This is a genomic window from Acidovorax sp. Root217 (assembly GCF_001428645.1).
Taxonomy (GTDB): domain Bacteria; phylum Pseudomonadota; class Gammaproteobacteria; order Burkholderiales; family Burkholderiaceae_C; genus Acidovorax.
The window spans coordinates 277,097-331,045 of the sequence record NZ_LMIH01000012.1; the positions used below are offsets into that span (position 1 = coordinate 277,097).

General features: G+C 68.4%; 51 protein-coding genes and 1 tRNA gene (1 of these 52 running past the window's edge). 32 read left to right on the top strand and 20 right to left on the bottom strand.

Annotated features, from left to right (window positions below):
• A protein-coding gene (locus ASE31_RS11375; RefSeq protein ID WP_057201749.1) for a PilT/PilU family type 4a pilus ATPase crosses the window boundary here: on the top strand, positions 1–102 show its 3' portion. The gene continues 1,050 nt to the left of window position 1, outside the view; only the last 102 of its 1,152 coding nucleotides appear in the window; its start codon lies off the left edge, out of view; the stop codon is at positions 100–102.
• A gap of 33 nt (positions 103–135) precedes the next feature.
• On the opposite strand, the gene ASE31_RS11380 is transcribed toward ASE31_RS11375, so the two are convergent.
• Entirely contained in the window at positions 136–1,608 is a 1,473-nt protein-coding gene (locus ASE31_RS11380) for a deoxyribodipyrimidine photo-lyase (RefSeq protein WP_057201750.1), read from the bottom strand.
• A gap of 22 nt (positions 1,609–1,630) precedes the next feature.
• Between ASE31_RS11380 and ASE31_RS11385 the strand changes: the two genes are divergently transcribed.
• The 11 genes from ASE31_RS11385 (at position 1,631) to ASE31_RS11435 (ending at position 9,995) form a co-directional block, all read left to right on the top strand.
• Positions 1,631–2,230, top strand: a complete 600-nt coding sequence (locus ASE31_RS11385) for a YqgE/AlgH family protein (RefSeq protein ID WP_057201751.1) — start codon at positions 1,631–1,633, stop codon at positions 2,228–2,230.
• On the top strand, positions 2,227–2,646 hold the full coding sequence (gene ruvX / locus ASE31_RS11390) for a Holliday junction resolvase RuvX (RefSeq protein ID WP_057201752.1): 420 nt from the start codon (positions 2,227–2,229) through the stop codon (positions 2,644–2,646). The genes ASE31_RS11385 and ruvX overlap by 4 nt, the downstream gene beginning before the upstream one ends.
• On the top strand, positions 2,643–3,194 hold the full coding sequence (pyrR, locus tag ASE31_RS11395; RefSeq protein WP_057201753.1) for a bifunctional pyr operon transcriptional regulator/uracil phosphoribosyltransferase PyrR: 552 nt from the start codon (positions 2,643–2,645) through the stop codon (positions 3,192–3,194). Before ruvX ends, pyrR begins: the two co-directional genes overlap by 4 nt.
• 2 nt (positions 3,195–3,196) lie before the next feature.
• The gene (locus ASE31_RS11400; protein WP_057201754.1) at positions 3,197–4,159 is read left to right on the top strand and encodes an aspartate carbamoyltransferase catalytic subunit; all 963 of its coding nucleotides are present in this window, start codon (positions 3,197–3,199) and stop codon (positions 4,157–4,159) included.
• On the top strand, positions 4,156–5,454 hold the full coding sequence (locus ASE31_RS11405; protein ID WP_057201755.1) for a dihydroorotase: 1,299 nt from the start codon (positions 4,156–4,158) through the stop codon (positions 5,452–5,454). Before ASE31_RS11400 ends, ASE31_RS11405 begins: the two co-directional genes overlap by 4 nt.
• A gap of 37 nt (positions 5,455–5,491) precedes the next feature.
• Positions 5,492–6,229: a 1-acyl-sn-glycerol-3-phosphate acyltransferase gene (locus tag ASE31_RS11410; RefSeq protein ID WP_057201756.1), complete on the top strand. Its 738-nt coding sequence runs from the start codon at positions 5,492–5,494 to the stop codon at positions 6,227–6,229.
• A gap of 88 nt (positions 6,230–6,317) precedes the next feature.
• Positions 6,318–6,605 carry a hypothetical protein gene (locus ASE31_RS31570; RefSeq protein WP_157412449.1) on the top strand — a complete coding sequence of 96 codons (288 nt, stop codon included), beginning with the start codon at positions 6,318–6,320 and terminating at the stop codon, positions 6,603–6,605.
• Between the two features lie 122 nt (positions 6,606–6,727).
• On the top strand, positions 6,728–7,345 hold the full coding sequence (locus ASE31_RS11420) for a hypothetical protein (protein WP_157412450.1): 618 nt from the start codon (positions 6,728–6,730) through the stop codon (positions 7,343–7,345).
• Positions 7,346–7,641: 296 nt separating this feature from the next.
• The gene (locus tag ASE31_RS11425; RefSeq protein WP_057201759.1) at positions 7,642–8,874 is read left to right on the top strand and encodes a Yip1 family protein; all 1,233 of its coding nucleotides are present in this window, start codon (positions 7,642–7,644) and stop codon (positions 8,872–8,874) included.
• Between the two features lie 115 nt (positions 8,875–8,989).
• Positions 8,990–9,568, top strand: a complete 579-nt coding sequence (locus ASE31_RS11430) for a DUF4166 domain-containing protein (RefSeq protein ID WP_057202484.1) — start codon at positions 8,990–8,992, stop codon at positions 9,566–9,568.
• Positions 9,569–9,593: 25 nt separating this feature from the next.
• Positions 9,594–9,995 carry a thiol-disulfide oxidoreductase DCC family protein gene (locus tag ASE31_RS11435; protein ID WP_057201760.1) on the top strand — a complete coding sequence of 134 codons (402 nt, stop codon included), beginning with the start codon at positions 9,594–9,596 and terminating at the stop codon, positions 9,993–9,995.
• Positions 9,996–10,011: 16 nt separating this feature from the next.
• Here the strand turns inward: ASE31_RS11435 and ASE31_RS11440 are convergent, their stop codons facing one another.
• Together ASE31_RS11440 and ASE31_RS11445 are read right to left on the bottom strand one after the other, a co-directional pair.
• Positions 10,012–10,632, bottom strand: coding sequence for a DUF6272 family protein (locus tag ASE31_RS11440; RefSeq protein ID WP_057201761.1), 621 nt, complete (start codon positions 10,630–10,632; stop codon positions 10,012–10,014).
• A gap of 193 nt (positions 10,633–10,825) precedes the next feature.
• Complete coding sequence (locus ASE31_RS11445; protein ID WP_057201762.1) at positions 10,826–11,908, bottom strand: ABC transporter ATP-binding protein; 1,083 nt, start codon at positions 11,906–11,908, stop codon at positions 10,826–10,828.
• Between the two features lie 119 nt (positions 11,909–12,027).
• Between ASE31_RS11445 and ASE31_RS11450 the strand changes: the two genes are divergently transcribed.
• The 4 genes from ASE31_RS11450 (at position 12,028) to ASE31_RS11465 (ending at position 17,711) form a co-directional block, all read left to right on the top strand.
• Complete coding sequence (locus ASE31_RS11450; protein ID WP_057201763.1) at positions 12,028–13,659, top strand: iron ABC transporter permease; 1,632 nt, start codon at positions 12,028–12,030, stop codon at positions 13,657–13,659.
• A gap of 163 nt (positions 13,660–13,822) precedes the next feature.
• On the top strand, positions 13,823–14,731 hold the full coding sequence (locus ASE31_RS11455; protein ID WP_057202486.1) for a LysR family transcriptional regulator: 909 nt from the start codon (positions 13,823–13,825) through the stop codon (positions 14,729–14,731).
• 116 nt (positions 14,732–14,847) lie between these two features.
• Entirely contained in the window at positions 14,848–16,239 is a 1,392-nt protein-coding gene (locus tag ASE31_RS11460; RefSeq protein WP_057201764.1) for an 8-oxoguanine deaminase, read from the top strand.
• Positions 16,240–16,403: 164 nt separating this feature from the next.
• Positions 16,404–17,711 (top strand): nucleobase:cation symporter-2 family protein, encoded by a 1,308-nt coding sequence (locus ASE31_RS11465; RefSeq protein WP_057201765.1) that lies wholly within the window; start codon positions 16,404–16,406, stop codon positions 17,709–17,711.
• Positions 17,712–17,783: 72 nt separating this feature from the next.
• Here ASE31_RS11465 and ASE31_RS11470 read toward each other — a convergent pair whose 3' ends face one another.
• From ASE31_RS11470 to ASE31_RS11500, 7 genes are all read right to left on the bottom strand, one after another.
• Positions 17,784–18,104 (bottom strand): hypothetical protein, encoded by a 321-nt coding sequence (locus ASE31_RS11470; protein ID WP_057201766.1) that lies wholly within the window; start codon positions 18,102–18,104, stop codon positions 17,784–17,786.
• 123 nt (positions 18,105–18,227) lie between these two features.
• Positions 18,228–19,763 carry a PepSY-associated TM helix domain-containing protein gene (locus ASE31_RS11475; RefSeq protein WP_057201767.1) on the bottom strand — a complete coding sequence of 512 codons (1,536 nt, stop codon included), beginning with the start codon at positions 19,761–19,763 and terminating at the stop codon, positions 18,228–18,230.
• A gap of 13 nt (positions 19,764–19,776) precedes the next feature.
• On the bottom strand, positions 19,777–21,975 hold the full coding sequence (locus ASE31_RS11480; RefSeq protein WP_057201768.1) for a TonB-dependent siderophore receptor: 2,199 nt from the start codon (positions 21,973–21,975) through the stop codon (positions 19,777–19,779).
• 131 nt (positions 21,976–22,106) lie between these two features.
• Positions 22,107–22,463: a DUF2946 family protein gene (locus tag ASE31_RS11485; RefSeq protein WP_057201769.1), complete on the bottom strand. Its 357-nt coding sequence runs from the start codon at positions 22,461–22,463 to the stop codon at positions 22,107–22,109.
• Between the two features lie 77 nt (positions 22,464–22,540).
• Entirely contained in the window at positions 22,541–23,980 is a 1,440-nt protein-coding gene (locus ASE31_RS11490; RefSeq protein WP_057201770.1) for an aldehyde dehydrogenase family protein, read from the bottom strand.
• A 148-nt stretch (positions 23,981–24,128) separates the two neighbouring features.
• Positions 24,129–25,229, bottom strand: a complete 1,101-nt coding sequence (locus ASE31_RS11495; RefSeq protein WP_057201771.1) for a porin — start codon at positions 25,227–25,229, stop codon at positions 24,129–24,131.
• Between the two features lie 518 nt (positions 25,230–25,747).
• Positions 25,748–26,473, bottom strand: a complete 726-nt coding sequence (locus ASE31_RS11500) for a FadR/GntR family transcriptional regulator (RefSeq protein WP_007853081.1) — start codon at positions 26,471–26,473, stop codon at positions 25,748–25,750.
• 122 nt (positions 26,474–26,595) lie between these two features.
• On the opposite strand from ASE31_RS11500, the gene ASE31_RS11505 reads away from it, so the two are divergent.
• The 12 genes from ASE31_RS11505 (at position 26,596) to ASE31_RS11560 (ending at position 39,173) form a co-directional block, all read left to right on the top strand.
• Positions 26,596–27,414, top strand: a complete 819-nt coding sequence (locus ASE31_RS11505; protein WP_057201772.1) for an NAD(P)-dependent oxidoreductase — start codon at positions 26,596–26,598, stop codon at positions 27,412–27,414.
• An 11-nt stretch (positions 27,415–27,425) separates the two neighbouring features.
• Positions 27,426–28,307, top strand: coding sequence for an SMP-30/gluconolactonase/LRE family protein (locus ASE31_RS11510; RefSeq protein WP_057202488.1), 882 nt, complete (start codon positions 27,426–27,428; stop codon positions 28,305–28,307).
• A gap of 46 nt (positions 28,308–28,353) precedes the next feature.
• Positions 28,354–29,331: a TRAP transporter substrate-binding protein gene (locus ASE31_RS11515; protein ID WP_057201773.1), complete on the top strand. Its 978-nt coding sequence runs from the start codon at positions 28,354–28,356 to the stop codon at positions 29,329–29,331.
• Positions 29,332–29,413: 82 nt separating this feature from the next.
• A complete protein-coding gene (locus tag ASE31_RS11520; protein WP_007853074.1) occupies positions 29,414–29,902 on the top strand; it encodes a TRAP transporter small permease in 489 nt (162 codons plus the stop codon).
• Positions 29,903–29,972: 70 nt separating this feature from the next.
• Positions 29,973–31,265: a TRAP transporter large permease gene (locus ASE31_RS11525; protein WP_057201774.1), complete on the top strand. Its 1,293-nt coding sequence runs from the start codon at positions 29,973–29,975 to the stop codon at positions 31,263–31,265.
• A gap of 149 nt (positions 31,266–31,414) precedes the next feature.
• The gene (locus tag ASE31_RS11530) at positions 31,415–32,350 is read left to right on the top strand and encodes a DMT family transporter (protein ID WP_057201775.1); all 936 of its coding nucleotides are present in this window, start codon (positions 31,415–31,417) and stop codon (positions 32,348–32,350) included.
• A 9-nt stretch (positions 32,351–32,359) separates the two neighbouring features.
• Positions 32,360–33,475 (top strand): aldose epimerase family protein, encoded by a 1,116-nt coding sequence (locus tag ASE31_RS11535; protein ID WP_057201776.1) that lies wholly within the window; start codon positions 32,360–32,362, stop codon positions 33,473–33,475.
• A 108-nt stretch (positions 33,476–33,583) separates the two neighbouring features.
• Positions 33,584–35,113: a DegQ family serine endoprotease gene (locus tag ASE31_RS11540; protein ID WP_057201777.1), complete on the top strand. Its 1,530-nt coding sequence runs from the start codon at positions 33,584–33,586 to the stop codon at positions 35,111–35,113.
• A gap of 70 nt (positions 35,114–35,183) precedes the next feature.
• Positions 35,184–35,843, top strand: a complete 660-nt coding sequence (locus ASE31_RS11545) for a response regulator transcription factor (protein ID WP_057201778.1) — start codon at positions 35,184–35,186, stop codon at positions 35,841–35,843.
• A complete protein-coding gene (locus ASE31_RS11550) occupies positions 35,840–37,222 on the top strand; it encodes an ATP-binding protein (RefSeq protein ID WP_057201779.1) in 1,383 nt (460 codons plus the stop codon). Before ASE31_RS11545 ends, ASE31_RS11550 begins: the two co-directional genes overlap by 4 nt.
• A 62-nt stretch (positions 37,223–37,284) precedes the next feature.
• Positions 37,285–38,280, top strand: a complete 996-nt coding sequence (locus ASE31_RS11555) for a 2-dehydropantoate 2-reductase (RefSeq protein ID WP_057201780.1) — start codon at positions 37,285–37,287, stop codon at positions 38,278–38,280.
• A 95-nt stretch (positions 38,281–38,375) separates the two neighbouring features.
• Positions 38,376–39,173 carry a hypothetical protein gene (locus tag ASE31_RS11560; protein ID WP_057201781.1) on the top strand — a complete coding sequence of 266 codons (798 nt, stop codon included), beginning with the start codon at positions 38,376–38,378 and terminating at the stop codon, positions 39,171–39,173.
• A 16-nt stretch (positions 39,174–39,189) separates the two neighbouring features.
• On the opposite strand, the gene ASE31_RS11565 is transcribed toward ASE31_RS11560, so the two are convergent.
• A complete protein-coding gene (locus ASE31_RS11565; RefSeq protein ID WP_235514416.1) occupies positions 39,190–39,606 on the bottom strand; it encodes a hypothetical protein in 417 nt (138 codons plus the stop codon).
• A gap of 360 nt (positions 39,607–39,966) precedes the next feature.
• On the opposite strand from ASE31_RS11565, the gene ASE31_RS11570 reads away from it, so the two are divergent.
• Together ASE31_RS11570 and ASE31_RS11575 are read left to right on the top strand one after the other, a co-directional pair.
• Positions 39,967–40,185 carry a DUF4287 domain-containing protein gene (locus ASE31_RS11570; protein WP_057201783.1) on the top strand — a complete coding sequence of 73 codons (219 nt, stop codon included), beginning with the start codon at positions 39,967–39,969 and terminating at the stop codon, positions 40,183–40,185.
• A 202-nt stretch (positions 40,186–40,387) separates the two neighbouring features.
• Entirely contained in the window at positions 40,388–40,993 is a 606-nt protein-coding gene (locus ASE31_RS11575; protein ID WP_057201784.1) for a hypothetical protein, read from the top strand.
• 199 nt (positions 40,994–41,192) lie between these two features.
• Here ASE31_RS11575 and ASE31_RS11580 read toward each other — a convergent pair whose 3' ends face one another.
• The 3 genes from ASE31_RS11580 to ASE31_RS11590 form a co-directional block, all read right to left on the bottom strand.
• Complete coding sequence (locus ASE31_RS11580) at positions 41,193–41,579, bottom strand: hypothetical protein (protein WP_057201785.1); 387 nt, start codon at positions 41,577–41,579, stop codon at positions 41,193–41,195.
• 121 nt (positions 41,580–41,700) lie between these two features.
• Positions 41,701–42,138 (bottom strand): zinc-ribbon domain containing protein, encoded by a 438-nt coding sequence (locus tag ASE31_RS11585; protein ID WP_057201786.1) that lies wholly within the window; start codon positions 42,136–42,138, stop codon positions 41,701–41,703.
• Positions 42,139–42,286: 148 nt separating this feature from the next.
• On the bottom strand, positions 42,287–42,781 hold the full coding sequence (locus ASE31_RS11590) for an Lrp/AsnC family transcriptional regulator (protein ID WP_057201787.1): 495 nt from the start codon (positions 42,779–42,781) through the stop codon (positions 42,287–42,289).
• Between the two features lie 100 nt (positions 42,782–42,881).
• On the opposite strand from ASE31_RS11590, the gene ASE31_RS11595 reads away from it, so the two are divergent.
• Complete coding sequence (locus tag ASE31_RS11595) at positions 42,882–43,769, top strand: DMT family transporter (RefSeq protein ID WP_057201788.1); 888 nt, start codon at positions 42,882–42,884, stop codon at positions 43,767–43,769.
• Positions 43,770–43,869: 100 nt separating this feature from the next.
• Positions 43,870–44,307, top strand: coding sequence for a hypothetical protein (locus ASE31_RS11600; protein WP_157412451.1), 438 nt, complete (start codon positions 43,870–43,872; stop codon positions 44,305–44,307).
• Positions 44,308–44,460: 153 nt separating this feature from the next.
• Here the strand turns inward: ASE31_RS11600 and ASE31_RS11605 are convergent, their stop codons facing one another.
• From ASE31_RS11605 to ASE31_RS11630, 6 genes are all read right to left on the bottom strand, one after another.
• Positions 44,461–44,793 carry a YrhB domain-containing protein gene (locus tag ASE31_RS11605; RefSeq protein WP_057201790.1) on the bottom strand — a complete coding sequence of 111 codons (333 nt, stop codon included), beginning with the start codon at positions 44,791–44,793 and terminating at the stop codon, positions 44,461–44,463.
• Between the two features lie 98 nt (positions 44,794–44,891).
• The gene (locus ASE31_RS11610) at positions 44,892–45,437 is read right to left on the bottom strand and encodes a hypothetical protein (RefSeq protein ID WP_057201791.1); all 546 of its coding nucleotides are present in this window, start codon (positions 45,435–45,437) and stop codon (positions 44,892–44,894) included.
• 97 nt (positions 45,438–45,534) lie between these two features.
• Positions 45,535–45,972, bottom strand: a complete 438-nt coding sequence (locus tag ASE31_RS11615) for a hypothetical protein (protein WP_057201792.1) — start codon at positions 45,970–45,972, stop codon at positions 45,535–45,537.
• Between the two features lie 900 nt (positions 45,973–46,872).
• A tRNA-Arg gene (locus ASE31_RS11620) sits at positions 46,873–46,947 on the bottom strand.
• Positions 46,948–47,126: 179 nt separating this feature from the next.
• The gene (locus ASE31_RS11625; protein ID WP_057201793.1) at positions 47,127–51,626 is read right to left on the bottom strand and encodes a translocation/assembly module TamB domain-containing protein; all 4,500 of its coding nucleotides are present in this window, start codon (positions 51,624–51,626) and stop codon (positions 47,127–47,129) included.
• Positions 51,627–51,685: 59 nt separating this feature from the next.
• Positions 51,686–53,608, bottom strand: a complete 1,923-nt coding sequence (locus tag ASE31_RS11630) for an autotransporter assembly complex family protein (RefSeq protein WP_057201794.1) — start codon at positions 53,606–53,608, stop codon at positions 51,686–51,688.
• Positions 53,609–53,949 lie beyond the last annotated feature (341 nt).

The following is a 53,949-nucleotide window of genomic DNA, read 5'->3' on the forward strand; positions in this document are numbered from 1 at the left end:
ACCGATGTCACCCTGCGCCTGCGCCTGGCATCTGGCAATTCACTGGCCATCGACGATGGCGGCATGCAGATGGCCGAGAAGCCGCGCGACTCGAGGTTCTGAACGCACCGCCTTGCCCGGGCGGCTGCAGCGCCCTCATTCAGCCGCAGTCTTCACCACGGCATACCTTTCCAGCGTGCGCTTGCGCGCCTCGTCGTGGTCCACGATGGGGTGCGGGTAGGTGCTGCCCAGCACCACCCCGGCTGCCTGCAGCTCCAGCGGCTTGGCTGCCCACGGGGCGTGCAGGGCCGCATCGGGCAGGCCGGCCAGCTGCGGCAGGTACTTGCGGATGAACTGGCCCTTGGCGTCGAACTTCTCGCTCTGGCTCACAGGGTTGAAGATGCGGAAATAGGGCTGTGCATCGCAGCCGCTGGAACTGGCCCACTGCCAGCCGCCGTTGTTGGCCGCCAGGTCGAAGTCGTTGAGGTGGGTGGCAAAGTAGCCCTCGCCCCAGCGCCAGTCGATGCCCAGGTCCTTCACCAGAAAGCTGGCCACCACCATGCGCAGGCGGTTGTGCATGTAGCCCGTCTGGTTGATCTGGGCCATGGCCGCATCCACCAGCGGGTAGCCGGTGCGGCCCTCGCACCAGGCTGCAAAAAGTTCTTTGGCCTCGGGGCCGCTCTCCCAGCGAATAGCGTCATAGGCCGGCTTGAAGCTGTGCTCCACCACCTGCGGGTGGTGCGCCAGGATCTGGTGGTAGAAGTCGCGCCAGATCAGCTCGCTGAGCCAGGTCGCGGCGCCCTGGTTGCCCTGCACCATCAGCGCATGGGCCGTGCGGGCCAGCAGGCGCGGGGAGATGGTGCCAAAGCGCAGGTGCACGCTCAGGTAGCTCGGCCCCTTGATGGCCGGAAAGTTGCGTGTGTCCTCATAGCGCGCGATGCGCTGGTGAAAATCCTCGAACAGGCGCTGCGCGCCGCTGGCCCCCGTAGGCAGGGCCAGCTGCGACAGCCCTGCAGGCTCGAATCCCAGGGCCTGCAAACCGGGTACCGCCCGGCGGTGTGCCTCGGGCCGGGGTGCCAGGCGGCCCGCATGGCGTTGCACGGGGTAGCTCTTCAGGTAGAAGGCGTCGATCTTGCGGAGCCAGGCGTTCTTGTAGGGCGTGAACACGCTGTAGGGCTTGCCCGTCTGGGTGAGCACCTCGCTGCGCTCGAACAGCGTGTGGTCCTTGTAGGTGTGAAACGCCCGCCCGGCCGCCGCCAGCCGGGTGCGCACCCGGCTGTCGCGCGCCAGGGCCTGGGGCTCGTCGTCGTGGTTGGTGTAGACGGCATCCACCTTCAGCTCCTCGGCCAGGGCGGGCAGGGCATCGCTGGCCACCGCGTGCAGCACGATCAGCCCCCCGCTGGCATGGCCCGACAGGGTGCGCAGGTGCTCGTCCAGCTCCACCAGCGACTCGCGGATGAACTCCACGCGCCGGTCCTTTCTGGGCAGGGGGTCGAGGATTTCCGTGTCGAAAACGAAGGCGCAGTGCACCTTCTGGCATGCGGTCAGGGCGTGGTACAGGGCGGCGTGATCGGTCGCTCGCAGGTCGCGGCGGAACCAGACGAGTCCGGTGGAATAAGAGGGCTCCATGTTCACCGTTAAAATTGCACATATGTCTATCGATTCTGCGCCCATCAACCTGACGCATCACTTCCTGATCGCGATGCCCGGTCTGGAGGATGAGTCTTTCGCGCGCAGTGTGGTCTACCTGTGCGAGCACAGCGAGCGTGGCGCTTTAGGGCTCATCATCAACAAGCCCACCGACATCACCCTGAAGGGCCTGTTCGACAAGGTCGACCTGTCCCTGCGCCGGGAAGACCTGCGCACCGCGCCCGTCTTCTCGGGCGGCCCGGTGCAGACCGAGCGCGGCTTCGTGCTGCACGAACCCATGCTCATGGACCGGGCCGAAACCGACGAATCGGCCTACGCCTCCACCATGACCATTCCCGGCGGCCTGGAGATGACCACCTCCAAGGACGTGCTCGAAGCCCTGTCCACGGGCGCAGGCCCGCGCCGGGTGCTCATCACCCTGGGCTATTCGTCCTGGGGCGAGGGCCAGCTTGAATCGGAACTGGGCGAAAACGCCTGGCTCACCGTGGCGGCCGACCTGTCGGTGATTTTTGACACCCCCGTGGCCGAGCGTTACGACCGCGCGCTGGCCCTGCTGGGCCTGCAGGCCTGGATGCTCTCGCCCGAGGCGGGGCACGCATGACTGGCTTGCCCGCCCAGCCGGCTGTTCCTGCGTATTTCCAGACCTTTCTCGCTTTCGATTTTGGCCAGAAGCGCACGGGCGTGGCCACTGGCAACCGGCTGCTGCGCAGCGCCAGCCCGCAAGAGACCATCAAGGCCGAGGGCGACGCCCGCTTCGTACAGGTGGCCCAGCGCATCAAGGAGTGGCAGCCCGACGCCCTGGTGATCGGCGTGCCCTTCCACCCCGATGGCGCCAGCCACGAGAACACCGAGCGCGCCCTCAAGTTCGGGCGCCAGCTGCGCGGCCGCTTCGGCTTGCAGGTGTTCGAGGTCGACGAGCGCTACAGCACCACCGAGGCCCTTGCCGGTGGCGCCAAGGATGCCGATGCCGCCTCGGCCTGCATCATCCTGGAACAGTTTTTGAGGAATCTTCCATGACGACGACGACCCCCTCATCGGGCGCACCTGCCGCATCCGGCGGCAGCCTGGTGCTCGACGCCGAGGCCTTGTACCGCGAGCTGCTGCGCGGCGTGCGCAGCATGATGAGCCCCGGCAGCACGCGCCTGGCGGGCATCGCCTCGGGCGGCGCCTGGCTGGCCGAGCGCCTGCAGAAGGACCTGGGCCTCGAAGGCGCCCCCGGCGTGCTCTCGTCGGTGATGCACCGCGACGATTTTGCCCAGCGCGGCCTGTCGGCCGGCGCGCAGACCACGCTGCCCTTTGACGTCAACGGCGCCGACATCATCGTGCTCGACGATGTGCTGTACACCGGCCGCACCATCCGCGCCGTGCTCAACGAGCTGTTCGACTACGGCCGCCCCGCCAGTGTGCGCCTGGCCGTGCTGGTCGACCGTGGCGGGCGCGAGCTGCCGGTGCATGCCGAGTTTGCCGCCGCCCGTGTGGCGCTGCCGGCCACCCAATCGCTGGCCCTGGCGCGCGACGAGCAGGGTGTCTTCCAATTCCAAGTCCATCCCGTCCAAGAGGCCTGACCGTGCTGCACAAGCGCAACCCCCAACTCAACGGCCACGGCGAACTCGTCCACCTGCTGTCCATCGAAGGCCTGCCGCGCGACATCGTCACGCACATCCTCGACACCGCCGCCAACTTCGTGAGCGTCAACGACCGCGAGGTCAAGAAGGTGCCCCTCTTGCGCGGCAAGAGCGTGTTCAACCTGTTCTTCGAGAACAGCACCCGCACACGCACCACCTTCGAGATCGCGGCCAAGCGCCTGTCGGCCGACGTGATCAACCTCGACATCGCGCGCAGTTCGGCCAGCAAGGGCGAATCGCTGCTCGACACCATCGCCAACCTCTCGGCCATGGCGGCCGATCTGTTCGTGGTGCGGCACAGCGAATCGGGTGCACCCTACCTCATCGCCCAGCACGTGGCCCCCCACGTGCACGTGATCAACGCGGGCGACGGCCGGCATGCCCACCCCACGCAGGGGCTGCTGGACATGTACACCATCCGCCATTACAAGAAGGACTTCAGCAACCTCACGGTGGCCATCGTCGGCGACGTGCTGCACTCGCGCGTGGCGCGCTCCGACATCCACGGCCTGACCACCCTGGGCTGCGCCGAGGTGCGCGTGGTGGGCCCGCGCACCCTGGTGCCGTCCGACATGTCGCAGATGGGTGTGCGCGTGTGCCACACGCTCGAAGAGGGCATCAAGGACGCCGACGTGGTCATCACCCTGCGCCTGCAGAACGAGCGCATGAGCGGCGCGCTGCTGCCATCGAGCCAGGAGTATTTCAAGAGCTTCGGCCTCACGCAGGAAAAGCTGCAGCTGGCCAAGCCCGACGCCATCGTCATGCACCCCGGCCCCATCAACCGCGGCGTTGAGATCGACTCCGCCGTCGTCGACGGCCAGCAGAGCGTGATCCTGCCGCAGGTGACCTTCGGCATTGCAGTGCGCATGGCCGTCATGTCCATCGTTGCAGGAAATGAAGCATGAAGATACTGATCCAGAACGGCCGGGTGATCGACCCCGCATCCGGTTTTGACCAGACCTGCAGCATCGCCCTGGCGGCAGGCCGCATCGTTGGCATCAACCGCGTGCCGCCTGACTTTGCGCCCAACCGCGTGATCGACGCCGCCGGCTGCTATGTGCTGCCCGGCCTGGTGGACCTGGCCGCGCGCCTGCGCGAGCCCGGCCATGAGCACGAAGGCATGCTCGAATCCGAGATGTCCGCCGCCGTGGCCGGTGGCGTGACCAGCCTGGTCTGCCCGCCCGACACCGACCCCGTGCTCGACGAGCCCGGCCTGGTGGAGATGCTCAAGTTCCGCGCCGAAAAACTGCACCAGTCGCGCTTGTTCCCCCTGGGCGCGCTCACCCGCAACCTGGCCGGCGAGGTGCTGACCGAAATGGCCGAACTCACCGAGTCCGGCTGCGTCGGCTTCAGCCAGGCCGAGGTGCCGCTGGCCAGCACCCAGGTCACCCAGCGTGCGCTGCAGTACGCCGCCACCTTCGGCTACACCGTGTGGCTGCGCCCGCAAGAGCTGCACCTGGGCAAGGGCGTGGCCGCCAGCGGCCCGCTGGCCACGCGCCTTGGCCTGTCGGGCGTGCCCGTGGCGGCCGAAACCATTGCCCTGCACACCATCTTCGAGCTGCAGCGCAGCACCGGCGCGCACGTGCACCTGTGCCGCATCAGCAGCGCCGCAGGCGTGGAACTGATCCGCCGCGCCAAGGCCGATGGCCTGAAGGTCACCGCCGACGTCAGCATCAACTCGCTGCACCTCACCGACGTGGACATCGGTTTCTTCGACAGCCGCGCCCGCCTGTCGCCCCCGCTGCGCCAGCAGCGCGACCGCGACGCGCTCAGCGCCGCGCTGGCCGACGGCACCATCGACGTGCTGGTGTCCGACCACACCCCCGTGGACGAGGACGCCAAGACCCTGCCATTCGCCGAGGCCGAGCCCGGAGCCACCGGCCTGGAGCTGCTGCTGAGCCTGGCCTTCAAGTGGTCGCAAGACAGCGGCATTCCCCTGCGCCGCGCCCTCTCGGCCGTCACGGCCGACCCGGCCCGCGTGCTGGGCAGCGCCCTGGGCACCCTGCAGGCCAGCGTGGGCCAGATCGTAGAAGGCGGCGTGGGTGACCTGTGCATCTTCGACCCCGCCGCCGCGTGGACGGTGCATGGCGACGCACTGCGCAGCCAGGGCAAGCACACCCCCTTCCTTGGCTACGAGCTGCCGGGTCGTGTGCGCACCACCCTGGTCGGCGGGCAGGTCGCCTTCGACCGCGGCGGCTGAGCGGTCCGGTCGGTACCATGCTGTTCACAACCGCGCGATGAAGGCCCTGCGCGCCCTGTGGCGCCTTCTGCGCATGCTGGGCCACATCGCCAAGGGCCTGGCCATCGTGGCGCTGCGCTTTCCCGCGCTCTCGCCCGACCAGCAGCACGCCCGTGTGCAGGCCTGGTCCATGGAGCTCTTGGTCAAGATCGGCATCTCGCTGCGCCTGCAGGGCCAGCCCCCCGTCTCGGGGCCGGTCATGCTGGTGGCCAACCACATCTCCTGGCTCGACATCCCCGTGATGCACGCGGCCCGCCACTGCCGCTTCGTCTCCAAGTCCGACGTCAAGGCCTGGCCCGTCATCGGCGGCCTGGCCACCGCCGCCGGCACCCTGTACATCGAACGCGCCTCGCGCCGCGACGCCCTGCGCATGGTGCGCACCATGCAGGAGTCGCTGGAACGCGGCGAGGTTCTCGGCGTCTTCCCCGAAGGCACCACCGGCGACGGCCGCGAGATACTGCCCTTCCACGCCAACCTCATCCAGGCCGCCATCGCCGCCAACGCCCCCGTGCAACCCGTGGGCCTGCGTTTTGTCGACCGCACCACCGGCGACCTGAGCTTCGCCCCCAGCTACATCGGCGACGAAACCCTGGTCGGCTCCATCTGGCGCACCCTGAGCGCCCCGGCCATAGAGGCCGTGGTGCACTACGGCGAGCCGGAGCTGCCTGCGGGGCGGGATCGGCGGGTGTTCACGCAGGATTTGCAGGGGGTTGTGGATCGTTTGCGGCGCAGCTAGGCAGCCGCAGCCGATTGGGCAGTTGTCCGACTTGGCGCCCAGGCGGCACGCGCGATACTGGCCTCTATCCTTGATGGAGGCAGCAGCTATGCGATTCATTCAACAGCTCAGCGTGTGGATGGTTCTGGTCTTCAGTTCCATGGCCGCCCTAGCCCAGGGCGTCAACACGCCCGCCATCGTGCCCGGTCTGAGGCCTGCCGCTCCGCCGGCATCGTCGCCGTACCAGCCCCCGGTGCCCACAACCAGCCCGACGCCGCAGCAGACCCCTGCGCCAGCGCCCAGCCAGACACCGGCCCAGACGCCGGAGCCGCCGCCATCCCAGTCACCCTCCGAGACGCCGCGCGAGCCGGTGCCTGCGCCGCCTGTGCAGGGGTGATGTAGCAGGCCGCCATATTTGTGGGTAGTCGCCGCGGCCAAGTTTGCAACCCGGCCCTGAGCCAGTACAGTCGCGGCATGTCGCGTTTCTTTCCGCAGGCACCCTTGGAGCCTGCCGTACCGTTGAGCGATCTCGTCCAGACCATGCACGTCCATGCGGCCCGGTTGCGTGCGTTGTACGCCTGTATCGACGAAACCTATTCAAACCCTTCGGCCTCTGCGGCAGCCCACAAGCAGTGGCAAGACGCGTGCACCGACTTTCATGAAGCGTGTGGCGACCTGTTCTTTCCAGGTGGGGAGCTGGCGTGGGAGCAGTTCACCGACGGCAGCAGCCCCGACGTCAAGTGTGCACTGGCGTTCCTGCAGGCCGACCCCTGGTACCACCGGTCTGGTTACCACAAGCAGGTGGTGTGGCACCGTTTCAAGCGCATCGTGCTGACCCGTGAGGAACTGCAGCAGCTGGAAGGGGTTGCCCTGGACTACCTGGGGCGGCGTGTGCGCAGGGAGTTCTGGTACATGGCCCGGTTCGTGCGACTGCGTGGCAGTACTGAGTTCTGGCAACGTGTCGAGCAGATGGCGAGTGACCCAGTGCGGTCGGCGCAGGCCATCAAGGCCACCTGGCTCGTGCTGGCCAGGCAGAACAAGCCGGTGTGCCGCGCCATTGCCGGGGAGGTGCGGCGTGCCAGCTACCAGCCGGGTTACCAGGCGGTGCTCGACTTGCGCAGCCTTGCGGTGCCTTGACGGAGCCTGAGTAGAGCAGCGCTGTTGAGCGTGGCCCAAGTCAGGCCCCAGGCGCAGCGCTCTTGGGCACGGCGACCATCTGGCCCTGCACGAAGCGGGTACCGGCGCTTTCTGCCGGACAGCCGGAGTAGCCTGCCCGCCCGAAACCGTGCATATTCCACATTTGCGGCGCCACGGGCTTTTGCACCTGCGTGTAAGTGCTCCCAATTGCCTTATCGTCCGCACCAGTTGTCAACAGGCCTGCATCTCATGTCGGGGGCGCAGGGCTCCATTCACACTGCCGGGAGGGCACCGCCATGAACCTGATCGAACGCGTCAAGAGCATTCTTCTCAAACCCAAGGAGACCTGGGTCACCATCGAGTCTGAGCCGGTTGATGTGGCGGGGCTGTACACCCAGTACCTGATGATCCTGGCGATCATCCCTGCGGTCTGTGGTTTCATCGGCATGTCGCTGATCGGCTTTGGCGGCTTTGGCTTCACCATGCGGGTGCCCATCTTCTCGGGCCTGATCAACATGGTGGTCTCGTACGTGCTGAGCCTGGTGGGCGTGTTCGTGCTGGGCCTCATCATCGATGCGCTGGCGCCCACCTTCGGCGGGCAGAAGAATTCCATCCAGGCGCTCAAGGTCGCGGTCTACGGCAGCACGGCAGCCTTGCTGGGCGGCATCTTCAGCCTGCTGCCGGCCCTGGCCATGCTGGGCTTCGTCGCGGCGCTGTACTCCATCTACCTGGTCTACCTGGGCCTGCCGGTGCTCATGCGCAGCAACCCCGAAAAGTCCATCGCCTACACCGCCGTGGTGATCGTCGCGGGCATCGTGGTGGGGGTCATCATCGGCGCCGTGAGTTCGCTCTTCATGCCCCGTGGCGGCGCCATGTTCGGCGGTACCGATGCCCCTGCGATCTCGGTGAACACCCCCGGCGGCAAGGTCACCATCGACACTGCGGGCCTTGAAGCCGCCAGCAAGAAGATGGAAGAGGCCGCACGCCAGATGGAAAAGGCCCAGAAGAGCCAGGACCCCGCTGCCATCGCCGCAGCCAACAGCGGTGCCGTGGCCGCAGCCGCCGGCATGATGGGTGGCGGGCAGGCCGTGGCGGCCCAGTCCCTCAAGGCCGCGCTGCCCGAGCAGTTGGGCGGCATGCCACGCACGGGCTTCGACGTGCAGGACGGCGCGGCCCTGGGCCTGCCCACCAGCCAGGCCAGCGCCTCTTACGGTAGCGGCGACAAGCGCGTGCGCATCGAGATCATCGACATCGGCGGCCTGGGCCAGATGGCGGCCCTGGCCATGGGCATGGGCCAGGGCGAGAAGGAAGACCAGAGCAGCGCCGAAAAGACCTGGCAGGAAAACGGCCGCACCCTGCACCAGAGCTACCGCAAGGACGGCAGCCGCGCCGAGTTCAAGACCGTGCTCAAGAACGGTCTGGTGGTCGGCATCGAAGGCGACCGTGTGGGCGTGCAGGACCTGCGCGGCATGCTGTCGCAGGTGGACCTCAATGCCCTGGAAGGCTTGCAGCGCAAGCCCAAGGGCTGAGATCGTTCACCTGGGTTAGGTGCGGGCCACGGCCCGCTTTTTTTGCCTGCTGCAACGGCCCGGGTAGACTGGCCGCATGCTGGCTTTTGCCCATCTCTCCCTGACGCACCGCTCCATGACCTCCACCGCATCCCCTGCTGCCACACCCGCCACGCTGTACCAGCGCGTGATGGGGGTGGACTTCGATCGGCTGTCGTCCCCAGTGGCGCGTTTTCACCGCCTGGCGGGGGCGCAGGTGCTGCATGGGCAGGTGCAGGTGCAGGCCCCCGCGTCCCTGCTGGGCCGCGTGCTGGCCTGGGGGCTTGGAGCGCCGCAGCAGGCGGGGCAGGGCGCCATCCGCTTCGAGCTCGATGCCACGCCGGGTGCCGAGGTCTGGACGCGCATCTTCCCCACCCGCACCATGCGCTCCACCCTGCGCGAGGCGCCGGGCTTTGTCGAGGAGCACATGGGTGCGGCGCGGCTGCTTTTTGGCCTCACGGCGGTCGAGGGCGGCCGGCTGGAGATGCGCCTGGTGCGCATGCGTTTTCTGGGCATCCCCTGCCCGCGCTGGCTGCAGCCCGCCATCGTGGCGCGCGAGACGGGGCAGGGCGATGACCAACTGCACTTCGACGTGCAGGCCACCGTGCCCTGGATCGGCCGGGTGGTGGCCTACCGGGGGCATCTGCAGGTGCCTGCCGACGCCAAGTGCGCATGATCGTCGTCTTGGACGCGCGGACACCATGATTGTCGTCTTCGACGCCAAGTGCCTGTTGTGCAATGGCTGGGTGCAGTTTCTGTTGCGCCATGACCGCGCGGGCCGCATCCGCTTTGCCTCCATCCAGGGGCAAGAGGGCCTGCGCCTGCTGCACGAGGCGGGCCTTCAGGTCGATGGCCTGCAGACGCTGCTGGTGGTGGAGGACAAGGAAGACGGTGGCCGCACCTGGCAGCACACCGCCGCCATCCTGCGCATCCTGCACGCGCTGGGCTGGCCCTGGCGGCTGGCCTGGGTGGGCTGGTTGGTGCCGGCACCGCTGCGCGATGCGCTGTACCGGCTGGTGGCACGCAACCGTTATCGCATCTGGGGGCGGTCGGAGACCTGCATGCTCCCCGCGCCCGAACACGCGGGGCGGTTTCTCGATTAGGACGTGCCGGACGCGCTCAAATCCGTGCTTTGACGTGGAACAGCGCCGTGCGGCCTTCGGTATCGGGGCTGGGCGCAAAGCTGTATTCCAGCGGCGCACTGGCATCGCGCGCAATGGTCAGCAGGCCCAGGCCGGCGCCCTTGCTCAGCGTGTCGGTGGCGTTGTGGTCGGGGTTGCGCAGTTGCTCCCGGTAGCTTTGCTTGATCTCCTCCAGGCTCATGGCGCGCAGGGCGTCGAGCTTGTCGGTAAGCCGGGGCACGTGGGCGATGTCCACGGCGTTGCTGCAGACGATCCAGTACTGGGGTGGTCCATCGCCCTCCAGCGCGGCGGCAGGCAGGTCCTTGCCCACGCCGATGGCGCCCTTGGGGGCGGGCGCTGCGGGCACATCAGCCGCTGCCGTTGTCTGCGCGTCGTCGTCGGGCGGCACCGCATAGTGCAGGATGTTGTGCGCCATCTCCACGAAGGTGGAGAACAGCTTGCGCTTGGCCGGCCCAGAGGCATCCTCGGTGGCCAGCCGCTGCTTGAGCGAGTCGGCCGCTGCGGCCACCACGGCAGGCGTGAACTCACCGGCGTAGTAGAACAACACGCCGCAGTCCTGCGCGTTGGCCTGAAAGCGTTCGAAATCGGGGCCGTTCATGCGCCGGCTCCGGCTGGGTCCACAAGGGAAAAGGGCCGTGCCGTCTGGACGAAGGCGCCAGCGGCCAGGCGACTGGCGAGAAATGACATGCAGGAAGAACCGGTGATGCTGCGAATTGCCACCGATTCTTGCCGCCTTGCATGACGGCGCCGTGACGCTTGCGTGAAGGGGCGCCTGCTCCTGCGAACCCCTATCAGGCCGTGCCGGCCTCGGCCTCGCGGGGAAAGGTCACCACATGGTCGGCTTCGGCGCGTATGCCGATCCACTCGCCCACGGCATGGTCGTGGTGGCTGGGCACATGCGCCAGCACGCTCTGGCCGCTGGCCAGGCGCAGGGTGTACAGGAACTCCGAGCCGCGGAACGACTTGCGCACGATCTGCGCCTGCACCGGGGATGCGTCGTCGTGCACGATGTCATCGGCGCGCAGCAGCACATCGCATTCGCCGCCGGGGTAGCTGGCGGGCAGGGGGCATTCGGCCAGGTCGGTGAGCTCGCCCACCGGCGTCTGCGCCACCACGTTGTCGCCGCGCTGCACCAGGGTGGCGGGGGCGAACACGCCATGGCCGATGAAGTCCGCCACGAAGCGCGTGGCCGGGCGGTGGTACAGGGTGTAGGCATCGTCCCACTGGTGCAGCCGGCCTTCGTGCATGACGCCGATCACGTCGCCAATGGCAAAGGCCTCCAACTGGTCGTGCGTGACGAACAGGGCCGTGGCACCCGCCGCCTTGAGGATGCCGCGCACCTCGTGCGCCAGGCGCTCGCGCAGGTCCACGTCGAGGTTCGAGAACGGCTCGTCCAGCAGCATCAGCTGCGGGCGCGGCGCCAGCGCGCGCGCCAGCGCCACGCGCTGCTGCTGCCCGCCCGATAATTCATGCGGAAAGCGCTGCTCGCTGCCTTCGAGCCCCACCAGGGTGAGTACCTCGGCCACGCGCGCCGCCTGCTCGGCGCGCGGCAGGTGGTGGATGCCGAAGGCCACGTTGCGCCCCACCGACAGGTGCGGAAACAGCGCATAGTCCTGGAACACCATGCCGATGCGCCGCTGCTCGGGCGGCACGCTCACGCTGGCGCTGCTGACCACCTTCTGCGTCAGGCTGATCTGCCCGCCAAAGACAGGTTCGAGCCCCGCCACGGCGCGCAGCAAAGTCGTCTTGCCGCACCCCGAGGGGCCGATCAGCACGCCGATATCGCCCGCGCGCAGGCCCAGGGACACGTTCTGCACCGCCGCGCGGGGGCGGCCGGCATAGCGCACTTCAAGTTGGGAGACCTCTAGGAACATGGCCCCATTTTAGGTGGATGGGCTCGAATGCTTAAAATTCGCATTTGCATTTCCGAACTTCCCTGCTGCCCCGGGCGCGGGGCTGGCATGCCCTGACCCCTTTGCCGAGTCCTTTTGCCTTGCGCCGCACACCGTTTCGCTTCCTCCACACCCTTCCCCTGGTCCTGCTCGCCGGCATCCTGGTCCTGCCCGTGCTGGCGGTGCTGGCCTCGTGGCTGCCGTTCGGGCAGACCGACGCACTGGCCGGCCCCATCCTGCGCGAGATGGCTGCCACCGTGCTGCCCGGCTATGTGTGGACCACGCTGTGGCTGAGCGTGCTGGTGGCGCTGGGCGCGGCCACCGTGGGCACGGGGGCTGCGGCGGCCGTGACGCTGTTCGATTTTCCGGGCCGGCGCACCTTCGAGTGGCTGCTGCTGCTGCCCCTGGCCATGCCGGCCTACGTCACGGCCTATGCGTACACCGACTTCCTGCAGTTCAGCGGCCCGCTGCAGGTGGGGTTGCGCGCCACCTTCGGGCTCGAAGGCCGGCTGCTGCCCGAGGTGCGCAGCCTGGGCGGCGCGGTGTGGGTGTTCATCTTCTCGCTCTACCCCTATGTCTACCTGCTGGCCCGCACGGCGCTGGGCGAGCGCGCCGCCCACCTGATGGAGGCCGCGCGCCTGCTCGGTGCACCGCTGCCCCGGCGCATCCGCGCCGTGGCCTTGCCGCTGGCGCGCCCGGCCGTGGCCGCCGGCGTGGCCCTGGTGCTGATGGAGACGCTGGCCGACTTCGGCGTGGCCAGCTACTTCGGCATCCAGACCTTCACCACCGGCATCTACAAGGCCTGGCTGTCCATGGACAACCGGCTGGCCGCCGCCCAACTGGCCACCATGCTGCTGGTGGTGGTGATGGCCCTGCTGCACCTGGAGCAGCGGGCGCAAAAGCGCATGCGTTTTGCGGGCGGCCTGGGCCGCGCCGGCTCGGCCGAGGCCCAGCCCCTGGTGCTGCGCGGCGGGCGCCGGGTGCTGGCCTGGGCCGTGTGCGGCCTGCCGGTGCTCATGGGCTTTGTCGCGCCCGTGGTCTTCATGCTGCGGCCGTTGGCGGCCGACTGGTCGGTGCTGCCCTGGGGGCGCTTTATCGAGTGGGCCTGGAACAGCGTGCGGCTGGGCGGCATCACCGCCGCGCTGGCTGTGGTGGTGGCCTTGTCCCTGGCATTTGCCGTGCGCCGTAGCGCCGATGCCGTGACCCGGGGCGTGGTGCAACTGGTGAGCCTGGGCTACGCCGTGCCCGGCGCCGTCATCGTGGTCGGCCTGCTGCTGCCCGTGGGCTGGCTGCAGGCGGCCGTGCCACAGTGGGGCGTGGGTGCATTGGTCACGGCCACGGCCGTGGGCATCGTCTGGGCCTACCTGGTGCGCTTTTGCGCCGTGGCGCTGCAGTCCATGCAAAGTGGCTACGCGCGCATTCCTCAAAGCCTCGACGACTCGGCGCGCATGCTGGGCACCGGCAGCGCCGGCCTGCTGGCGCGCGTGCACTGGCCGCTGCTCAAGCGCTCCACCGCCGCCGCGGCGCTGCTGGTCTTCGTGGACGTGATGAAGGAGCTGCCCGCCACCATGGTGCTGCGCCCGTTCAACAGCGACACCCTGGCCGTGGTGGCCTACCAGTTGGCCCGTGACGAGCGCCTGGGCGAGGCCGCACTGCCCTCGCTGGCCCTGGTAGCGGTGGGGCTGGTGCCGGTGATATTGCTCAGCCGCACCTTGCGCTCCGCCAAGCGCTGAGCGCGGCTCAAAAAACTCTTCTGGCGTCGTTGCCGAGTCTTGTCGTACTACCCGTACTGCCTGCGACGCGACGCCTAGCCAGAACCGCTTCGCTGAGTTTTGTGAGCCGCTTGAAGCCGTGCCGGACGCAGCATCGCCCGGCAAACCGGGTAACCTGCGCGCCATGCACGCTCGAGTTCTTCGCTACCTCGACGAAGTGGTCCGCCGCGGTTCCATCCGCAAGGCGGCCGAGCACCTGCACGTGGCGCCCACGGCGGTCAACCGCCAGATCCTCGACCTGGAGGCCGAGCTCGGTGCGCCGCTGTTCGACCGCATCCACAACCGGCTGCGCCTGACGCCGCTGGGCGAGATGGTGCTGGCCCATGTGCGCAGCACGCTGCGTGAGCATGCGGCGCTGCGCGAGCGCATTGCGGAGTTCAAGGACGAGCGCCGGGGCGAGATCACCGTGGCCACCACGGCGGGCCTGGCGGGCTCGCTGCTGCCCTCGCTGGTGCACGATTTTCGCCAGCGCTACCCGGGCATCGCGGTGCGCATCATCGACCTGCCGATTGTCGAGATACCGGCCGCCGTGGAGCGCGGCGATGCCGAGCTGGGGCTGGGCTACGACCTGTCGCTGAAAGCCGCCCTGCGCACCCTGTCGGCCAGCGAATGGCCCATCGGTGCCGTGGTGCCGCCCAAACATGCGCTGGCGCGCATGGCCTCGGTGCTGCTCAGCGACTGCATCGGCCATGCGCTGATCCTGCCCGCGCCGCAGCTGACCATCCGCACGCTGCTCGATGAGGCCTTCGAGCGCAATGCCATCAAGGTCACGCCCGTGGCCGAATCGACCTCGATGGCACTGATCCTGCGCCTGGTGGCGCTGGGCGAGGGCATCGCCCTGCTCAACCCGCTGGACGTGATGGAAGAGCGCGCCCGCAATGCCCTGGTCTTCGTGCCGCTGCGCGACGCCCACCTCGCGCGCCAGACCCTGGTGCTGGCGGCGCGCGCCAAGGGGCAACTGAGCGCCGCGGCCGAGCTCATGGCGGCCAACATCGGCGACGCGCTGGCGCGGCTCTTTGCCACCGCACGCTGAACCCGCAGGTTCATGTGTCCACATTTTGTGGACACCCCAGGCGCAATTCGGCGCTATCGCAGATGCACTGCCGTTCCTAGACTGGCGTCATCGATTAGCGAAGAACGAGAAGCCCCATGACTACCCTGATAGCCCTGAACGCCGATGTCCTCGTCACCATGGACGCGCAGCGCCGCGAGATCCCCGATGGCGCCCTGGTGGCCGATGGCCCCGCCGTGCAGTGGGTGGGCCCCACGGCCGAACTGCCGCTGCAGTACCGCCGCATGGCGGACGAGGGCGCGGCCCGGGTGCTCGACATGCGCGGGCGCGTGGTGCTGCCCGGCCTGGTCAACACCCACCACCACATGTACCAGAGCCTCACGCGCGCCGTGCCTGCGGCGCAGGATGCGGAGCTGTTCTCGTGGCTCACCAACCTCTACATGCTGTGGTCGCACCTCACGCCCGAGATGGTGCATGTCTCCACCCAGACCGCCATGGCCGAGCTCATGCTCTCGGGCTGCACCACCACCAGCGACCACCTGTACCTGTACCCCAACGGCGCGCGGCTGGACGATGCCATCGCCGCCGCGCAGCAGATGGGCATGCGCTTTCACGCCGCGCGTGGCTCCATGAGCCTGGGCCGCAGCAAGGGCGGCCTGCCGCCCGATGCGGTGGTGGAGGAGGAAGAGACCATCCTGCGCGACAGCCTGCGCTTGATACAGCAGTACCACGACGCCTCGCGCCACGCCATGCTGCGCGTGGTGCTGGCGCCGTGCTCGCCGTTCTCGGTGACGCGCGAGCTGATGCGCGAATCGGCCTTGCTGGCTCGCGCGCACGGCGTGTCGCTGCACACCCACCTGGCCGAGAACGACAACGACGTGGCCTTCTCGCGCGAGCAGTTCGGCCTCACGCCCGCACAGTACGCCGAGAGCCTGGGCTGGGTCGGCCGCGACGTGTGGCACGCGCACTGCGTGAAGCTCGACCCCGAGGGCATTGCCCTGTTCGCGCACACCGGCACAGGCGTGGCCCACTGCCCTTGCTCCAACATGCGCCTGGCCTCGGGCATTGCGCCCGTGCGCAGCATGCGCGATGCGGGTGTGCCCGTGGGCCTGGGGGTGGACGGCAGCGCGTCGAACGACGGCGCCCATATGCTCGGTGAGGCGCGCCAGGCCCTGCTGCTGCAGCGCGTGGGCCACGGCCCGGCCGCCATGGGCGCGCGCGAGGCGCTGGAGATCGCCACCCTGGGCGGCGCGCGCGTGCTCAACCGCGACGACATCGGCGCGCTGGCGCCCGGCATGTCGGCCGACTTCGTGGCCTTCGACATGTCCGCCGTGGGCTTTGCGGGTGCGGGCCACGACCCGGTGGCGGCGCTGGTGTTCTGCACGCCAGCCAATGCCGACACCAGCGTCATCAACGGCCGCGTGGTGATCGAAGGCGGCCGCCTGCTCACGGCTGACCTGCCCGTGGTGCTGGGGCGGCACAACGCCCTGGCAAAGACGCTGTTCGAGCAGGCTGCAGCCGGCCACTGATCCCCTTCATCCACCACCAGGCTGCCTCTTCGGGGGCTGGCCTGGGCGCTGGCCGTCCATCACCGCACGCAAGGAGCGCCGACCCGCCATTCCTACCCGCCATCGCATTCCTTCACATGACGACAAGTGCCTTTGCAAAGGCCAACGGACAAGGAGACAAGACAATGGAACAACTGCTTTACAAGGTGGAAGACCGTCCACCGATGCTGGCCACGGCGGTGCTGCTGTCGCTGCAGCACCTGCTGGCAGCACTGGGCGGCATCATCGCCGTGCCGCTGGTGGTGGGCGGCGCGCTCAAGCTGCCGGTCGATCAGGTCGTGGCCCTGGTGAATGCCGCGCTGCTGGGCTCGGGCATCGTCACCATTATCCAGTGCCGGGGCGTGGGGCCGGTGGGCATACGCCTGCCCTGCGTCATGGGCACCAGCTTCGCCTTCGTCGGGGCCGGCATCAGCGTCGGGCTGGAGCATGGCGTGGCCGGCATCCTGGGGTCCTCGCTCGTGGGCTCGCTGGTGATGATCGTGGGCAGCTTCTTCATGCCGTTGATACGGCGCTTCTTTCCGCACACCGTGACCAGCGTGGTCGTGACCATGATCGGCCTGTCGCTCACGCCCGTGGCGGTGGACTGGGCGGCCGGCGGCGTGGGCGCCAGCGACTATGGCGCCGTGGGCTACCTGGCGATTGCCGGCTTCGTGCTCGCACTGGTCATAGCCTTCGTGCAGTGGGGCAAGGGCATCGTCTCGGCCAGCGCCGTGGTGCTGGGCATTGCCAGCGGCTATGTGCTGTGCCTGGCGCTGGGGCTCATCGACTTCACCCAGGTGCGCGAGGCGCCAGTGTTCTCCATCCCGCAGCCGCTGCACTTTGGCATGGCCTTTCCGGTCGCGGGCATCATCGCCATGTCCATCGCCTTCCTGGTCACCATCGTCGAGACCACGGGCACCTTCATGGCGCTGGGCGCGGCCACGCAGACGCCCATCCCCAACAAACGCCTGGCCAGCGGCATCCTGTGCGACGGCGTGGGCTCGGCTTTTGCGGCGGTGATGTCCAGCCCGCCGCTGTCCACCTTCGCGCAGAACGTGGGCGTGGTTTCGCTCACGGGGGTGGCCAGCCGTCACGTGGTGATGCTCACGGGCGTCATGCTGCTGCTGGCCGGGCTGTTCCCGGTGCTGGGCGCGCTGGTGGTGACGATTCCGCAGCCCGTGCTTGGCGGTGCGGGCCTGATGATATTCGCGATGATCGTCTCGGCCGGCATCCGCATGCTCGCCAGCAGCGCGCCCTCGCGCCGCAACAGCGTGATCATCGCCGTCTCGCTGGGCTGCGGCCTGGCTGTGACGGTGCGCCCCGACCTGCTGGTGCGCATGCCGGCCTTCGTGCGCGAGGTCTTCGGCTCGGGCATCACCGTGGGCGCGCTGGTGGCGGTGGTGCTGAACCTGGTGCTGCCGGGGCGCGAGCGCGAGGAAGACGAGCCCGCCTGACCCCGCCCACGAAAAAGCCGCCCGAAGGGCGGCTGGCTGGGTGGGGGGAAGCAGGCGGGGGCGCTTGCTTGCTCACTCGCTCCAGTCGGAGTGCTTCTCGCAGAGCTTGTTCGTCTCCTTGCCCTTGCGGGTCTCGCCAAAGGTCACGAGGTTGCCCTTGAAGTCGTCAGGCGTCTCGTTCCACATGCAGGTGCACCAGGCCTGGGCCTTGGTCTGGCCCTTGATGGGGCTCTTTTCGTCGCCGCCCTCGTACAGCTTGGCGGCGTAGCCCAGGCATTGCCGGTACTGGGCGTCGCCTGCAGGGGGCTTGTTGTAATCGGTGGCGGCCAGGGCGGACGTGCCTGCAGCCAGGACGAGAAGGGCGCCGGTGAGCGCGGTACGGATCGATTGCATGGGGGACCTCTGCCAGGTGGTTTTTGGTGTTGAAGACGGCGGGGCCCGGGTACGAACGGCAAGGCTGCTGCGTAGCACCCGGGTGTTGCACAGTGTAGCTTTGTGAAACAAAAAGTTTCAGTACTATTTTGCACCCTGCCTGGCGGCCTGCCTTGTGCCCCGCCACGGCCGCACCAGCCGTCGCCACCCCACCACCACGCCCGTGAGGCTCAGCACCGCCCCGCCCAGGCTCAGCACGATCAGCACCCCATCCCACAGCGGGCGTCGCGCCAGCAGCGGTCCCCAGTCCCAGCTGTGCAGCAGGGCGAACAGCCAGCGGCTGGCGCGGCGGTGGGTGTCGCTCTTGTCCAGCACGGCGCCGGTGTGCGGGTCGATGTGCACCCAGGTGGCGTGGGTATCGGCAAACACCACGCGCAGCACTGGCAGGGGCTTGTCGCCGCCGCCTGTCATGGTGTGCGGGGCGCGGCTGTAGTAGTGCAGGTCGTAGTCGTGCAGCAGCTCGGTGCGCGCCACCGGGTCGGGCAGCAGTCGTGCGGCGGCGGCTTGCAGCGCTTCTGGGTCCATGGCGTGGGGCCGGGCGGTGGCGGCATCGAGCAGGACCGGCGCGCCCGTGGGGCTGCCTGCCTGCACCAGCGTGTGGCCGGCCGTGCGCATCCAGCGCAGCTCCCGGGTGTTGGGCGAGGCGGCAGCCAGCAGGGCCTGAACACTGGCGGGCTGCGCGGGCAGCAGCAGTGGGCCGCCGTGCATGGCCTGCGTGCGCAAGGCCGGGGCGCCGCTGTCGAAGACCTTCCACGGGTTCATGGACATCAGGCCGCTGAAGATCCAGGTCAGCGTGACCGCTGCGAACAGCAGGCCCGAGACATGGTGCCAGCGCATCATGAAGCCCCGGTAGGGCGAGCGCGAGCCGCTCTTGTAGCGCCGTGTGAAGCGCCAGCGCATGACGCCCACCACCGTGCCGGTGACAGTCAGCACGATGCCGGCGATGGACAGCCAGTTCACGATGTCGGCCCACCAGGCATCGAAGGCATTGCCGCGAAACGGGTAGAGCCAGTGGATCCAGGCGCCCACGTAGTTCCAGCCGCGCTCGGTGCGCGTGGCGTCGCGCACCACCTCGCCCGTGGTGCCTGAGACGTAGACCTCGGTGTCCGTGGCGTCACCCAGTGCCAGGCGGAGCAGGGGGCGGTGGGCATCGAGGGCGCGCGAGTGGGTGAAGGCGTCCTCGTCCAGGCTGCCCAGGTAGCGCGGGGCGCTGCCGGGCGTGCCGGCAAAGGCCTGGGCCGATGCCGTGGCCCAGGCCGCGTCCACCCTGCGCAGCACCTGGCCGGTGCTGGCATCGACCACGGTGGCGGGACCGCGCCTGGGTGCGCCCTGCGGCAGCACCAGGTAGACCGCCCGCCCGCCGCTGGCCACGGCCAGTCGCAGGTCCGACAGGGGCTTGCCGTCGATACCTGCTGCGCGAAGGGCCTGCGCGGGCTCCAGCGCGATGGCGGCCGTGCGCAGCGGTGCCATGTGCTCCAGCCGCTCGGTGGCCGTGAGCTTGGGGTAGCCCACGTACATCATCACCACGCCCGAGACAAACCACATGGCGAAGAAGGCGCACAGCACCACCCCCGCCCAGCGGTGCACGAGGTAGAGCCAGCGCTTGGCGTGCGGCAGCATGCTTGGCCCCTGCTCAGAACGCGACGTGCAAGGTGACGTCCGCCGTGCGCGCGGCGCCCAGGTAGACCTGCGTGCTGCGCGACTCCACCGCGTGGATGCGGTCGGTGGCGTTGCGGATGCGGCCGGTGAGCGTGGTGGACCGGTTCAGCTTCCACGCCAGGCCCAGGTCCAGCAGTGTGTACGCGGGCCAGTACTGCGTGTTGGCCGCGTCCGCATAGACCTTGCCCACATGGCGCACGCCGGCGCTGGCCGTGAGGGCCGGGGTGAGTGCGTACGACACCCAGAGGTTGGCCACCGTCTCGGGCGTGTTGATGGGCGTCCTGCCGGCCAGGGAGGTGCCGCCCTGCACATAGCTCTCGTAGCGCGCGCGGGTCCGGGTGAGGTTGGCCTGCATCTGCCACAGGCTGGTCGGGCGCACACCCACCGCCAGCTCGATGCCCCGGGCCGACTGCTCGCCCACCAGCACGGTCAGCACGGGGTTGTTCGGGTCTTGCGAGGCAATGTTCTTGCGCGTGATCTGGAAGGCCGCCGCCGTGGCCGTGCCCTTGCCGTCCCAGAAATCGAACTTGCTGCCCACCTCGGCCTGGCGGCCGGTGGTCAGCGCGCTGTTGTTGGCGACGTCGGCAAACGACGCGGTGGCCAAGGAGCCCGATGGCGGGTCGGCAGCGGTCGATGCCTGGGCATACAGGTTGGCGTTGGGCGCGAAGTCCCACACCACGCCCAGGCGGCCGGTGGTGGGGTGGTAGCTGCGGCTGAAGCTGGCCGGGCTGGCAGCCGTGACGGTGCGGCGGTTGGTCAGGTCCAGGTCGATGCGCTCGTGCCGCAGGCCGGTGATGAGGTGCACGCTGGGGGCAAGCGCCGTGCGGTTTTCCAGGTACAGCGCGGTGGTGGTGGTCTTGTTGTCGCGGTCGGGGTTGAAGCCTGGCGCCATGCCCGGGATGTCGAAGAAGCGCTCGGTGGTGAACTGGTAGGGGTTCACCGTGCTCACGGTGCTGGTCAGGCTGTTGGGAAAGCGCGTCTGCCGGTTCACGCTGGCATCGAGGCCAAAGGCCCAGTCGCTCTTGCGGCCGGCCAGCGTGCCCTGCCAGGTGGCCTCGATGCGGTCGCCCAGCACCTCGTGGTCGTGGCGCTGCAAAAAGGGCGAGGTGCGCGCCACCTGGGTGTTGGCGGCGTTGAAGCGGTAGGTCTCCACGTTGCGGTAGTCGCGCAGCGCATCGTAGGCATACAGGGTGTTGCGCAGTTGCAGCGCGTCCGAAACCCGCCACTGCGCCACCGAGCGCAGCCACTGCACGCGCTGCTGGTAGATGCCATCGGCACTGTTGTAGTTCTTGAAGCGCGTGGCCGGGTCCACGCGCAGCGCGCCCAGGTTGGGGTTGAGCACAGGCGTGCCCCAGTAGGGGCGGTCCACGTCGTCCTTCTGGTACTCGTAGGCCAGCAGGTGGGTGAAGCCGCCGCCCAGGTCCGTCAGCAGCGAGGCGGCCAACTGGGTGGAACGCGAGTGCACACCCTCGACCCAGTTGCCCGCATCGCGGTGGTTCAGGTCGATGCGGGCAAAGTTCGCCGCGCCAGCGCCACCATCATCGCCGGACAGGCGCCGGTTCAGGCCCACCGACACCTCCTTGAGGTCGTTCGCGCCCAGGCGCAACTGCGCCTCGCCGAAGTTGCTGCGCTCAGGTGTCTTGGTGATGTAGTTGAGCGAGCCGCCCACCGCGCCCGAGCCGTAGAGGAAGCTCGATGCACCGCCCACGGCCTCGACCCGGTCGTAGATCCAGCTGTCCACCGCGCGCGTGGCGCTGCCGTACTGAACGGTGATGCCGTTGTACATCTGGCTCACCGAGTTGCCGCTGAAGCCGCGGTAGCTGGCGGCCATGGAGCCAGGGGCGTTGTGCGCGGTGACGCCGGGGATGGCGCGCAATATCTCCTGCGTGTCCTGCGCGCCGCGCGCGTCGATGGTGGCGCGATCCACCAGGGTGACCGATGCCGGCGTCTCGCGCGGCGTCAGACCCAGGCGGCTGCCGGTGCCCACCGGCGTGTCGAGCTGCAGGCGGCCATTGGGCTGCGGCGCCGCGTCTGTCACCTCGACGGCCTGCAGGGTGGGGGCGGGCTGCGCCTGGGCGGCCGCGCACAGCGGCACCAGGGCGAAGATGGCCGCATGCAGCGGCGATGGGGCGAAGAAGGCCGGCGTGCAAGCAGGCGAAGGGGAACGGGACATGGCTCAACTCTCTGGCAGGCAGCACGGCGCCGGGGGGCAGGGTGGCCCTGCAGGCGCGCACTGCCCGCGACATCACGGACAGGAAGGCCGCGCAGCCCTGGCGATCAGGGGCCACGCGTGTTGCGGTCAGATCAGAGAGAAGTGGGGGGCCCGCGGGCGGGCAGCGGTGCCGCGGTGATGGCGGCGATGCGCGCGGCCTCCACCGGCTGCACGGCGTGCGCCAGCGGCTGGGGCAGGGGAACCAGGGCCGGGGGAGTCGCCGGTGGGGCCCCTGCGATGGAGCACAGCGGGCAGTCCATGCCCATGCTGCCCATCTCCACGGCACCGTCATCGGTCTGCACCAGCAGCTTGATAGTGCCGGCGCCCGAGCAGATCACCTCGATGGCCTGGGGGTTCACCAGCGGCGAGGCCATGGCCACGCCCATGGACGCCACGAACCAGGCCAGCACCAGAAGGCGCAGGGCAGCAAGGGTTCGAAGGGCGTTCATGGGCCGAGATTATGCCTGCCGGCGCCGCAAAGCGAATCGGGCGCCAGGGCGCCCGATTGCTTTGCGTCAAGCCTGGATCACGCTTGCGTGTAGGCCGTCTTCACCGTGGTGTAGAACTCGGCGGCATAGCGGCCCTGCTCGCGCGGGCCGTAGCTGCTGCTCTTGCGGCCGCCGAATGGCACGTGGTAGTCCACACCGGCGGTGGGCAGGTTCACCATCACCATGCCGGCCTGGGCGTGGCGCTTGAAGTGCGTGGCATGCTTGAGGCTGGTGGTGGCGATGCCACTGGCCAGGCCGAAGGGGGTGTCGTTGGCCAGGGCCAGCGCTTCCTCGTAGTTCTTCACGCGCTGCACGCTCACCACGGGGCCGAAGATCTCTTCGCGGTTGATGCGCATGCCGGGCGTGGTCTCGGTGAACAGGGCCGGGCGCAGGTAGAAGCCGGGCGCGCCATCGGCGTTCTTCTCCAGGGCCTCGCCGCCGTAGGCGAGCTTGGCGCCTTCCTGCTGGCCGATGCCGATGTACTCCAGGTCCTGCGCCAGCTGGCGGTCGTCCACCACGGGGCCGATGTCGGTGCCGGCCTTGCGCGCGTCGTCCACCGTCAGGGTCTTCATCTTCTCGACCATGGCTGCCACGAAGCGGTCGTGGATGCCCTCGGTCACCACCACGCGGCTGCTGGCGGTGCAGCGCTGGCCGGTGGAGAAGAAGCCGCTGTTGACCGCAGCGCCCACGGCCACGTTCAGGTCGGCGTCATCGAGCACCACAAAGGGGTTCTTGCCACCCATTTCGAGCTGCACCTTGGCACCGCGCGGCACGCAGGCAGCGGCCACGCGCTGGCCCGTTCCCACCGATCCGGTGAAGCTCACGCCTGCAATGCGCTCGTCTTCGAGCAGCACCTGGCCGACGTCCGAGCCGCGGCCCATCACCAGGTTGAACACGCCGGCCGGCAGGCCCGCGCGGTGCAGGATATCGGCCAGCGCCCAGGCGGAGCCGGGTACCACTTCGGCAGGCTTGAACACCACGCAGTTGCCATAGGCCAGTGCCGGGGCGATCTTCCAGGCCGGGATGGCGATGGGGAAGTTCCACGGCGTGATGATGCCAATGATGCCCAGGGGCTCGCGCGTGATCTCGATGCCCACGCCGGGGCGCACCGAGGGCACCAGTTCACCGCCGGGGCGCAGTGCCTCGCCGGCAAAGAACTTGAAGATGGCGGCCGCGCGGCCCACTTCGCCAATCGCTTCGGGCAGGGTCTTGCCTTCCTCGCGGGCCAGCAGGTCACCCAGCTCGGCCTTGCGCGCGATGATCTCGTTGCCCACGGCGTCCAGCACGTCAAAGCGCTGCTGGGGCGTGGAAAGGCTCCACGCCGGGAATGCGGCCTGGGCAGCCGCCACAGCGTCCAGCGCCTGCTCGCGGCTGGCCACGGCGTAGTCGCCGATCACATCGCGGGTGTCCGATGGGTTGGTGTTGCGGTAGCCGCGGACGCCTTCGGTCCAGGTTCCGCCAATCAGGTTTGCATGCATGGTGTGGTGCGGGTAGTGAGAAAGTGATGGCAATGCCGAACAGGCCGCCGGCGCACCGCGCAGGCCCGGCCACTGCACAGCGCCTGCGCGGGGCAGTGCATTGTGCAGCGGTCGGTGCGCGGTGGCTGGTGGTCCATTCTGGCGTGCCTTAAAAAGCCGTGCGCACGCCGATCTGCGTGACGCCCTTCTGGCTGACGAAATCCTTGAGTCCGCCGGTGGCTTGCGACGCCGACGCATACAGGAAGGTGTTCTTGGACAGCGCATAGCGCGCGCCGACGGCGACCTTGCCCAGGGTGTCATTCTGGCCGGCCGCGTTGGCATACTTCACGCGGGTGTAGTTGGCGCCCAGCAGCACGAAGGAGCCCACGGGCACTTCCACGCCGATGGTGGTGCCGTCGCTGTGGTCCATGGCGAAGGTATTGGTGCCGGTCACGGTCAGGTTGTTGCCCGTGAAGGCGCCGTTCACCGAGGTGGTGGCCAGGTCGCGGTTGCGCTGCACGCCGCCCAGCACCTTGACCACGCCGAAGTTGTAGTTGGCCGCCACCGTGAGCGACTTGTTCACGTTGTCCCCCGTGGTGCGCGAGCGGTTCCACTCGTACGACAGCGCGCTGTTGAACGGGCCCTGGCCGTAGCTGAGCTTGACGCCGTAGAAGCGGTCGGCCGTGCCCTCGCCGGGCGCCACCTGGGCGGCGGCCTGGAAGCCGCCGTAGTTGATGCTCTGCACCTGCAGCACGTTGTCGGCACGCGGGGCGTTGAGCCACAGGGGCAGGGCCTTGCCGGCGTTGGTCACGCCCGTGCCGGGGTTCAGCGTCAGGGCGTTGGTGAACGGGTTGCTCAGGCCCATGACCGAGTCTTCCAGGATGTACTGGCGGCCCAGGCGCAACTCGCCCACCGTGGACGACGACAGCCACACGAAAGCCTGGCGCCCGAAAGCCCGGCCGCCCTGGCCGAAGGTGCCGTTGTCGGCGTTGAAGCCGTTTTCCAGCAGCACACCGGCCTTCAGGCCGCCCCCGAGATCCTCCACGGTGCGGATGCCCCAGCGCGAGCCGTTCAGGCCGTTGGTCGTGCCGTCGTTCATGGCCGTCATGCTGCCAGCGCCCGAGCGCGAGCCCGCGCTGTAGTGGCTGACGTTGACGTCGACCAGGGTGAACAGGGTCACGCTCGACTGGGCCTGGGCTGCGGGTGCAGCGGCCAGCAGCGCCGCGCAGGCGGCCAGGGACAGGTTGGAAATTTGCGTCGTCTTCTTCATGGTTTTTTGTCTCTCTCTCGTTCTCGGCTCTTGTTTTCTTCAGGGTTGATGAAAGCGGGGATGGAATGGGCGGTGGGGCTCCTCAGGGGTGGATGGGCATGGCAGGGCAGCACGCCAGCGCGGCGCGGTCAGGGGCTGTCGTGCTGAAAGGGGGCGGCCCGGGGCCGCAGGGTGGCGAAGTGCTCAGCGCCCGGTGGCTGCTGCCATCGGGGCGGGCAGATGTCTGACCTCACAAGGTCCCATGCCGATCGGCGGCGCGCATTTTGGTGAGGTCATGGACGAAGGCTCCCAGGCAATGAGGCGTGCGCTGGCGTGTGCCGGTGCTTTCGGGGGCAGGGCGGTAGCCTCAACGCGTTGATTTGTTGTATGTCATCGTACAACAAAATGCGAGCGTGGGGCCTCGGGTTATTACTGACGGTCTTGGTCCGGGGCGCGGCTCCACGCCGGCGCGGCCAGCAGCCTGCGCAGGCGCTGGGCTGAGCGTTGGAGGCAGGGTGGGGGCGTGGGCCCCCGGGGGATCAGCCGGCCTCGGCCTGGGCGCGGCGGCGGCGCTCGCGGCTGTTGGCCAGGTGGGTGCGCATGGCTGCGCGCGCGCCATCGGGGTCCTGGCCGACGATGGCGTCGTAGATGCTTTCGTGCTCGCCGTTCACGCGCCGCAGGTACTGGCGCAGGTCGCTCTGGCTGTCGCCGGCCTCGAGCCGCGCACGCGGGATGATCATGCTGCCCAGCGTGCCCATGAGCTCCGCGAAATGGCTGTTCTGCGTGGCGCGCGCAATCTCCAGGTGGAACTGGAAGTCCGACGCCACCGCGTCGCGCCCTTCGTCCACGGCCTTGGTCACGGCGTCCAGCGCCACGCGCATGGCGGCGATGTTGGCGTCGGTGCGGCGCTGCGCAGCCAGCGCGGCGGCCTCGGTCTCCACGCCGATGCGCAGCTCCAGCACGGCGATCACGTCGCGCAGCGTGCTGAACTGGTCGGGCGTGATCTTGAAGCCCGGCGCCTGCCCCAGGCCCAGCACGAAGGTGCCGATGCCGTGGCGCGTTTCCACCAGGCCCGAGGCCTGCAGCTTGGAAATCGCCTCACGCACCACGGTGCGGCTGACCTCGAACTCCGCCATGATCGCCGCCTCCGTGGGCAGCTTGTCACCCAGCGCCAGGCGCCCGTCGCGGATGCGGTCGCCCAGGGATTCAACCAGCTCCAGGGCCAGGGTGCGGGGCTTGCGGCGAAGGGCGATGGCGGTGTTCATTTCTCGGTGTTATCCCTATGTGATCGTGGGGCGCTTGGGAGTACATTGCATTCGCGTTGTACGACAACTGATGACGTGCAACAGAGCATACCGCCACTGTACCAAGAACCTCCTCGATTTCCATGCCTTGTCACCCGACACCGATCCGATTCAACCGCCTGCTGCTCACCGGTGCCGCCGGCGGTCTGGGCCGTGAGCTGCGCACCCGCCTGAAGGCCTATTGCACCAGCCTGCGCCTGTCCGACATCGCCGACCTGGGTGCCGAGGCCGCAGGCGAAGAAGTGCGCCCCGCCAGGCTGGAAGACGCCGCCGCCATCCATGAACTGCTGGCCGGTGTGGACGCCGTGGTGCACCTGGGTGGTGTGTCGACCGAGCAGCCTTGGGACGCCATCCTGCCAGCCAACATCGTCGGTGTGTACAACCTGTACGAGGCCGCCCGCAAGCAGGGCGTCAAGCGCGTGGTGTTTGCCAGCAGCAACCATGTCACCGGCTTCTACCGCCAGGACGAGGTCGTGGGCCTTCGGGACCCGGCCCGGCCCGACGGCCTGTACGGCCTGTCCAAGGCCTTCGGCGAAGACCTCTCGCGCTTTTACTTTGATCGCTACGGCATCGAGACCGTGTGCCTGCGCATCGGCTCCTCCTTCCCCGAGCCGCGCAACCGCCGCATGCTCGCCACCTGGATGAGCTACGACGACCTGGAGCGCCTGGTCATCGCCAGCCTCACCGCGCCCGTGGTGGGCCACAGCACCATCTACGGCATGGGCGACAACACCACCACCTGGTGGGACAACACGCTGGCGCGCCACATCGGCTACCGCCCGCAGGACAGCTCCGAGCCCTTCCGCGCCAAGGTGGAAGCCGCCGACCCCACGCCCGACATGAGCGACCCGGCCGTCATCTACCAGGGTGGCCCCTTCGTGCGCACCGGCCCGTTCGAGTGAGCACGACCGCCATGGAACTGCTGCTGCCCGACCACCGCGACCAGGTGGGCGAGAGCCCGCTGTGGTCTGCCACCGAACAGGCCCTGTATTGGGTGGACATCGAAGGCCGCGCGCTGCGCCGCCTGCGCTGGGCCGACCGCCAGTTGACCAGTTGGGCCGCGCCCGAGCGCCTGGCCTGCATCGCCCTGCATGCCGACGGCGGCCTCATCGCCGGCATGGACACGGGCCTCTTTCACCTGCGCCCGGCCGATGACGACACGCTGGCCTGCACCCTGGTGTCTACAGTGCAGCACCCGCAAGAGGGCATGCGTTTCAACGACGGCCGCTGCGACCGCCAGGGCCGCTTCTGGGCCGGCACCATGGTGCGCGACATGGCCCTGGCGCAGCCCGCCGGCGGCCTTTACCGCCAGGACGCGCGCGGCCTGTCGGTGCCCCAGGTCGAAGGCCTGGTCACGCAGAACGGCCTGGCCTTCAGCCCCGACGGCGCCACCATGTACCTGAGCGACAGCCACCCCAGCGTGCAGAAGATCTGGTCGCTGGACCTGCACGACGACGGCAGCCTGGGCCCGCGCCGCCTGTTCGCCGACATGCGCGAGCTGCCCGGCCGACCCGATGGCGCCGCCATCGACACCGACGGCTGCTACTGGATCTGCGGCAACGACGCCGGCATGGTGCACCGTTTCACACCCCAGGGTGTGCTCGACCGCTCGCTCAGCGTGCCGGTCAGCAAGCCCTCGATGTGCAGCTTCGGTGGGCCCGACCTCGACCTGCTGTTCATCACCTCCATCCGCCCCGGCCAGCCCCAGGGCAACGACGTTTTGCACGGCGGCGCGGTCTTCGTGACCCGCCCCGGCGCCCGCGGGCTCGCAGAAGCCCCGTACCGCACGGCCTGAAGACCGCAGCACCGCACACCCCTTTCAACCCTGGAGACAAACCACCATGAACGTTCCACACCTCATCGGCCGCGTGGCGCTGGCCGCCGGCATGCTGATCGGCAGCCTGGCCGCGCAGGCCACCGAATTTCGCTCGTCCGACATCCACCCTGAGGACTACCCCACCGTGCTGGCCGTGCGCCACATGGGTGAGACGCTGTCCAAGGCCACGGGCGGCAAGCACAGCATCAAGGTCTACGCCAAGGGCTCCCTGGGTATCGAGAAGGACACCATCGAGCAGACCAAGCTGGGTGCCATCGCCATGACGCGCGTGAACGTCGCGCCCATGAACAACATCTGCCCCGCCACCATGGTGCCCACCATGCCCTTCCTGTTCCGCGACAAGGAACACATGCGCAAGGTGCTGGATGGCACGATCGGCGACGAGATCCTGAAGGACTGCGAATCGCAGGGCTTCGTGGGCCTGGCCTTCTACGACAGCGGCGCGCGTTCGATCTACACCGTCAAGAAGCCGGTCAAGACCCTGGCCGACGTCAAGGGCCTGAAGGTGCGCGTGCAGCAGAGCGATCTGTGGGTGTCGCTGCTCGAAGCCATGGGCGCCAACGCCACCCCCATGCCTTTCGGCGAGGTCTACACCGCGCTCAAGACCGGCCTGGTGGACGCTGCCGAAAACAACTACCCCAGCTACGAGAGCTCGCGCCACTTCGAAGTGGCCAAGTATTTCAACAAGACCGAGCACTCCATGGCGCCCGAGATCCTGCTGTTCAGCAAGCGCGTGTGGGACACCCTGAGCGCCGATGAGCAAAAGGCCATCCGCGCCGCGGCCAAGGAGTCGGTGGGCTTCATGCGCAAGATCTGGGACGAGCGCGAAGAGAAATCCCTGGCCACCGTGAAGGCTGGCGGCGCGCAGATCGTGGAGATCGACAAGGCTGCATTCAAGACCGCCATGAAGCCGGTGTACGACAAGTTCCTGAAGGACCCCAAGCTGCAGGACATGGTCAAGCGCATCGACGCCGTGCAGTAAGAAAAAGCCAGAGTCTCCAGGGCCGGCGGCACAGAGAGCAGTCCGCCGCCTGCCCACTTCCAGTTGTTTTTGAATGTCCACTATGTACACGCGACTCTGCGCTTTCATTGCGCGCACCTGCCTTCAACTCGGGGTAGGGGGGCTCGTCCTGCTGGTTTGCGCGGTGCTCTACCAGGTCATCGGCCGCTATGTGTTCAACGACACACCCACCTGGGCCGAGAGCGGCGCGGTGCTGCTCGTGCTCTACGTGACCATGCTCGGCATGGCGGTGGGGGTGCGCGATGCAGGCCACATCGGCCTCGAATCCTTTCTGGTGCTGGCGCCCGACTGGCTGCGCACCAAGCTCGAACTGCTGATCCACGCGCTGGTACTGCTGTTCGGCGTGGTCATGGCCTGGAACTGCGGTGTGCTGGCCGAGTCGGTGGCGCCCTACAAGATCCCCACGCTCGGTATCTCCGAAGCCTTCAAGTACGTGCCGCCCGCCATGGCCGGCGTGCTGGTGGCCATGTTCTCGCTGGAGCACATCATCGCCATCCTGCGCGGCGTCGAGGTCGAACCCGCCTGGCACTAAGAGACTGGGAATCCTCGCCCATGCCCGCCTGTCCCCTGCACCCTAACGTCCTCATAAAGATTCCACCACCATGGCGTTGACCATCCTCTGCGTGATCTTCACGCTCCTGCTGCTGCTGGGCGTGCCCGTGGCCTTTTCGATCGGCCTGTCCTCGCTGGCCACCATCCTCTACGAAGGCCTGCCGCTGGCCGTGGGCTTCCAGCAGATGATTTCGGGTATGAACCCGTTCTCGTTCCTGGCGATTCCGTTCTTCATCTTTGCCGGCGAAATCATGATGTACGGCGGCATTGCCGACCGCATCGTCAACTTCGCCAAGAGCGTGGCGGGCCATGTGCGCGGCGGCCTGGGCATGAGCAACGTGCTCGCCTGCACGCTGTTCGGCGGCGTCTCGGGCTCGCCCGTGGCTGACGTGTCGGCCATGGGTGCCGTGCTCATCCCGCAGATGAAGAAAGAGGGCTACCACGCCGACTACGCGGTGAACGTGACCACCCACGCCTCGCTGGTGGGCGCGCTCATGCCCACCTCGCACAACCTCATCATCTTCACGCTGGCCGCTGGCGGCAAGGTGAGCATTGCCGCGCTGATCCTCGCTGGCATCGTGCCCGCGCTGCTGCTCACGGTCTGCAACCTGGCGGCCGCCTACCTCGTGGCCGTCAAGCGCGGCTACCCCGCCGGCACCTTCCCCGGCTGGGAGATCGTGTGGATCTCGTTCCGCGCCTCCGTACCCGGTCTGGCCGTTGTGGTCATCATCATCGCGGGCATTTTGTCGGGGGCCTTCACGGCCACCGAGTCGGCGTCCGTCGCGGTGCTGTGGGCGCTAGTACTCTCGGTCTTCGTCTACAAGAAGCTTACGCGCGAGCAGTTCCTCAAGGCAGCCTCCAAGGCCGTCAAGACCACGGGCACCGTGTTGCTGCTGATCGGCATCTCGTCGATGTTCGGCTACCTGATCGGCCTGTACGGCGTGGCCGAGCTCACCGGCGAGGCACTCAAGTCCATGAGCACCTCGCCCTGGGTCATCTTCCTGAGCGTGAACATCATTTTGTTCATTCTGGGCACCTTCCTGGACATGGCGGCCACCATCCTCATCTGCACGCCGATCTTTCTGCCCATCTGCCAGCAATTCGGCATGAGCACCGAGCAGTTCGGCATCGTGATCCTGATCAACTGCGCGCTGGGCCTGAACACGCCGCCCGTGGGCACCACGCAGTTCATCGGCTGCACCATCGGCGGCATCTCCGTGGGCGAGGTGATGAGAACCATCTGGCCGTTCTACAGCGCCCTGATCGTCGCGCTGATGCTGGTGACCTATGTGCCGCAGTTCTCCATGTGGCTGCCGGACCTGGTTCTCAAGGGTGGTGGGTGAAGCGCAGGGGGCCCGGCGGCGAGGCCGGGTCTCCTGCGTCTTTTTGTCCTCCACTGACCGATAGCATCCACGAGGCGCCTCCGGGCGCCTCTTGCCTTTTTGGGCGCCCCTGGGCGCCTCGTTTCCTTTTTTGACTGAGAGATTTCCGCATGGGGGCAGTTTCCCGATTTTCCGACCGCAGGGTCGTCGTGGCCGTGGCACTGCTGTGCTGCCTGCTCTGGGGCAGCTCCTACCCCGCCATCAAGACCGGCTACGCCTGGTTCGGCATCGCCAAGAGCGACGTGCCGACCCAGCTCGTCTTTGCCGGCTGGCGCTTCGTCGGCGCGGGCCTGGTACTGCTGGCCTGGGCCCTGGCCAGCGGCCGCAAGGTGGTGGCCCTGGGCCCCGGCTCGGCGCGCCAGCTGGTGGTGCTGGGCCTGGCGCAGACCGCGCTTCAGTATGTGTTCTTCTACGTGGGTGTGGCGCACACTACCGGCGTCAAGGCCTCCATCATGAACGCCACGGGCACCTTCTTCAGCGTGCTGCTGGCGCACTGGGTCTACCACAACGACCGCCTGAGCCACGCCAAGCTCTGGGGCTGCCTGGTGGGCTTTGCCGGCGTCATGGTGGTCAACCTGGGGCGCGGCACGCTCGACCTCGATTTCACCCTGCTCGGCGAAGGTTTCGTCGTGCTCGCCGCCCTGGTGCTGGCCGCTGCCAGCATCTACGGCAAGCAGCTCTCGCAGCGCATGGACTCGGTCGTCATGACCGGCTGGCAACTGGCCATCGGCGGCGTGGCCCTGCTGGCCATGGGCTGGGGCGCGGGCGGGTCGCTCACCGGCTTCACGCCCGCATCCACCACCTTGCTGGTCTACCTGGCTCTGCTGTCCTCGGCCGCCTTCTCGCTGTGGAGCCTGCTGCTCAAGCACAACCGCGTGAGCCAGGTCACGGTGTTCAACTTCACCGTGCCGGTGTTCGGCGCCGGGCTGTCGGCCCTCTTCCTGGGCGAGGCGCTGTGGGAGTGGAAGAACCTGCTGGCACTGGTGCTGGTGTGCGGGGGGATCTGGCTCGTCACGCGCGATGCGCCTCCTGCCGGGAACAAATAGACTCGTCATATGGCCCACCTCCTTCACCGCGACGCATTCCAGCAGACCCTGCACGGCCAGCGCACCGACCTGTTCACCCTGCGGGGCGAAGGCGGGCTGCAGGTCGCCATCAGCAACTACGGCGCGCGACTGGTGCAGATCGCCGTGCCCGACGGGCAGGGCGGGCTGGTGGATGTGGCGCTGGGCTATGACAGCCTGCAGGGCTATCTGAACGGGCAGCTCTCCATGGGCGCGCTCATCGGCCGCTGGGCCGGGCGCCTGCGCCAGGGGCAACTGGCGCTGCCCGGCGGCACCCTGACGCTGCAACTGCCCACCAACAGCGGCCCGCACCACCACCATGGCGGGCCGCGCGGCAGCCGCTTCCAGGTGTTTGCGGTGGACCAGGTGCAGGGCGACGCCATCACGCTGAGCCATGTGTTCCGCACCGAGGACGATGGCGTGCACGGCACTGTGCGGCTCACGGTGCGCATTGCCGTCACGCCCGACAACGCGCTGCAGATGGCCTGGACCGCCGAGGCGGCTGACGCGCCCACCATCGTCAACATCACGGGCCATGCCTTCTTCAACCTGGCCGGTGCCGGCAGCACGCACCGCCACCAGTTGCAGGTGCCGGCCAGCCGCTATGTGCCGCTGGCGCTGGACCTGTGTCCACTGGGCCAGCTCGATGGCGTGCAGGGCACGGCGTTCGATTTCCGTGAACTGCGCACGGTGGGCGAAGCTATTGCACAGCACGGCGACCAACTGGCCCTGGCCGGCGGGCTCGACCATTACCTGGTGCTCGACAGCGGGGTCTCGGCCCGCGCGCCGTTTGCCCTGCCGGCCGGCAGCCCCGGCCTGCGCCTGGCCGCGCGCCTGCGCGAGCCGGTGAGCGGCCGCAGCATGCAGGTGTGGAGCACGGCGCCCGGCGTGCAGGTGTACGCAGGCCACGGCCTCAAGGCCGACCCGGCACGCGACCTGGGGCGGGGCGGCGAAAAGGACCCGAATGGCTGGCTCTGGCAGCCCGGCGATGGCATCTGCCTGGAGCCCATGGAGTACCCCGACGCGCCCAACCACCCCGCCTTCCCCATGCGCTGGCTGGCGCCGGGCGTGGTGGAGCATGGGGCTATCGTGTACCGGTTTCTCTGAAGCGCGGGGCAGCGAAGACCGTGCCGTCCGCCTAAGTTTCGCCTAAGTGTCGGTGCCGACACTGTCTTCCATCACAGCAAATCTCTTGCTAGGAAAGGCAGATTCACCATGAACACCTCCAGCTTTGTCGCATCCACCCCCCGCCGCCTGATTGCCGCGCTGGTGGCCGCAGGGGCCTTGGGCGCCGCGAGCGTCGGGCTCATCAGCGGGCACCAGGCGCGGGCCTCGGCACCTGCGCCCGCGCCCCTGGTGGCGCAGCAAGCCGCATTGCCTGCGGGAACGGCCCTGCCCAGCTTTGCGCAGATCACTGCGCAGAACGGGCCGGCCGTGGTCAACATCAGCGTGACCGGCAGCACCCGCGGCGCCCAGGCCGGTGGCGATGACGACGACGAGCGCCCCACTGCGCGCCAGCAACGCCAGGCGCCCGGCATCGACCCCGATGACCCGTTCTACGAGTTCTTCCGCCGCTTCGGCGTGCCTGGGGCTGGCGGTGGCGCGCAGCCCAACGTGCCCACGCACGGCCAGGGCTCGGGCTTCATCGTCAGCGCCGATGGGCTGGTGCTGACCAATGCCCACGTGGTCAAGGGCGCAAGCGACGTGACCGTGAAGCTCACCGACCGGCGCGAGTTCCGCGCCAAGGTGCTGGGCTCGGACCCCAAGACCGATGTGGCTGTGCTCAAGATCGAGGCCAAGAACCTGCCCACGGTGCGCCTGGGCAGTACGCGTGACCTGCAGGTGGGCGAATGGGTGCTGGCCATCGGCTCGCCGTTCGGCTTCGAGAACAGCGTGACGGCCGGCGTGGTCAGCGCCAAGGGCCGCTCGCTGCCCGACGACAGCCTGGTGCCCTTCATCCAGACCGACGTGGCGGTGAACCCCGGCAACTCGGGTGGCCCGTTGTTCAATGGGCGCGGCGAGGTGGTGGGCATCAACTCGCAGATCTACAGCCGCTCGGGCGGCTACCAGGGCGTGTCGTTCGCCATCCCGATCGAGCTGGCCGACAAGATCAAGGAGCAGATCGTGGCCACCGGCAAGGTGCGCCATGCGCAGTTGGGTGTGGCCGTGCAGGAGGTGAACCAGGCGTTTGCCGAGTCCTTCCAGCTCGACAAGCCCGAGGGCGCGCTGGTGGCCAGCGTCACCAAGGACAGCCCGGCCGACAAGGCCGGCCTGCAGGCGGGCGACGTGATCCGCCAGGTGGACGGTCAGCCCATCGTGGCTTCGGGCGACCTGCCGGCTTGGGTGGGCCAGGCCCAGCCTGGGCAGAAGGCGCGCCTGTCGGTGTGGCGCCAGGGCAAGCCGCTGGAGCTGACCGCCACCCTGGGCGACGCCAGCGACAAGGGCAAGGCCGTGGCCAAGGCCGACGAGGCCACGGGCAAGGGCCAACTGGGCCTGTCGCTGCGTCCTCTGGATGCCGATGAGCGCCGCGAGGTGGGCGTGAGCGCTGGCCTGGTGGTCGAGCAGGCGCGCGGCCCGGCCGCCGCTGCGGGTGTGCAGGCGGGCGATGTGCTGCTGGCCATCAACGGTGCGCCGGCCAAGGACATCGAGCAGGTGCGCGCGGCCATGGCCAAGGCGGGCAAGTCGGTCGCTCTCCTGATCGAGCGCAACGGAGACAAGATCTTCGTCCCGGTGCGACTGGGCTGATCGTTCCGCCGTGAAAGGGGCTGCTTCGGCAGCCCCTTGTCATTCATTCATTCGCTATGCTTGCCCCACCATGCGCCTGCTCCTCGTAGAAGACGACCCCATGATCGGCGAAGCCGTGCAGGACCTGTTGCGCGCCGAGCACTACGCCGTGGACTGGGTGCGCGATGGCGATGCCGCCGACACGGCCTTGCGCGCCAACGCCTATGACCTGGTGATGCTGGACCTGGGCCTGCCCAAGCGCGATGGCATCGCCGTGTTGCGCGACCTGCGCACGCGCAAGGACCGCACCCCAGTGCTGGTGGCCACCGCGCGCGATGCCGTGGCCCAGCGCATTGAGGGGCTCGACGCCGGGGCCGACGACTACGTACTCAAGCCCTACGACCTGGACGAACTGCTGGCCCGCATCCGCGCGCTGCTGCGCCGCGCCTCGGGCCGGGCCGAGCCGGTGTACGAGCACAAGGGCGTGAGCATCAACCCCAGCACGCGCGAGGCCAGCGTCAATGGCGTGCCCGTCGTGCTCTCGGGCCGCGAATGGGCTGTGCTGGAGCCCCTGCTCGCGCGCCCCGGCCTGGTGCTGTCGCGCCAGCAGCTCGAAGACAAGCTCTACGGCTGGGGCGACGAGGTCAGCAGCAACGCGGTGGAGGTGTATATCCACGGCCTGCGCAAGAAGCTCGGGCCCGACATCCTGCTCAATGTGCGCGGTGTCGGTTACCTGGTACCGAAGGCATGACGACGCAACCCAGGTCCTGGCCCACGGCACTGCAGTCCCTGCTGCCGCGCTCGCTGCGCGCGCAGTTGCTCATCTTCCTGCTCGCCGCCATTTTGCTCGCGGGCGCCGTGCAGGGCGTGCTGGCCTACCGCAGCGCGCTGGATGAGGCCGACTCGCTGTTCGACTACCACATGCAGCAGACCGCGCTGGCCCTGCGCTCGGGCCTGCCGCCCGACGCGCGCGAGCTGGGCCAGGGTCTCTCGGGTGAGGACGAGAACCACGAGTTCATCGTGCAGGTGTGGACCAACGAGGGCCTGCGCATCTTCGAATCGGCCGTGGGCGCCGCGCTGCCGCAGATCGCGGTGCTTGGCTTTGCCAACGTGCAGGCGCGCGGCGGCACCTACCGCGTGTTCTCGCTGCAGACGCGCTCGCAGGTCATCCAGGTGGCGCAGAACATGGCCGTGCGCAGCGGCATGGCGCGCACCCTGGCGCTGCGCACTCTGGCGCCGCTGGCGGTGATGGCGCCCCTGTTGGTACTGGCCGTGTGGTGGGGCGTGAGCCGCTCGCTGGCACCGGTGGAGCGCGTGCGCCGCCAGCTCGCGCGCCGCCAGGCCGACGACCTCTCGCCCGTGAGCGATGCTGCGCTGCCCGACGAGGTGCAGCCCCTGGTGACCGAGCTCAACCTGTTGTTCGAGCGGGTGCAGGGCGCCTTTGCCGCGCAGCAGCACTTCGTGGCCGATGCCGCGCACGAACTGCGCTCGCCCCTGGCCGCGCTGCGCCTGCAGCTGCAGGGCCTGCAGCGCGCCAGCGACGATGGTGCCCGCGCCGTCGCGGTGGAGCGCCTGTCCGCCGGCATCGACCGCGCCACGCGCCTGGTCGAGCAGTTGCTCACCCTGGCCCGGCAAGAGGCCAGCGCCGCCGGCTCCACCCCCACCGAGGCCGTGGACCTGCGCGCCGTGGCCCAGCTCGCCCTGGCCGACGTGGCCCCTGCCGCGCAGGCCCGCGACATGGACATGGGCCTGCTCGAATCCGACCCCGCCCCCGTGCCCGGCCGCCCCGAGGCCCTGCGCATGCTGGTGCGCAACCTGCTCGACAACGCCGTGAAGTACACGCCCCCAGGCGGCCAGGTGGACCTGCAGCTGCACCGTAAGGCCGGCAACGCCGTGGAGCTGGTGGTCGAAGACAGCGGCCCTGGCATCGCCCCCGAGCACCGCGAGCGCGTGATGCAGCGCTTCGTGCGCGAAGCCGCCGACAGCGCCCCCGGCAGCGGCCTGGGTCTGGCCATCGTGCAGGCTATTGCCCAGGCGCATGGCGCCAGCGTGGGGCTCGATGCATCGCCTCGGCTGGGCGGGCTGCGGGTGACGGTGCGGTTTGCTGGGGTGGTCACAAGCGTCGCATAGGCAGCAACGGCGGCGGCATCCTGGCCGCACAATGCGCCTCAACATCAAGGGGGCTGCATCGTATGAACTTCATCGTGTTGGGCGCAGGTGCCATTGGCTGCTACGTGGGTGGGCGCCTGGCCGCGCAGGGGCAACGCGTCTGCCTGGTCGGCCGCCCCCACGCCATGGAGCCCCTGGCGCGTGAGGGCCTTACCATCACCGACCTCGACGGCTACCGCGCGCACGTGCCCGCCGCGCAGCTGCGCCTGGCCGGCACGCTGGCAGAGGCTGCGCCGGGTCCAGATACGGTGGTGCTGCTCTGCGTGAAAAGCGGCGCCACCGAAAGCGCCGCGCGCGAGCTGGCTGCTGCGTGCGCGCCCGGCACGCCCGTCATCTCGCTGCAGAACGGCGTCGACAACGTCGCCCGCATAGCAGCCCAGGCCCCGGCGCTCCAGGCCCTGGCCGGCATGGTGCCCTACAACGTGGTGCTGCGCGGCGCCCAGGTGCACCGCGCCACGGCCGGCGCCATCCAGCTGCAGCGCGATGCCGCCACCGAGCCCGTGGCGGCAGTCTTCAACGCCGCCGGCCTGGCCACTGTTCTGCCTGACGACATTCGCGCCGTGCAGTGGGGCAAGCTGCTGCTCAACCTCAACAACCCGGTCAACGCCCTGTCCAACCTGCCCCTGCGCGACGAACTGCTCGACCGCGACTGCCGCCAAGTCTTCGCCGCCCTGCAGACCGAGGCCCTGGGCGTGATGGAACGCGCCGGCATCACCCCCGCCCAGGTCACCGCCGTCTCGCCCCGCATGCTGCCCAAGGTCATGCGCCTGCCCAACTGGCTGTTCACCCGCCTGGCCAGGCGCATGCTGCAGATCGACGCCACGGCCCGCTCCTCCATGTGGGACGACCTCGAAGCCGGCCGCGTGACCGAGATCGACGCCATCTGCGGCGCCGTGGTGCGGCTGGCGGCGCAGCATGGGGCACAGGCGCCGCTCAGTGCGCGCATGTGCGAGCTGTTGTCGGGGCCGAGGCTGCGGTTGACGGGAGTGGAGATGAAGCGGGCGCTGCGGCTGAGGTGAGCCCTCCCGGCAGGCGATGGGCCCGCCTGCCGCGCTGCGCTCCAGTCAGAGCGTTGTGCTGAAATGCATGCTGCCAGCACACCCCATTCCTGACCATGCGCAAATCCATACTTTTCGCCGCGACGCTTCTGGTGTCATCGCTACCCGCCCTTGCCGCGCCACCGCGCATGGACACGCTGGTGGTCGTCAGTCCATCAGACAACGGCGTGGCGCGCGCTTGTGCGCCTGACCAGCTCTGCGTCGAAATCGCTCCCTCCCAACCCGGCTGCGAAGGCCAATCGTGTACCACCGACGTGGGCCTGCAGTTGCCTGGCGGCCAACGTGATCCGGCCCAGGTGGCCTATCGGATGGCTGGCTTGGCATCCTCTGGCGACAATGCGTCCGTGGAGCCGTGGCCCAGGATCATCCGCTTCGAGGGCGGCTTCCTGGCGGGAGTACAGGCGCGCGAGAGCACCATGTACTCCGGCGGCGGGGCCAGTGCAACCACGCTGCACCTCATCGCCTTTGTGCCGGGCCAGCCACCGTTCGAGGTGCTGAGCGTTACGCAAAGCGGCAGCGCGACGATCCGGGCGTGTTTCAGCGAGCGTCACATGAAGCAGCGTGCCGGGGCCTGCCACGACGAATACGGCTTCGACGCCAGCCTTGCACTGGCGGGCGCATCCGCTGCGGGAGGCATGCCGGTGCTGCGCTATCGAAGCAAGGCGACCTCTTTTCCGGGGCGCGTGTCGCGCTCCAAAGACTCGCTGGCGGCGCGGCCTCTTCGGCAACGTGACCTTGTCACCGTGACCGATCCCCAATGCAGTTACCAGCGGTTGTACCGCTTCGCCCCGCAAGCCCGCGCTTACGTGCCGGATACCCCCGTGCCCGACTGCTCGAACTACACCGTGCCCTGACGCCCTGGGCGCGCGTTCACAGGCGGCTTGCGGGCCTGACTGCCAGTGCGACGATGGCGATACCGCCAGCGATGATCAACGCATCCTCGATCAGGCCGCTGCGCGTCTGGCCGATGTGTTTCATGGCGCTCTTTCTGGCACCGAGCGTGACGTAGGCCAGAGGCACCGCGGTGGCAACCGCTGCCAGCGCCCCGGCCTGCTCGCGGCCGCGCGGGGCCAGTGCCGCACCGGCAATGCCGGCGCTCATGACCCGCGCCAACAGGCCCAAGGCAACGGTCCTGTCAGGTGCCGTCTTCATCTTGTCGCCGGCCAACTCCCCGGCGCCCATCGCGAGCGCTCCATATTTGAACAAGGGGCGGTCCAGCAGTGCGAGACTGCCAGGCGTGGAGTGGCCCAGCAGCCTTGCTGCCGACAGCGTGGCCATCGGCGTCATGGAGCGGGCGCTGGCAACCGCCCCAATGAGCGCGGACCAGAGCAGACTTGGCGTTTTCATGTGTTTCCCATCGGTGATGCAGATGGGAAATCGTCGGGGGTAATCGATATGCCGGGGATTGCTTGAACTCGCGGACACCCGTAGGACAGTCTCGCGTGTCGCCGTACGGCTGCCCACGAAAGCTACGATGGCGGCGAGAGGCCGAGAGCATTCAACCAATCCATCCCAGTTTTTGGCAACGGCTTGTCGATATCCACCCCCTTCGTTCGTCGTAGCAACAGGAGGCCGCAGGAACAGGGGCGCATGGCACGCACCGTGTGTCCCGTCTGCCCCCATGCCCATCCACCAAGGAGCCCGCCCATGCCCGAGTCCAGCACCAACCCCGTCAAGGGCCCCGCCTCGTACTTCCCCTCCATCGAGGCCAAGTATGGCCAGCCCATCGGTCACTGGATGGACGTGCTGCGCGCGGCGGGCGCGCTCAAGCACATGGAGTACGTCGCCCTGCTCAAGACCGACCACGGCATGGGCCATGGGCACGCCAATGCGCTGGTGGCGGCGTTCCTGGCGCAGGGCCGGTAGCCGCTGCCCCACGCGGCAACGCATTGGCAGTGGACTGGACAGAATGTCCATTGCCAGGGCGTCGCGATTGCTTACTATCGAAACGGCCCCGGCGCGAAGTCCCGTGGCTTGATCATCGCTTGATCCCTCCTGCATTCTGCAGGCGCTGGAATGCGCCACCTGCCGTACCGGCCCACCCACCCCTCAACACGCAAAGCAACCCATGTCCATTTCCCTCTACCTGCTCATGCCCCTCAGCAAGCAGGCGTTCGAGAACCCGGCCAACACCCGGCGAGCAATCGATCTGCTGGTGCAGCAGGGCCTGGTGTCCCCTGACCAGGCCACCGATGTCTGGAGCTATCCCTACGACAGCGAGGAAGATGAGCACGGCGAGGAGCAGCTGCCGCACGCCACGCTGGGGGCGCTGCGCGATGCGCTCGACGGTATCCGCACCGATGAGATCAACTTCGATGCTGGTTTCAGCCAGTACAGCTCGGAGCACAAGGACGGCGAGGGCCAGGGCAAGCTGCCGGGCATCAACGCGCTGACGCAGCAGCTGCAGGACCACATGGCCGCGTTCTGCGAGCAAAACGACATCGACTACACCCTGGACGTGTACGGGCACGTGAGCATCGGCTTCATGAGCGCAGAGGGCGAAGACGGCCTGGGCGAGATCCGCGGCATCGGCGTGTTCTGCGACGGCAATGTCGCGCCCTTCATGGAAGATGCCGGCTACCTCGAAGCCGCAAAGACGCTGGAGATCTATGCCTTGTTCGAGAAGCTCGCGGCCATCTATGGTGAAGCGCCGACCCTGCAGTTCCGGGGCTGATTCAAAGAACAAGGGTGCAGTGCGGTTACCGTCGAGTTCAGTGCAACGCCGAACCAGCCAAGGGCCTCACGCGCGCAAGTGCTGCTTTGCTCAAGACCGACAGTGGCTTGGCTAAAGGCAATTGGCCTGCGGCCCTGGGTGGCCGGGATGCGATGGAGGCCACTGGCGGATTCGCTGTCGATGCACAGGTCCCTCGTGCCTAAGTGGGTGTATCGCTGAAGGGCTCCGCTGCTACCTGGTGCTCGTCCTCGTAGACGATGTAGCCGGGCCGCTTGGTCTTTAGGACATCCACCGGCACATCATGCTCGGCAAGCAAAGCGGACATGCGCCGCATCTGGCGAATATGCTCCACCGCAGAGTCCTTGAACCAACTCAAGGCCACCTTCTTGGCGTGTGGCCGGGCAGCCCGCGCGAAGCTGCTTGGCTGCTTCAGGTGGTGGCGGAACCAGTCCCGCAACTCCATGTAGATGTCCTGATGATGGCCTTGCAGGCGGCCTTCGGACTCCAGATCTGCCAGAGCCTGGAACAGGCCCTGGCGTCTTCCAGAGTCGTCATCATTTTTGTGAACTACAAAACGCGTGAACATCGTTGCGCGATTGTGCGTTCGGCCGAAGTCGGTGCCTGGCAAAAGGCCGAAGTCGGATAAGCAACCGGGTGCCGCAAAGCGGGGTCTGCCGCGCTCCCCATGCCAGGCGTCCCTGTCCGCATCAGCACTCGCGCCCCCGCAACAGGGCCAGCAACATATGGGTGTTGCCTTCGTCCCGGCTCCCGCCGTAGTCCACATGCTGCTGCAGAAGGCCGTGCCAGCGCCGCAGGAACGGGGTGTCGGCATTGCATTTGGCCCGGGCGGTCTGCCAGCGGTGCGCGCATGCCAGCAGTTCGGCCTCAATCTGCATCCGGGTGGCGAAGCACTCCGCGCACAGCACCCGGGCCTGCCAGATGTAGGCCTTTCGCGCTTCGTAAGCCTCACGCTGCTCCTGGCCGGTAAACACCGCCGCTTTCCTGCAGTGCCGGCAGGTGTAGTGGCGGTCGCTGTACTCGCGAGGGGGCGACTGGTAGGCATACGACTGCTTGCTGCTGTCGGACCAGTGCTCGGGTGCGGTGGGCACCGCCAAGATGTGCGGCGGTTGCTCTTTCTTTTCCATCAGATGGTGCTTCTACTTCTTTCGTTCAGGGCAGGTTAGCAGCTACAGCCCATTGCCCAAAGCCCTGTTGCGCGCCTGGCCCCACCTCCAGCGACAACTGCGCTGGTCAGCGCACAAGGGCTTAAATGTCGACGGCCGGGGCCGCCACTCAGGCGGCGCCACCCTCACCCGTGCCCAGCGGCACCTGCAACCCCGCCTTCAGACACCCCAGCGACACAGACGTGCGAAACCGCCGCACGTTGTCATCCCCCTCGAACAGCCGCCGCGTCAGCGCGTCATAGTCCGCCATCGATGCCACCGTCACCACCAGCAGGTAGTCCGCCTCGCCCGTCACGCAGTAGCACTGCTGCACGGCCGCCTCGCTGGCAATACGGGCGCGCAGCGGGGCGGTGCGGTCAGGGCGCTCGTTTTCCAGGTGCACTTCGACCATGATGGTCAGGGGCAGACCCACCTTTTCGGGATCGATCACGGCCACGTTGGCGCGGATCACGCCGGTCTGCGCGAGCCGCTGGATGCGCCGCTGCACGGCAGGAGCCGACAGATGCACGGCCTGCGCGATGGTGCGCTGAGGCGTGGTGTTGTCCTTTTGCAGGATGTCGAGGATGGCCAGGTCGAAGGTGTCCAAGGCGGGGGCGGCGGGCATGGCGGACCTTTCCAGCGGCAAAGGGTTGGTGAGCGAAAGTTGCGCGATAGGGCTGAAGTTAGAGCCAAAAGCACGCCATGATCGCACTATATTTTCAGCCATGTCCTCCCTGTTGATCCGCTACCAGCGTTTTGTTCCTTTTCTCGCCGTGCTCGGCGCCGTCACGGCCCTGGGCATTGGCACCTCGTGGGCCAAGCACTACCTGTTCCCTTTGGTGGGCGCGCAGGGCACCACGGCCGTGCGCGTGGGTTTCTCCGCGCTGCTGCTCTTGCTGCTGTGGCGGCCCTGGCGCTGGCAGCTGTCGCGCAAAGACCTGCGCGCCATCGTGCTCTACGGTGCCATGCTGGGCGCCACCAACCTCACGTTCTACATGTCGCTGCGCACACTGCCCTTCGGGCTGGCCGTGGCCATCGAGTTCTCGGGCCCACTGCTCATGGCCGTGCTGTCCTCGCGCCGCGCCATTGACTTCGTCTGGGTGGCCCTGGCCGTGGTGGGCCTGGGCATGCTGCTGCCCCTGGGCATGAACGGCAGCACCCTCGACCCCACGGGCGTGGCCTATGCGCTGGCGGCCGCCACCTTCTGGGCGCTGTACATCGTGTTCGGCAAGCGCGTGGGGCACCTGCACGCCGGGCATTCGGTGTCGCTGGGCCTCTTGGCCGCAGCCGTGGTGGTGGTGCCCGTGGGCGTGGTGCATGCCGGCACCGCGCTGCTGTCGCCCTACGTGCTGCTGGTGGGCGTGGCAGTGGCGGCCGTGTCCAGCGCCTTCCCCATCTCGCTGGAGATGATGGCCTTGAAGCGCCTGCCCAAGGAGGCCTTCGGCATCATGATCAGCATGGAGCCCGCCGTGGCGGCACTGCTGGCCCTGGTGCTGCTGGGCGAGTACCTGACGTTCAACCAGTGGCTGGCCATCTGCCTGATCATGTCGGCGTCGATGGGGACGGCCATGACGGCGCGGCGCGCCGAGCAGGGGAAGTTGCAGCAGGCATAGTGGTGGTGGGTTAGGTGGGGCTCCGCGTGCGTGCTGCAGAATCCGGCCACCAACCCGAGCGCACGAAGGTCTTGCGTGCAGCCACTTCCAGGAGAACCCAGTGACCACAACGAATGGCATGACCCGGCTTGTTCCTCGGGCTCTGCGGGCTGCAGGCTTGTGCACCGGCCTGGCGGGCTCGGCGCTGGTTCTGTTCGCGAGCGTGCCCTTGATCGGATGCGCACCCCCGGACGCCCCGGTGGCGGTGATGGACTCAGGAAAGATCCTGGAGGTGAGGAACTGCCCACCCTCGAACCCAAAGTATGAATTTGAATGCCTTGGCCTGGAGTGTCAGAAGACACTGTATGAGCGGGGAACGATTCCGGCTGGTGCACGTATCGTCGCGACCCAGGGTACTCATACCTCCGACATGGCTGGAAAGACCTGGCATCAGGTGAAGTTTCCACAGGGCGACGGTTTCGGGTACGCGGAGTGCGAAATGCAGGGCAAGGACGTGATAGCCGCGCACGGGCTGAGGTCACGCGACCAAAAATGGTAAAGACCGCGTAGCTGCAGCCAAGCATGCAGGGTGAGCTTTTCGCCTGGCGGCCCATCCCAACCGGCTCCCCCCGCTACGAGGCAGGTGATAGGCCGCTCATGCAAAGAGTTAGATCCCAACTCCATCCGCATGCCGTGGAGGACTTGTGGACGGCTAGAGCGGACGTCGAACCCCCTTGCGAAATTCCTCAACATAGTACTCAACGGGATGTGCGGTTCCGCACGAATAGAGCTTGCAGGTCGTTCTATCCACGATCACAGGCGCATTGCCTGCAAGGGAGTGAAGGAAATCACCCGTCTTCACGTATTCAGCCGAATCGTAGAAGTAGACCCATCCGAAGTCGTGCTCGTCGATGCTCGTTATGGCCAACTGATGGGGTGGGCGGTTGGCGTTCACCGGCAACGCAGATCCGAAGTTGTCCATTGCTTGCTCCAAGCGCCGCAGGTACGCCTGCACGGCTTCGTCAGCGGTGTGTTGGGTGGTCATGAAGTGGCTCGCATCCTGGGTCGGAGACCCCGTGTTGGAACAGATCTACGCGGTAAGTCGTCTGCCTGGATGACCGGTTGTCGCCGATTGCACCCCACTTACTTCGGCACGCAGGCCGCGTATGGGGCCTTGGGGTCTTGCATATCGGCTGCAGAAGACGCCATGCTGAACGGCTTGGCAAACTGCTTGGCGCCCTTGGCGCCCTTGTCGCGGGCAGCGCGCGAGCGCAAGTCATCGACCGGCACCCAGCGGCCGTCTTCATAGACAAAGTTCAGCATGTACATGAATCGGCTCGAATCCCACAGGCCATCGCCTGCGGTGACCTTGAGCTGCCGGGCGGCCTCTTCCCCAGGGGCTTTGACGTGGGCGACGACCTCGGTGATTTCGATGAAGGCAGAAAAGGGCCGGATCAGCGAGTCGGTCTTCTTCACGTCGTAACGCACCTCGATGGGCAGGCGCGCCGTCTTGATCCAGGACTTCAGCCCCTCGCTGAACTGCACTTCGGTGGCGGGCTTGGCTGCATAGAACGCTTTGCAGTTGGCGACCAGCGTCTTGAATTCGGCCACCGCATCGGACGCGGCCCAAGCCTGTGCACCGCCGAGGGCCAGCAGGGTTGCGACAAGCAGGGGGTTTGCAGATTTCATGGTAGGAAGTTCCGTTGCTTGGGGCTGTTGGTGGGGTGGGGGTGCGCATGGCGCCAGGCGCCGTGGCCCTGTGGGTGCTCCCCTGCTGACATCACAATTATCGGCAGCGCTTACGGCGTTCACGATGGGTCTGCAGGTCGTCTGACATCGACTTGCTCCTGCCCGCGCCGAAGAGAGCCACCCATCCGGTGAACAGGGCAAGCCCGCCGACAAGAAGAATCGCGGTGAGATCCATGCCTGCCAGCACCATCCCGAAGGCCGCTGCGCCAAGGGCCAGGGCAATGCCCCCCAGCACCAGGCGCCTCGCCCACAGGTACGTGCCGTACATGGCACGCTCCGCGCCCGAGACAGGCTCGCTGGTGCCCTGGTTGTCTTCGTAGAACGCCTGCCAGAAGACCCAGAAAATCACGGGCGGCAGCAGCAGCAGGACGATGATGCCCCGCTGCGCATACACCAGCGCCCAGGCACAGAACGCAATCAGGGCAATGCCTACAGCCACGAGAACCCAGCGCTCGATGATTTCCCAACGCTCCATGCCTTCTCCCGATAAATGAATGGATGGCTGGGCCCATGCGTGTCCGCTGCCGGCTCTGGCCGATGGCTGCCATCGTAGCAGCGGGGCCCAAGGCACATGCTTGCAGGCCATGGGTGGGGCGGGCCGGCCTTGGCATTGATCGCTGGCAGCAGCCTCAAGTGCAGGCTCGCGCGTTGCACCAGTCCGGGTACTCCACCTCGAAGGTATCGCCCTTGCGCCGCAGCACCATCCAGATCTGTCGTCGCATCGGCGGTTCTCCCTCTCACGTGTCTTGTCCAGTGGCTGGCGCAGCCTTGGCCGCCGGTGGCCGTGGTGGCTCGGTGGCTCGGTGGCTCAAGTCTAGTGCGCCGTTTCGCCAACCGGTACCACTTATATGGCCGGTGGATATCGCGACATGGCAAGGCGCCAACCGCAGCGGTAGCCCGTGCCATAGCGGGAATGGTTCAGGCCATCGCGGCGGGGCCCGTTGCGCTGCTGACAATGCATCCATCCGGGTCGGTTCTCCGGCAGGTGCCTGTAGGACAACAGGGGCTGCAAGGCGTTGGCCTGCTGCCCCTCCCCGGGGCCCGTACTCCTACACCTTGCGCGCACACATCTCGCCATAGTGGAGGTGCCGCTTTCATGGTGCGGTGCCACGTGGGCAGACGTGGCCGGATAGGCGCCCAGTATCTGCGGGGTACTCCAGCCGGCCTATCTTTTGCCCGCCCTTCGGGGCGGGCATTTTTTACCGGTTCGGCTGGCGGCTGTGGAGCCACGGCCTGCGGTTCAGATGCTGGGCGTGCTGTGAAGGCAGTCCGCAGCGAGGCGGCTGGGGGGAGATGTAGTCGATGGTGCCGTGCCCCCGGCATGTCCCCAGAGCCTGTGACGCGCTTGCAAATCATTGATTTGCAAGGCCTGGGGTGGTCCCCTCGACAGGAATCGAACCTGTATCTAGCGCTTAGGAGGCACTCGTTCTATCCATTGAACTACGAGGAGGACGCAGCGGGCGATTGTAGGGGCTGCGCGGGTGCTCTTGCGGCAAGGACGGGTTTTCGCGCTGACTGCCCCCGCATGCGGCTTTGCGTTGAGCCGCATGGCTAGGCGGGAAGCCGCAGACAGTGCTGTAGCACGGCAAGGCGAACCAACGACGCCAGGCGGTTGAACGCAATGCCGCATCAGTCGTACTTCAGCGTATAGATGATGTCCACCGCACTCTGCGCCCCCGTCTGCCCGCGCAGGGTGAGCCGGCGCGATAGGTCATAAAAGATGTACAGCGTGCCCAGCGTGCCCGACAGGCTGCGCTCGTACGTCACATACAGGTCGGTGGACAGGCGCTTGCCGAAGGTCAGGGCCGCGCCGGTGGCGTCGTCGCCCGAGCCGGGGCCCTTGAAGCCGATCTCGTCCAGGCCCAGGCGGCTGGCGACGTTGGCGGTGCCGCCGCCGCCCTTGCGGCCTAGCAGGGCCAGGGCGGCCTGCTGCAGCACGGCGGCTTCGGCGCCGCCGGCCGCGGCGTCGCGGCCCAGAACCACCCACGAGAGTTTTTCGGCGTCGGGCAGGTCGGGGTCCGAATACAGGCGCACGCGCGGTGCCAGGGCCGAGCCGCTGACCTGCACGCCGGCGCGCACGCTGATGTTGGGGCGCAGCGCCAAAATGTCGAGCGAGGGGTTGTTGTACGGGCCGCTGAAGCGGATGAGCCCCGTCTCCACGTCCAGCACCTGGCCCCAGGCGCGGTAGCGGCCCTGCTCGGTGCGCACCTCGCCGATCACGCGCGGGGGCGCGCCGGGCACGGAGCTGCTGCGGATGTCGAGTTCGCCTGTCAGGCGCGTGGTGATGCCCTGGCCCTGCAGCGCAAAGTCGCGCCCCAGGTTCAGCGTGATGGCGATGTCGGGCGGCTTGGCCGTGGTGGGTGTGGTGCCGGTGGCGGGCTGCGCGGCGGCCTGCGTCGCCTTGGCCACGGCCTGGGCCTTGGCCTGGGCCTCGCGGTCCTTGGCGGCGGATCGCACCACCACGTCGCTGCCCAGGCTGGGCGCGGTCTCGTCGGGCAGGATGATGGTGGCGCGGTCGGTGGTCAGCTGCCCGCGCACGCTGAACTGGCCCTGCTGCAACTGCGCCTGCACCTTGCCCGACACGCTGACCTGCCGGTCGGCCCGGCCCAGCACCTGCAGGGCCTTGGCCTCGGCCTGAAAACTCATGGCCAGGCCCGACATGCCACTGTTGTTGTTGGCTGCCGCATCGCCCCAGGTCACACGGCCCGTGCCGGTGAGGCTGCCACCGTCCTGCGGGGCCGCCGTGCGGTTGCCGCTGTAGCCGGGGATGCGCGCCTTGCTGCCGCTGCCGCCCTTCAAGCGAAACTCGGTGATATCGAGCTGGTTGCCGTTGAGCGCGGCGCGCAGGCGCCCGCCCTGCAGATCCACCCCGTCGAGCACGGAGCGCACGGCCAGCTCGTCGGCCCCCAGCGTGCCGGCCCAGCGCGGCGCGGCGCGGGTACCCGACAAGGTGGCGTTGGCATCCAGCGTGCCGCGCACGCGCCAGCCCGGCGGCGCCAGGGCCGACCACACGCCCACGTCGGGCAGGCGAGCGCGCAGGGTGGCGGCCAGCGGTGCGTCGGGCGCCAGCGTGGTCTGTGCCAGGGTGCTGCCCAGGGTGAGGCGGGTGCTGGCCGTGGCGTCCACCTCGCCGGCGCGGTCGCTGGCCCACACCAGCTTGGCGCGCAGGGCATCGCCCTCAGCCTCCAGGCTCAGCTCGGCCTGGCGCACGCCGGCATTGCTGCCGCTGCCGGGCTCTTCGGTCACGGTGGCCTTGGGGCTGCCCGCGCCGGTGCCCTGGCCGCTGCTCTGCACGGTGGTGATGGCGGCCGAGTCCACCGCCAGAATGCGCAGGTCGCCCGAGGCGCGGCGCACGCTGGCGCTGGCGCGCAGGGGGCCGTTGCTGGTGTCCACGTTCCACTGCCCGTCAAACACGATGTTGCCCGCCAGGCCCAGGCGGGCCAGCAGGGGCTGGGCCGGCTTGCCGGCGGCATCGCTGCCGCCGCCAAGCGCATCGACCCAGGCCATGGGCAGGCCCTGCAGGCTGCCCTGCGTCTGCAGGCGCAGCGGGCTGCCGCCGCCACCGGCGTAGGTGATGGGCTGCCAGCGCAGCGTGGCGGTGCCCGGCACTGGCCCGGTGATGCGCGCCTGGCCGGCCGATGCCTGCACCGACAGGGCGGCGCTGGTGGCCGTGGTGGTGCCCGATGCCGTAGCAGCAGGGGCTGGCGTGGCCGCACCCATGCGCAGCTTCACGGTCACCGGCTCGGCCAACTGCACGGCCCAGGGGCCGGGCAGTTGCGTGTCCTGCGCTTGCAGGCGCAACTCGGTCACCTGGGCCTGCCATTCGTTGGCGCCGCCCATGCCGCCCGACAGGCGCGTGCGCACCGTGGCGCGCTGCGTGCCGGTGCGGGCCTCGCCATCCAGCGCCAGCGTGGCCTGGGCGAGCGAGCCCGCCACCTCGGCATTCACCCCGCGCAGCTGGATCGCGGACATGGGGCTTGCACCCCCTGCAGTGCCCTTGCCCGGTGGCAGGGCCACGTCGAGCTGGGGTGCGTTCACGCGGGCCTGCAGGGTGAAGTTGTTCGCGGCGTCCTTGCCGCCTGCGGGCAGGGCCTTGCCGGCCGCCAGGGCCTCGACCTGGCGCTGAGCGGTCTGCCAGCCGCCCGTCCAGCGCGCATTGATCTGTGCCTGGCCCTTGGCCGTGGCGCCCTTGGTTGCATCCGCCATGCCCGGCAGGCTGGCCAGCCAGGCCTGCGTGCGCTCGGCATCGCTCAGTTGCACCTGCAACTCGCCCGCGCCCTTGGTGGGTGCTATCTGCCCATTGGCGCTGGCCGAGGCGCCCGGTACCGTGGCGCGCAGCTGGCCCTGGGCCGATTGTTCGCCAATGGCCACGCGCAGCTGCGTGGCCTCGACCTTGGCCTGCAGGGCGTCGAGCAGCAGGCGGTCCAGCTGCACCGTGCCGCCACCCGTCTGCGCCAGGTACTGGCCCTGCGCGGTGAAGACGTTGATGCGCAGCAGCGGGGCGCCTTTCTTGCCCGCAGCCTGCACGGGGGCTTGCGCAGGGGCCGTGCCCGTGGCGCGGATGTCTGCCGTAAAGCGCACGGCCTGGTCGGCCTGGCCCTGGGCCGTGATGCGCCCGCCCAGCGGTGCCGCCGCCAGCGCGGTGTGCAGCGCGTCAGGCCGCAGGTTGCGCAGCTCGGCCTGGCCCTCGGCCGCGCCGGTGGCAGGGGTGAACTGGCCCTTCAGCGCAATGGTGCCAGCCGCCTTGCCCGTGCCGATGGTGGCGGTGGCCGCAGGCACATCCCAGCGCGCGCCGTCAAAGCCCGCGAGGGCCTGCAGCGCGGCCAGGGGCAGGTGTTTGGTGTCCCACGGGCCGGGCAAGTCGTTGCGCAGGTCGGCCTCGATGTTCCAGCCCATGCCGGCGAGTGAGGGCGTCGCAGCGGGCGAGGTGGGTGTGGATGCCGGGGCCGGGGGTGCGGCAGGGGCGCCAGGGGCAGCAGCAGTGGCCGCCACCGGGTCCACCTGCACCGTGCCATGCAGCAGCGTGCGCGGCGCCTGGGGCCACAGGGCCGCCAGGTCCAACGCCTTGAGGGTGGCCTGTGCCTGCTTGAGCGGCTGGGGCACCCAGGGCAGGATGGTGGCCTGCACATCGGCCTGCATGGGCTCGGTGGGGGCGCTTGCCTTGGCGGGAGTTGCGGGCGCGTTCTTGCGCGGTGCAGCGAGGGGTGCCGATGCCGACGAGGCCGCGACCTGGGCCGCCACCGCCACCGGCTGCAGCCGCGCGGCCAGCTCCAACTGCGCCGCCGCCGTGGCCAGCGTGCCCTGCAGCGTGGCATGCGCGCCCACCTGCAGCGGGTTGCCGCCGCCCGGGGGCGTGGTCTGCACCGTGCCGTCCACCGTGGCGTCGATGGCCATGGGGGCCTGGGCCTGCAGCTTCACGCGGGCGCTGTAGCGGCCCTGGGCCAGCTCCACGTTGTCGATCTTTAGGTGGTGCTCGCTGCCGTCGTAGCGGTAGTCACCGGCCAGGTTCTGGGCCTGCACGGCGGGCCGGCCGGCCCGCCCTTCCTGCTGCGGCGGTTTGCCGGCCAGGCTGATCTGCTGCTCGGGCGAGCCCGCCCACTCCAGGCTGTCCACCTTGAAGGGCACGCTCACCTGCACCGGCAGCACCAACTGCTCCAGCGGTTTCAGGGGCTCGGTGCTGCTGGGCGCCGTGGCCTGCGGGGTGATGCGCACACGAGCGGCATGCACCTCGCCCAGCTCCACCTTGCGGCTGAGCAGCGGGGCCAGTTGCCAGCCGATGCGCGCTCCGTCTACCTCCACCACCATGGCCGGGCTGCTCCAGCGCAGCCAGCCAATGCTGCCGCCCGCGCGCAGCGATCCGCTCACGTCGCGGCTCTCCAGCTTCTGGTCCGCCGGCAAATACTGCGCGGCCCGCGCCAGCGCCAGGGCCAGCGATGTGTTGCTGCCCGCCCACCACCACGCGCCCCCGCCCACGGCCAGCACCAGCGCCAGCAGGCCCAGCACCAGCCAGGCCAGCAGCCGCAGCCAGCTGCGGCGCCTGCGCGGCGGTGGCGGCGGTGCCGACGACCCGGCGCTGAAATCGGGCGAGCGGTTGGCAGTGGCGGAGGAAGGCAGGTTGCGTGCGGACATCAATCAATCGGTCAGAGGATCAGGCGGGCGGTGAGGGGTAAAAAAAGACGAGGGTCCGGTCAGAAGCTGAAGCCCAGCCGCAGGTGCAACCGCAGCTCCTTGGCCTGCACTCCATAGGCCAGGTCGGCTTGCAGCGGGCCCACCGGGCTGCGCCAGCGCACACCGGCACCCACGCCCACGCGCGGGTCCAGGTCGCCCACCTTGTCGGCCACGGCGCCGGCATCCACGAACAGGGTACTTTCCCAGTCCGTCATGCTGCCCTTGTAGACGATGGGGCGCTGCCACTCCAGGCTGCCCACGGCCATGTAGCGCCCGCCGTAGAGCTGGCCGTTGTCGGTGCGCGCACCGATCTTGCGGTAACCATAGCCGCGCACCGTGGTGTCGCCACCGGTCAAAAAGAGCTGCGTCACAGGCAACTGCGCGCCTTCGCGTGCAAACACCGCCCCGCCCTCGGCCCGAACCGACAGCCGCGCTGCGCGCGATGCACCGTCGTCTGCCTCCACACGCCCCGCGGCGATGAAGCTCTGCCAGCGCAGCAGCGTGCGCACAAAGGGGTCGCGTTCGGGCGTGAGCGTGGTGCCCACGCCCAGCTCTGCCGCAATGCCGTGGCCGCGCGTGGGGGCGGTGCTGTTGTTGAAGTAGCGGCCCGTCCAGCCGTAGTTGATGCTCAACGCCGTGCCCGAGGGCGGGGCGTTCAGCCCCTGGCTCTTGGCATAGTCGTACTGCAAAAAGTAGTTGCGGTCGATGTTCTTGGTGCTCTTGCTGCGGCCGCTGCGCAGCCGGGCGCTGTTGGTCTCGTAGTCGCCTGTGTCCTCGCGCTGCACCTGGCCGCCGGCAAACCAGCGCCAGCCGTTCTCGCCGGGCAGGTCGGTCCACTCGGTGCTGAGCAGCTTGTTCTTGCGGTCGAGCGACAGCTTGCTCACCGCGCGCCAGCCCAGCAAGGGCATCTGGTTGTGGATGTGGTCAATCGTCAGGCGCGGCCCGCTGTCGGTCGACAGGCCGGCACCAAACACCACCTTCTGCAACTGCGCCTCGCGCACCTGGGCCACCACCGGCACGGCCAGCGGGTCGGTGCCCTCGGTGTCCAGCGTCAAAAACACCGCGTCGTAGTACCCGCTGCTGGCCAGGCGCAGTTGCGCATCCAGCAGCTCCGTCTCGTCGTAGATCGCGCCCGTGGGCAGGCGCGCCAGGCGGCGCGCGCCATCGGGGTCGTAGCGCTGGTTGCCGTCCACCCGCAGCGGGCCAAAGCGGTACAGCGGGCCCGTGTCGTAGGCCACGCTCAGGTTCGCCTCGTGCTTGTCGGCATCCACCTCGGCACGGCTGTTGGTGATGCGCGCCGTGGGGTAGCGGCGCACCTGCAGTTGGCGCAGGCCATCGTTCTTGGCACCGTCCCACGCCGACTGGGTGAACGCCTTGCCCGGCGGCAGCCCCCACCCGTTCTGCACCCGCCGCAGCTGGCGCGCGCGGCCCTCTCCGTCCTGCGCGTTGCTCACCGCCTCGGCAAAGGTGATGTCGGCCTTGGCAATGTGCGTCTGCGGCCCCGGGTCCACCGTGATCACCACCGTGCGCGGCGCCAGTTTCGCGTCGGGCGTCTCGGTCAGCTCCACCGTGATGGTGGGTGCAAAGTAGCCCAGCGTGCCCAGCAGCTCGCGCGCATTGGCATCGGCCGCGCCCAGCAGGCGCTGCAGCTCGCTGGCCTGCAGGTCGGGCAACTGGCGAAAGCGCTGCAGCTCCAGGTGCCGCTCCAGCGTCTCGCGCACCGAGTCCGGCCCGCGCACCTCCACCGCAAACGAGGGGCTGCCATCGCTGTCCGCCTCGATGGGGCTCGACGCCGCATCGCGCGGCGCCTCTTCGCCCCCCCGCCCGGGCAGCAGGCTGCAGCCCTGCAGCAGCAACGACGAGGCGGCACTGAAAAGCAGCAACGCCGACCATCGGGCCGGCGTTGAAAAAAGGGCAGTGTGCGAGAGGGGGCTACGGGACACGGCAGGCGGCTTTGGTTGGGATGAACGGGGGCATGGTACGGCACGGTGCACACACGGCAGGCACAGCGGCACCGTGGGGTGCAAAGGCATGCACAGGGCGCAGGGGGCCTGCCAGCGATGCCACACTATCGCCGCAAAACCCGCGTTTCCTTGTAAGACAGATTCCCGCAGCGTATCGGGGTGTGTCCGGGGACGCCGGCGGCTGCTGTGCGCATGCGCCCCGGGGCGCACCGCTCAGAGGCTGGGAATTTCTTGGCCGTGACCGAAGTGCGCGTCACAACGCCTCGGATCTAGGCGCAAAGCACAGCCATAGCTCGGGCTATGGCGAGCATTTGCAACGA

Coding starts and splice junctions, on each gene's coding strand:
- ASE31_RS11380 (WP_057201750.1), bottom strand. CDS start 1,608: ATGGAGCCCTCTTATTCCACCGGACTCGTCTGGTTCCGCCGCGACCTG.
- ASE31_RS11385 (WP_057201751.1), top strand. CDS start 1,631: ATGTCTATCGATTCTGCGCCCATCAACCTGACGCATCACTTCCTGATC.
- ruvX (WP_057201752.1), top strand. CDS start 2,227: ATGACTGGCTTGCCCGCCCAGCCGGCTGTTCCTGCGTATTTCCAGACC.
- pyrR (WP_057201753.1), top strand. CDS start 2,643: ATGACGACGACGACCCCCTCATCGGGCGCACCTGCCGCATCCGGCGGC.
- ASE31_RS11405 (WP_057201755.1), top strand. CDS start 4,156: ATGAAGATACTGATCCAGAACGGCCGGGTGATCGACCCCGCATCCGGT.
- ASE31_RS11410 (WP_057201756.1), top strand. CDS start 5,492: ATGAAGGCCCTGCGCGCCCTGTGGCGCCTTCTGCGCATGCTGGGCCAC.
- ASE31_RS31570 (WP_157412449.1), top strand. CDS start 6,318: ATGCGATTCATTCAACAGCTCAGCGTGTGGATGGTTCTGGTCTTCAGT.
- ASE31_RS11425 (WP_057201759.1), top strand. CDS start 7,642: ATGAACCTGATCGAACGCGTCAAGAGCATTCTTCTCAAACCCAAGGAG.
- ASE31_RS11430 (WP_057202484.1), top strand. CDS start 8,990: ATGACCTCCACCGCATCCCCTGCTGCCACACCCGCCACGCTGTACCAG.
- ASE31_RS11435 (WP_057201760.1), top strand. CDS start 9,594: ATGATTGTCGTCTTCGACGCCAAGTGCCTGTTGTGCAATGGCTGGGTG.
- ASE31_RS11440 (WP_057201761.1), bottom strand. CDS start 10,632: ATGAACGGCCCCGATTTCGAACGCTTTCAGGCCAACGCGCAGGACTGC.
- ASE31_RS11445 (WP_057201762.1), bottom strand. CDS start 11,908: ATGTTCCTAGAGGTCTCCCAACTTGAAGTGCGCTATGCCGGCCGCCCC.
- ASE31_RS11455 (WP_057202486.1), top strand. CDS start 13,823: ATGCACGCTCGAGTTCTTCGCTACCTCGACGAAGTGGTCCGCCGCGGT.
- ASE31_RS11460 (WP_057201764.1), top strand. CDS start 14,848: ATGACTACCCTGATAGCCCTGAACGCCGATGTCCTCGTCACCATGGAC.
- ASE31_RS11465 (WP_057201765.1), top strand. CDS start 16,404: ATGGAACAACTGCTTTACAAGGTGGAAGACCGTCCACCGATGCTGGCC.
- ASE31_RS11470 (WP_057201766.1), bottom strand. CDS start 18,104: ATGCAATCGATCCGTACCGCGCTCACCGGCGCCCTTCTCGTCCTGGCT.
- ASE31_RS11475 (WP_057201767.1), bottom strand. CDS start 19,763: ATGCTGCCGCACGCCAAGCGCTGGCTCTACCTCGTGCACCGCTGGGCG.
- ASE31_RS11480 (WP_057201768.1), bottom strand. CDS start 21,975: ATGTCCCGTTCCCCTTCGCCTGCTTGCACGCCGGCCTTCTTCGCCCCA.
- ASE31_RS11485 (WP_057201769.1), bottom strand. CDS start 22,463: ATGAACGCCCTTCGAACCCTTGCTGCCCTGCGCCTTCTGGTGCTGGCC.
- ASE31_RS11490 (WP_057201770.1), bottom strand. CDS start 23,980: ATGCATGCAAACCTGATTGGCGGAACCTGGACCGAAGGCGTCCGCGGC.
- ASE31_RS11495 (WP_057201771.1), bottom strand. CDS start 25,229: ATGAAGAAGACGACGCAAATTTCCAACCTGTCCCTGGCCGCCTGCGCG.
- ASE31_RS11500 (WP_007853081.1), bottom strand. CDS start 26,473: ATGAACACCGCCATCGCCCTTCGCCGCAAGCCCCGCACCCTGGCCCTG.
- ASE31_RS11505 (WP_057201772.1), top strand. CDS start 26,596: ATGCCTTGTCACCCGACACCGATCCGATTCAACCGCCTGCTGCTCACC.
- ASE31_RS11510 (WP_057202488.1), top strand. CDS start 27,426: ATGGAACTGCTGCTGCCCGACCACCGCGACCAGGTGGGCGAGAGCCCG.
- ASE31_RS11515 (WP_057201773.1), top strand. CDS start 28,354: ATGAACGTTCCACACCTCATCGGCCGCGTGGCGCTGGCCGCCGGCATG.
- ASE31_RS11520 (WP_007853074.1), top strand. CDS start 29,414: ATGTACACGCGACTCTGCGCTTTCATTGCGCGCACCTGCCTTCAACTC.
- ASE31_RS11525 (WP_057201774.1), top strand. CDS start 29,973: ATGGCGTTGACCATCCTCTGCGTGATCTTCACGCTCCTGCTGCTGCTG.
- ASE31_RS11530 (WP_057201775.1), top strand. CDS start 31,415: ATGGGGGCAGTTTCCCGATTTTCCGACCGCAGGGTCGTCGTGGCCGTG.
- ASE31_RS11535 (WP_057201776.1), top strand. CDS start 32,360: ATGGCCCACCTCCTTCACCGCGACGCATTCCAGCAGACCCTGCACGGC.
- ASE31_RS11540 (WP_057201777.1), top strand. CDS start 33,584: ATGAACACCTCCAGCTTTGTCGCATCCACCCCCCGCCGCCTGATTGCC.
- ASE31_RS11545 (WP_057201778.1), top strand. CDS start 35,184: ATGCGCCTGCTCCTCGTAGAAGACGACCCCATGATCGGCGAAGCCGTG.
- ASE31_RS11550 (WP_057201779.1), top strand. CDS start 35,840: ATGACGACGCAACCCAGGTCCTGGCCCACGGCACTGCAGTCCCTGCTG.
- ASE31_RS11555 (WP_057201780.1), top strand. CDS start 37,285: ATGAACTTCATCGTGTTGGGCGCAGGTGCCATTGGCTGCTACGTGGGT.
- ASE31_RS11560 (WP_057201781.1), top strand. CDS start 38,376: ATGCGCAAATCCATACTTTTCGCCGCGACGCTTCTGGTGTCATCGCTA.
- ASE31_RS11565 (WP_235514416.1), bottom strand. CDS start 39,606: ATGACGCCGATGGCCACGCTGTCGGCAGCAAGGCTGCTGGGCCACTCC.
- ASE31_RS11570 (WP_057201783.1), top strand. CDS start 39,967: ATGCCCGAGTCCAGCACCAACCCCGTCAAGGGCCCCGCCTCGTACTTC.
- ASE31_RS11575 (WP_057201784.1), top strand. CDS start 40,388: ATGTCCATTTCCCTCTACCTGCTCATGCCCCTCAGCAAGCAGGCGTTC.
- ASE31_RS11580 (WP_057201785.1), bottom strand. CDS start 41,579: ATGTTCACGCGTTTTGTAGTTCACAAAAATGATGACGACTCTGGAAGA.
- ASE31_RS11585 (WP_057201786.1), bottom strand. CDS start 42,138: ATGGAAAAGAAAGAGCAACCGCCGCACATCTTGGCGGTGCCCACCGCA.
- ASE31_RS11590 (WP_057201787.1), bottom strand. CDS start 42,781: ATGCCCGCCGCCCCCGCCTTGGACACCTTCGACCTGGCCATCCTCGAC.
- ASE31_RS11595 (WP_057201788.1), top strand. CDS start 42,882: ATGTCCTCCCTGTTGATCCGCTACCAGCGTTTTGTTCCTTTTCTCGCC.
- ASE31_RS11605 (WP_057201790.1), bottom strand. CDS start 44,793: ATGACCACCCAACACACCGCTGACGAAGCCGTGCAGGCGTACCTGCGG.
- ASE31_RS11610 (WP_057201791.1), bottom strand. CDS start 45,437: ATGAAATCTGCAAACCCCCTGCTTGTCGCAACCCTGCTGGCCCTCGGC.
- ASE31_RS11615 (WP_057201792.1), bottom strand. CDS start 45,972: ATGGAGCGTTGGGAAATCATCGAGCGCTGGGTTCTCGTGGCTGTAGGC.
- ASE31_RS11625 (WP_057201793.1), bottom strand. CDS start 51,626: ATGTCCGCACGCAACCTGCCTTCCTCCGCCACTGCCAACCGCTCGCCC.